35 protein-coding genes and 1 pseudogene (2 of these 36 only partly in view) are annotated in these 57671 nt (G+C 42.9%); 16 read left to right on the top strand and 20 right to left on the bottom strand.

Going from position 1 to position 57671, the window contains the following annotated elements:
- Positions 1-1210 carry the 3' end of an alpha-L-rhamnosidase gene (locus INE92_RS24900; protein WP_195436432.1) on the top strand. 1601 nt of this gene lie to the left of the window's left edge, so the window shows 1210 of its 2811 coding nt (coding positions 1602-2811); the start codon falls outside the window, past its left edge; its stop codon occupies positions 1208-1210.
- A gap of 254 nt (positions 1211-1464) precedes the next feature.
- On the opposite strand, the gene INE92_RS24895 is transcribed toward INE92_RS24900, so the two are convergent.
- Positions 1465-2637, bottom strand: coding sequence for a MalY/PatB family protein (locus tag INE92_RS24895; protein ID WP_055234877.1), 1173 nt, complete (start codon positions 2635-2637; stop codon positions 1465-1467).
- A gap of 68 nt (positions 2638-2705) precedes the next feature.
- Between INE92_RS24895 and INE92_RS24890 the strand changes: the two genes are divergently transcribed.
- From INE92_RS24890 to INE92_RS24875, 4 genes are all read left to right on the top strand, one after another.
- The gene (locus INE92_RS24890) at positions 2706-3491 is read left to right on the top strand and encodes a Cof-type HAD-IIB family hydrolase (protein ID WP_055234879.1); all 786 of its coding nucleotides are present in this window, start codon (positions 2706-2708) and stop codon (positions 3489-3491) included.
- Between the two features lie 105 nt (positions 3492-3596).
- A complete protein-coding gene (locus INE92_RS24885; protein ID WP_044134930.1) occupies positions 3597-5594 on the top strand; it encodes an AAA family ATPase in 1998 nt (665 codons plus the stop codon).
- 800 nt (positions 5595-6394) lie between these two features.
- Positions 6395-8920: an AsmA family protein gene (locus INE92_RS24880; RefSeq protein WP_074706744.1), complete on the top strand. Its 2526-nt coding sequence runs from the start codon at positions 6395-6397 to the stop codon at positions 8918-8920.
- An 80-nt stretch (positions 8921-9000) separates the two neighbouring features.
- The gene (locus INE92_RS24875) at positions 9001-9615 is read left to right on the top strand and encodes an L-threonylcarbamoyladenylate synthase (RefSeq protein ID WP_015532391.1); all 615 of its coding nucleotides are present in this window, start codon (positions 9001-9003) and stop codon (positions 9613-9615) included.
- Between the two features lie 93 nt (positions 9616-9708).
- Here the strand turns inward: INE92_RS24875 and nagB are convergent, their stop codons facing one another.
- From nagB to INE92_RS24840, 7 genes are all read right to left on the bottom strand, one after another.
- Positions 9709-10521, bottom strand: coding sequence for a glucosamine-6-phosphate deaminase (gene nagB, locus INE92_RS24870; protein ID WP_004301540.1), 813 nt, complete (start codon positions 10519-10521; stop codon positions 9709-9711).
- A 51-nt stretch (positions 10522-10572) separates the two neighbouring features.
- Complete coding sequence (locus tag INE92_RS24865) at positions 10573-11769, bottom strand: FprA family A-type flavoprotein (RefSeq protein WP_008020770.1); 1197 nt, start codon at positions 11767-11769, stop codon at positions 10573-10575.
- A gap of 54 nt (positions 11770-11823) precedes the next feature.
- The gene (locus INE92_RS24860) at positions 11824-12804 is read right to left on the bottom strand and encodes a TIGR01212 family radical SAM protein (RefSeq protein ID WP_009040076.1); all 981 of its coding nucleotides are present in this window, start codon (positions 12802-12804) and stop codon (positions 11824-11826) included.
- Positions 12805-13241: 437 nt separating this feature from the next.
- Positions 13242-14060 carry a LytTR family DNA-binding domain-containing protein gene (locus INE92_RS24855; RefSeq protein WP_004312817.1) on the bottom strand — a complete coding sequence of 273 codons (819 nt, stop codon included), beginning with the start codon at positions 14058-14060 and terminating at the stop codon, positions 13242-13244.
- 3 nt (positions 14061-14063) lie between these two features.
- On the bottom strand, positions 14064-14858 hold the full coding sequence (locus tag INE92_RS24850) for a LiaF transmembrane domain-containing protein (protein WP_195436433.1): 795 nt from the start codon (positions 14856-14858) through the stop codon (positions 14064-14066).
- A gap of 173 nt (positions 14859-15031) precedes the next feature.
- On the bottom strand, positions 15032-16609 hold the full coding sequence (locus tag INE92_RS24845; RefSeq protein WP_049702319.1) for a pectate lyase: 1578 nt from the start codon (positions 16607-16609) through the stop codon (positions 15032-15034).
- Between the two features lie 47 nt (positions 16610-16656).
- Positions 16657-18297, bottom strand: coding sequence for a hypothetical protein (locus INE92_RS24840; RefSeq protein ID WP_015532387.1), 1641 nt, complete (start codon positions 18295-18297; stop codon positions 16657-16659).
- 297 nt (positions 18298-18594) lie between these two features.
- On the opposite strand from INE92_RS24840, the gene INE92_RS24835 reads away from it, so the two are divergent.
- Genes INE92_RS24835 through INE92_RS24825 form a run of 3 tightly spaced genes read left to right on the top strand, consistent with a single transcriptional unit; the run spans position 18595 to position 25471 of the window.
- Positions 18595-21816 (top strand): SusC/RagA family TonB-linked outer membrane protein, encoded by a 3222-nt coding sequence (locus tag INE92_RS24835; protein ID WP_015532386.1) that lies wholly within the window; start codon positions 18595-18597, stop codon positions 21814-21816.
- A 13-nt stretch (positions 21817-21829) separates the two neighbouring features.
- Positions 21830-23857, top strand: coding sequence for a RagB/SusD family nutrient uptake outer membrane protein (locus INE92_RS24830; RefSeq protein ID WP_055234949.1), 2028 nt, complete (start codon positions 21830-21832; stop codon positions 23855-23857).
- Between the two features lie 18 nt (positions 23858-23875).
- A complete protein-coding gene (locus INE92_RS24825; protein ID WP_015532384.1) occupies positions 23876-25471 on the top strand; it encodes a fibronectin type III domain-containing protein in 1596 nt (531 codons plus the stop codon).
- Positions 25472-25698: 227 nt separating this feature from the next.
- Here INE92_RS24825 and INE92_RS24820 read toward each other — a convergent pair whose 3' ends face one another.
- From INE92_RS24820 to INE92_RS24810, 3 genes are all read right to left on the bottom strand, one after another.
- The gene (locus INE92_RS24820) at positions 25699-30273 is read right to left on the bottom strand and encodes a hybrid sensor histidine kinase/response regulator transcription factor (protein ID WP_211421269.1); all 4575 of its coding nucleotides are present in this window, start codon (positions 30271-30273) and stop codon (positions 25699-25701) included.
- Between the two features lie 90 nt (positions 30274-30363).
- Positions 30364-31704: an ATP-binding protein gene (locus INE92_RS24815; RefSeq protein WP_004315064.1), complete on the bottom strand. Its 1341-nt coding sequence runs from the start codon at positions 31702-31704 to the stop codon at positions 30364-30366.
- 332 nt (positions 31705-32036) lie between these two features.
- Positions 32037-33776, bottom strand: a complete 1740-nt coding sequence (locus INE92_RS24810) for a pectinesterase family protein (protein WP_055234903.1) — start codon at positions 33774-33776, stop codon at positions 32037-32039.
- A 166-nt stretch (positions 33777-33942) separates the two neighbouring features.
- On the opposite strand from INE92_RS24810, the gene INE92_RS24805 reads away from it, so the two are divergent.
- The 3 genes from INE92_RS24805 (at position 33943) to INE92_RS24795 (ending at position 37096) form a co-directional block, all read left to right on the top strand.
- On the top strand, positions 33943-35610 hold the full coding sequence (locus tag INE92_RS24805; RefSeq protein WP_203462761.1) for an ISL3 family transposase: 1668 nt from the start codon (positions 33943-33945) through the stop codon (positions 35608-35610).
- Positions 35611-35822: 212 nt separating this feature from the next.
- Complete coding sequence (locus INE92_RS24800) at positions 35823-36203, top strand: hypothetical protein (RefSeq protein WP_015532999.1); 381 nt, start codon at positions 35823-35825, stop codon at positions 36201-36203.
- Between the two features lie 35 nt (positions 36204-36238).
- Complete coding sequence (locus tag INE92_RS24795; RefSeq protein WP_015533000.1) at positions 36239-37096, top strand: IS3 family transposase; 858 nt, start codon at positions 36239-36241, stop codon at positions 37094-37096.
- Between the two features lie 472 nt (positions 37097-37568).
- Here INE92_RS24795 and INE92_RS24790 read toward each other — a convergent pair whose 3' ends face one another.
- Positions 37569-38540 (bottom strand): pectinesterase family protein, encoded by a 972-nt coding sequence (locus INE92_RS24790; protein ID WP_055234905.1) that lies wholly within the window; start codon positions 38538-38540, stop codon positions 37569-37571.
- A gap of 9 nt (positions 38541-38549) precedes the next feature.
- Positions 38550-39749: a glycoside hydrolase family 88/105 protein gene (locus tag INE92_RS24785; RefSeq protein WP_004320969.1), complete on the bottom strand. Its 1200-nt coding sequence runs from the start codon at positions 39747-39749 to the stop codon at positions 38550-38552.
- Positions 39750-40050: 301 nt separating this feature from the next.
- On the opposite strand from INE92_RS24785, the gene INE92_RS24780 reads away from it, so the two are divergent.
- From INE92_RS24780 to INE92_RS24770, 3 genes are all read left to right on the top strand, one after another.
- Positions 40051-41457 carry a PTS galactitol transporter subunit IIC gene (locus INE92_RS24780; RefSeq protein WP_004301502.1) on the top strand — a complete coding sequence of 469 codons (1407 nt, stop codon included), beginning with the start codon at positions 40051-40053 and terminating at the stop codon, positions 41455-41457.
- 67 nt (positions 41458-41524) lie between these two features.
- Entirely contained in the window at positions 41525-42445 is a 921-nt protein-coding gene (gene kduI, locus INE92_RS24775; RefSeq protein WP_004301501.1) for a 5-dehydro-4-deoxy-D-glucuronate isomerase, read from the top strand.
- 327 nt (positions 42446-42772) lie between these two features.
- Positions 42773-44290 carry an MFS transporter gene (locus INE92_RS24770; RefSeq protein WP_004301500.1) on the top strand — a complete coding sequence of 506 codons (1518 nt, stop codon included), beginning with the start codon at positions 42773-42775 and terminating at the stop codon, positions 44288-44290.
- Between the two features lie 399 nt (positions 44291-44689).
- Here INE92_RS24770 and INE92_RS24765 read toward each other — a convergent pair whose 3' ends face one another.
- The 7 genes and pseudogenes from INE92_RS24765 to INE92_RS24740 form a co-directional block, all read right to left on the bottom strand.
- Complete coding sequence (locus tag INE92_RS24765; protein WP_195436435.1) at positions 44690-48181, bottom strand: AAA domain-containing protein; 3492 nt, start codon at positions 48179-48181, stop codon at positions 44690-44692.
- The gene (tatC, locus tag INE92_RS24760) at positions 48144-48980 is read right to left on the bottom strand and encodes a twin-arginine translocase subunit TatC (protein ID WP_004324871.1); all 837 of its coding nucleotides are present in this window, start codon (positions 48978-48980) and stop codon (positions 48144-48146) included. Before tatC ends, INE92_RS24765 begins: the two co-directional genes overlap by 38 nt.
- A 17-nt stretch (positions 48981-48997) precedes the next feature.
- Positions 48998-49219 carry a twin-arginine translocase TatA/TatE family subunit gene (gene tatA / locus INE92_RS24755; protein WP_004301497.1) on the bottom strand — a complete coding sequence of 74 codons (222 nt, stop codon included), beginning with the start codon at positions 49217-49219 and terminating at the stop codon, positions 48998-49000.
- 157 nt (positions 49220-49376) lie between these two features.
- Positions 49377-51917: a bifunctional UDP-N-acetylmuramoyl-tripeptide:D-alanyl-D-alanine ligase/alanine racemase gene (locus INE92_RS24750; protein WP_008020734.1), complete on the bottom strand. Its 2541-nt coding sequence runs from the start codon at positions 51915-51917 to the stop codon at positions 49377-49379.
- The gene (locus INE92_RS24745; protein WP_004301494.1) at positions 51893-52912 is read right to left on the bottom strand and encodes a GSCFA domain-containing protein; all 1020 of its coding nucleotides are present in this window, start codon (positions 52910-52912) and stop codon (positions 51893-51895) included. The genes INE92_RS24750 and INE92_RS24745 overlap by 25 nt, the downstream gene beginning before the upstream one ends.
- Positions 52913-52997: 85 nt before the next feature.
- Positions 52998-53177, bottom strand: a pseudogene (locus INE92_RS27045) (hypothetical protein).
- Positions 53178-53189: 12 nt separating this feature from the next.
- On the bottom strand, positions 53190-54476 hold the full coding sequence (locus tag INE92_RS24740) for an IS1380-like element ISBf12 family transposase (protein WP_009040242.1): 1287 nt from the start codon (positions 54474-54476) through the stop codon (positions 53190-53192).
- Positions 54477-54676: 200 nt separating this feature from the next.
- Here INE92_RS24740 and dxs point away from each other — a divergent pair, with 200 nt between their 5' ends.
- Both dxs and trkA read left to right on the top strand, forming a co-directional pair.
- Positions 54677-56581: a 1-deoxy-D-xylulose-5-phosphate synthase gene (gene dxs / locus INE92_RS24735; protein ID WP_055234912.1), complete on the top strand. Its 1905-nt coding sequence runs from the start codon at positions 54677-54679 to the stop codon at positions 56579-56581.
- A gap of 1 nt (position 56582) precedes the next feature.
- Positions 56583-57671, top strand: the 5' portion of a protein-coding gene (gene trkA / locus INE92_RS24730; protein ID WP_015532376.1) for a Trk system potassium transporter TrkA. The gene runs 252 nt beyond the window's last position; the window shows 1089 of its 1341 coding nt (coding positions 1-1089); its start codon is at positions 56583-56585; its stop codon lies beyond the right edge, outside the window.

The raw sequence follows: 57671 nt of genomic DNA, 5'->3' as shown, positions 1-57671 counted from the left end.
TGACAACTTTATTCGCAGTACCCGTTTCAAGAACGGACAGTTAGTTACATCGGGCGGCACTGGTTATAAAGCTCTGGTAGTACCTGCCGCGCACTTGATGCCGAGTGATGTGCTGGCGCATCTTTATGAACTAGCCAAGCAAGGAGCTACCATTGTATTCCTCGAAAACTATCCGACAGATGTACCGGGATATGGTCAGCTGGAACAGAAACGAAAAAGTTATCAACAGACTTTGAAGAATCTGCCTGCCGTATCGTTTTCAGAAACAACCGTTACTCCGATTGGGAAAGGTAAGATTATCACCGGAACGGATTATGCACGTACATTGGCCTGTTGCAATATCCCTGCGGAAGAAATGAAAACAAAATTCGGGTTGCAGACCATTCGGAGAGTCAATGACACAGGACATCATTACTTCATCTCTTCATTGCAGAACAAAGGAGTAGATGGTTGGATTACTTTAGGTACAAATGCCGAAACAGCCGCTCTCTTTAACCCCATGACCGGAGAATGCGGAGAGGCGAAAGTGCGTCAGGTAGACGGAAAGACACAAGTCTATCTGCAATTAAAATCGGGCGAATCTATCATCCTGCAAACATACCGACAACCTTTACAGGCATCCAAGCCGTGGAAGTATGTAAAAGAACAACCCTTTAGTCTTCGCCTGGACCATGGCTGGAAATTGCACTTTGCTGAAAGTAAACCGGAGATTCAGGGTACATTTGATATAGACCGTCCATGTTCATGGACAAACATAGATCATCCGGCAGCCCAAACAAATATGGGAACTGGCGTTTATTCTTTGGATATTGAGTTGCCAGCTCTGAAAGCTGACAACTGGATTCTTGACTTGGGAGACGTACGCGAAAGTGCCCGTGTCCGAATCAACGGACAGGAAGCAGGCTGTGTATGGGCAGTACCTTATCAGCTTAAGGTAGGGCAATTCCTGAAACCTGGAAAAAACCACATCGAGATAGAAGTCACTAACCTCCCTGCGAATCGGATTGCAGAATTGGACAGACAGAGAGTGCAGTGGCGCAAATTCAAGGAAATCAATATTGTAGATTTAAGATATCGTCCGGCTAATTATGGGCATTGGGCTCCTATGCCTTCCGGTTTGAATAGTGAAGTACGATTGATTCCGGTAGATTTTATACAGGTCACCACAGAGGACACAAAGGACGCAGAGGTGAAAACGGTCCGGATATAAACTAACAGATGGATCTTCTACTTTATTAGTGAAAGATAATTTCTTTCACTAATAACTTTTATATCTTTCTTTCTAAAAAAAGTGATTGGACTTGCATTCCAGTTTTCGTTTGACTTAAGTTAAGCGATAGTTTGACTTAAGTTATTCTATCGTTTGACTTAAGTCAAACGAAAACTCATTAGGGAATGAAAAAGATATTGTCTTCAAAGAAAACAATTAAATATAGTATAGCGGCAGATTATTTCTTGCCAGTGCTACTTTAAATTTCTTACAGCCTGTTCAAGTTGTTTCAATGCCTGTTCCAGCACAGCACGCGGACAAGCGATATTCAGCCGCATAAATCCTTCGCCTTCTTTGCCAAACGTTGTTCCGTCATTCAATGCAAGATGTGCATCTTCTACGAAAAGGCGGTTCAGCTGGTCCTGATTGAGTCCCAACGCACGACAATCCAGGAAAATAAGATAAGAGGCTTGCGGACGAATCATTTTAATGGCGGGAATATACTCCTTCAAATAAGTTTCCGTGAAGTCTACATTTCTTTTAATATAGGCTACCACTTGTTCCAGCCATTCCGTTCCATGACTGTAAGCAGCCGCTACACTAAGGTAAGCAAACAGGTGCCCTTCACTGAATTCACTTGCTTCCATATAGGTTTGGAAACGATGGCGAAGTTCGTCATTTTCTATGATTGCATAAGAACTGGCCAGCCCCGGCATATTGAATGCTTTGCTCGGAGACATAAAGACAAGTGAATTCATCCGTGCTTTTTCCGAAATCAAAGCAAAAGTAGGATGTTTATAAGGTGGTAAGGTCAAGTCGGCATGAATCTCGTCCGAGATCACCAGAGTACCGCTTTCATAACAGATATCAGCTATTTGAGAAAGTTCCTCTTTTGTCCATACGCGTCCACCCGGGTTATGGGGATTACTTAAAATCAGTAATTTGCATCCTTGTACATCCCGGCGAAAACAATCAAAGTCGATATGATACTGTCCATCTTTCAGTACCAATGGGCTGTATACTACTTCACGCTCATTCTTCTGCGTTACCAAAAAGAAAGGATGATAAACAGGAGGCATGACCATTACTTTATCACCTTTTTGCGTAAAACATTGAATAACGAAAGCCAATCCGCGGACAATACCGGGAGTGAAAGTCAACATCTCTTCGCGGATCGTCCAGCCATGACGCTCTTTCACCCAGTTAACAATAGACTCCGACCATTCTTTGCAAGCAAAAGTATATCCGAGCACTTCATGTTCCAGCCGTTTTCTCAAAGCCTCTATTACAAAAGGAGCCGTACGGAAATCCATATCAGCCACCCACATTGGAATCAGGTCATTGCGTCCCCAACGACTTTCCACAGCATCCCATTTTACGGAATCTGTACCGTTACGGTTTATTATTTCATCAAAATTATAGTTCATACTGCATAATGTTTTTATGTTATGTGAGACAAAAGTAGTACATTTGTACTCAATTCAAAAAGGAATTTATGACGAAAGCTTTATTTTTTGATATAGACGGAACGCTGGTCAGTTTTGAAACTCACCGTATACCGTCTTCTACCATCGAGGCGTTGGAAGCTGCCCACGCAAAAGGGCTGAAGATATTTATCGCTACCGGACGCCCGAAAGCCATTATCAACAACCTTTCCGAATTGCAGGACCGGAACCTTATCGATGGATATATAACCATGAACGGAGCCTATTGTTTTGTCGGTGAACAGGTTATTTATAAAAGTGCCATACCACAGGGAGAAGTGAAAGCAATGGCAGCTTTTTGCGAGAAGAAAGGTGTTCCCTGCATTTTCGTAGAGGAACATCATATTTCTGTCTGCCAACCTGATGATATGGTGAAAAAGATATTCTACGATTTTCTGCATGTGAATGTCCTTCCTACTGTATCTTTTGAAGAAGCAATAAGCAAGGAAATTATACAGATGACTCCTTTTATCACAGAGGAAGAAGAAAAAGAAATCCGTCCGTCTATCCCCACCTGCGAAATCGGACGCTGGTATCCCTCATTCGCAGACATAACAGCCAAAGGAGACACCAAGCAGAAAGGTATTGATGAAATCATCCGTTACTTCGGCATAAAGCTGGAAGAAACAATGGCATTCGGAGATGGAGGAAATGATATCACTATGCTTCGCCACGCAGCTATCGGAGTTGCTATGGGACAGGCTAAGGAAAACGTGAAAGCCGCTGCCGATTACGTTACGGCTCCCATTGACGAGGACGGAATAAGTAAGGCTATGAAACATTTCGGAATTATTTAATAATGTGCCGATTTACCAATGCGCCCAAAAAACTATTATCCCGCGATTTCATGACACAACGTATTGGCAAATTAACACATCAACAAATTTGCATATTATTATATTATGAGCGTAGACACTAACAACGCCGAGTTTCAGGATGCACTGAATCTGATTCAATATACCCGTCAATCGGTCTTTCTGACAGGAAAAGCCGGTACGGGAAAATCTACATTCCTGCGTTATGTCTGCGAGCATACCAAGAAGAAGCATGTTGTACTTGCACCGACCGGAATTGCCGCAATCAATGCCGGTGGAAGTACGATGCATAGCTTCTTTAAATTACCTTTTTATCCGTTATTGCCGGATGATCCTAATTTAAGTCTCCAACGTGGCCGTATTCATGAGTTCTTCAAATACACCAAGCCACATCGTAAGTTGCTGGAACAAATAGAACTGGTCATTATCGACGAAATCTCTATGGTACGGGCAGACATCATCGATGCCATCGACCGTATCTTACGAGTTTATTCACATAATCTGCGCGAACCTTTCGGTGGAAAACAACTCTTATTGGTAGGAGACGTCTTCCAACTGGAACCCGTTGTAAAGAACGATGAGCGGGAAATTTTGAACCGCTTCTATCCCACTCCTTACTTTTTCTCTGCCAGAGTGTTCAGACAAATAGACCTGGTCTCTATCGAACTTCAAAAAGTATATCGACAGACAGACCCTGTATTCGTCAGTGTCCTCGACCATATCCGCACCAATACAGCCGGAGCTGCAGACCTGCAACTACTCAACACCCGCTACGGAAGCCAGATTGAAGAATCTGAAGCGGATATGTACATCACACTCGCCACCCGAAGAGATACGGTCGACTCCATTAATGAGAAGAAATTAGCAGAGCTCCCCGGAGAACCCATTACTTTTGAAGGAGTTATCGAAGGAGATTTTCCGGAAAGCAGTCTGCCTACTTCACAAGAGCTTGTACTCAAACCCGGTGCACAAATCATCTTCATCAAAAATGATTTCGATCGTAGGTGGGTAAACGGTACGATTGGTGTCATTGCCGGAATTGATGAGGAAGAAGAAACGATCTACGTCATCACCGACGATGGAAAAGAATGTGACGTAAAACTGGAATCATGGCGAAATATCCGCTACCACTACAACGAAAAAACAAAAGAAATAGAAGAAGAAGTATTAGGCAGCTTCACTCAATACCCTATCCGGTTAGCATGGGCCATCACTGTCCATAAAAGTCAGGGACTGACCTTCAGCCGTGTAGTCATCGACTTCACCGGCGGTGTATTTGCCGGAGGACAAGCATACGTAGCACTTAGCCGTTGTACCTCACTGGACGGCATCCAGCTCAAAAAGCCTGTTAACCGTGCCGATGTTTTCGTCCGCCCCGAAATCGTCAACTTTGCCGGACGCTTCAACAACCGCCAAGCCATCGACAAAGCCCTGAAACAAGCACAGGCCGATGTGCAATATGCCGCCGCTTCACGTGCCTTCGACAAAGGGGATATGGAAGAATGTCTGGAACAGTTTTTCCGTGCCATCCATTCCCGCTACGATATTGAGAAACCTGTTCCCCGTCGTTTGATCCGCCGTAAACTCGGCATTATCAATACACTGAAAGAGCAGAACAAGAAGCTCAAAGAACAGATGCGCGAACAACAGGAACGTATACGACAATACGCCCACGAGTACCTGTTAATGGGAAACGAATGTATCACCCAAGCCCACGACGTACGTGCCGCCCTTGCCAACTACGACAAAGCCCTTAGCCTCGACCCCAACTACATAGATGCCTGGATAAGAAAAGGAATCACACTCTTCAACAGCAAAGAGTACTTCGACGCTGAAAACTGTTTCAACACCGCAGTCAGCCTCCATCCTGCAAACTTTAAAGCAGTCTATAACCGTGGAAAGCTCCGACTAAAAACAGAAAACACAGAAGGCGCCATCGCCGACCTGGACAAAGCCACCAGCCTGAAACCCGAACACGCCGGCGCACACGAACTTTTCGGGGATGCCCTGTTAAAAGCCGGAAAAGAAGTGGAAGCTGCGTTACAATGGAGAATTGCAGAGGAACTGAAAAAAAAGAAGAAGTAATAAATCTACATAAAAGAAGAAGACGGAAACCGTCCGTTTTCTTCCTCACCGACCAACACCCCGTTCCTCACCGAGGAAAGACCTGTTCCTCACCGAGAAAGAGAGCATTGCTCACCGAGGAACGGATCCCCCACCTACAACCCCTTGTAGAACCATTGTCTCCTTTGGCGAATCATACACAAATATATTTACAGACTAGATTCGGATCAATCCAAAAAAAAGATTACTTTATAGGCAATTCTCAAATTCTGTATAACCTATAGATCTGTGGTAAATTCTTTTTCATCCATCACGGTACAGGTTATTAGTTAAATGAGAATTTAGCGGTTAAATGAGAATTTAGCGGTTAAATGGGAATTTTGCAGTTAAATGGGAATTTTGCAGTTAGGCTGAAAGCCTTACAATTATATATTTATTGGGGTGCCCTGAAAGGGCTTAATTATATAGCGTAGGGCAACGCCCTACGAAAAAAACACACCAGCCACAAGCCCTGAAAGGGCGGAACCGTATACAATTATGCCCTTTCAGGGCGCAAATTCAGATTGTCGTTTTTACGTAGGGCGTTGCCCTACGCTATATAATTAAGCCCTTTCAGGGCACTCCGCAAAATGATCATTTATCTCATTTCTGCACCGATTTGAACTAAAACCGGAAGTTCGGATTAAGCCAGAAGCCAGTCCTTTGGATTCCGCTTAATTTAAAAATAAGAATCCCTAAAAATTTCTCTTTTATCTCTTATTATCAAAAAGTTTTATTAGTTTTGCTCTTCATTATATCTCAAACTCTTAAAATAGAAGCAAATGAAAAAAGGTTTGAAAATCGCAGCTATCACCGTAGGAGTAATTATCATTCTGATGTTCCTTCTTCCTTTCGCCTTCCAAGGAAAGATAGCCGACATTGTAAAAACAGAAGGCAACAAGATGCTTAACGCACAATTTGACTTTAAGAACCTTAACATTAGTCTGTTCCGCAATTTTCCACAGGCTTCTGTCACTCTCGAAGATTTCTGGCTGAAGGGTACGGGTGAATTTGCCAATGACACCCTTGTACAAGCCGGAGAAGTTACCGCCGCAGTCAACTTATTCTCCCTTTTCGGAGATAGCGGTTACGATATTTCTAAAATATTTATTGAAGACACGAAGTTACATGCCATTGTCTTGCCGGACGGACGTGCCAACTGGGATATCATGAAACCGGATACAATAGCAACAGTCGAAACGCCTGCAGAAGAAGAAGCCTCTTCTCCTTTCAAAGTCAAGCTGCAACGCTTTGTTATCAAAAACATGAATCTGATTTATGACGATCAACAAGGAAAGATGTATGCTGATATCCGCGACTTCAACGCTATTTGTGCCGGAGACTTAGGAAGCGAACGTACCACTCTGAAACTGGAAGCGGAAACCAAATCACTCACCTACAAGATGAATGGAATCCCTTTCCTGGCAAATGCCAATATCTCCGCCAAGATGGACGTAGATGCTGACCTTGCCAATAACAAATACACATTAAAAGACAATACCATCCGCCTCAACGCCATTCAGGCAGGCATCGACGGCTGGGTAGCCTTGAAAGACCCGGCTATCGACATGGACTTGAAACTTAACACGAATGATATAGGCTTCAAGGAAATTTTGTCATTAATTCCCGCCATTTACGCCACAGAATTCTCCAGCCTGAAAACAGACGGAACTGCAACGCTTACCGCAACGGCCAAAGGTATCCTGCAAGGAGACACCGTTCCGGCATTCAATATTGACATGCAAGTCAAGGATGCTATGTTCCGCTATCCGGCTCTACCGGCAGGAGTAGATCAAATCAACATCAGTGCCAACGTTCAAAATCCCGGAGGAAATATAGACCTGACTACGGTCAACATCAATCCGTTCAGTTTCCGCCTTGCCGGAAATCCGTTTAGCCTGACTGCTACTGTGAAAACGCCGATCAGTGATCCGGATTTTAAAGCAGAAGCGAAAGGAGTACTCAACTTAGGTATGATCAAACAAGTCTACCCGCTTGGAGACATAGAGTTGAACGGTACCATCGACGCCGATATGCAAATGTCGGGACGCCTCTCATCCATCGAAAAAGAAGAATACGAACGTATACAAGCCTCGGGCACTATCGGACTGACGGGCATGAAACTCAAAATGAAAGATATGCCGGATGTAGAAATTAAAAAGTCTCTCTTCACCTTCACTCCGAAATACCTCCAGTTGAGTGAAACAACCGTCAACATCGGAAAGAACGATATCACCGCCGACAGCCGGTTTGAAAACTACATCGGTTATGTATTGAAAGGTAGCACATTGAAAGGAAACCTGAATATTCGTTCCAACTACTTCAATCTGAACGACTTCATCACCGCTTCTGCCGATGAAGCCTCCACATCAGAAGCTGCGTCCACCGACTCTGTAGCTACAGCCGCCACAGGTATTGTTGAAGTTCCCCGTAACATCGACTTCCAAATGGACGCTAACCTGAAACAGGTGTTATTCGACAAGATGTCTTTCAATAATATGAATGGCAAACTTGTTGTAAAAGATGGCAAAGTGGATATGAAAAACCTTTCCATGAACACCATGGGTGGTAATGTAGTGATGAACGGCTACTACTCCACCGCCAACATAAAGAAGCCGGAAATGAAAGCCGGATTCAAGCTCTCCAATATCGGTTTTGCACAAGCATACAAAGAACTGGATATGGTGCAGAAAATGGCTCCTATCTTCGAAAACCTGAAAGGTAATTTCTCCGGAAGCATCAATATCCTAACAGATTTGGATGCAGCCATGAGCCCCGTACTGAATACGATGCAGGGTGACGGTAGCCTTTCCACGCGCGACCTTAGTTTAAGCGGAGTAAAAGCAATCGACCAGATAGCCGATGCCGTGAAGCAACCCAGCCTGAAAGACATGAAAGTGAAAGACATGACATTGGATTTCACCATCAAAGACGGTCGCGTAGAAACCAAACCGTTTGATATCAAGATGGGAGACTACACACTGAATCTTTCCGGCAGCACAGGACTCGATCAAACCATCGACTATTCCGGTAAAGTAAAACTGCCCGCATCCGTAGGCAATATCTCTAAGTTAATGACTCTTGACTTGAAAATCGGAGGTTCGTTCACCTCTCCGAAAGTCAGCGTAGATACTAAAAGCATGGCCAACCAAGCTGTCGAAGCCGTAGCCGATGAAGCAATCAGCAAACTCGGACAGAAACTTGGCCTGGACTCTGCCGCTACCGCCAACAAAGACTCAATCAAACAAAAAGTCACAGAGAAAGCTGCGGAAAAGGCACTGGATTTCTTGAAAAAGAAACTCAAATAAAAAGAGAAGACAATAACCATTTAACCCCACTCGTCCCTCCTCCTTCTCCTTTGCGAGAGGGAAGGGATGAAGCTTTTAATATGCTACTGAAACTATATGATAAAAACAATAACCCGCAGGATTTACAACGAATCATCGATATCCTGAATGACGGCGGACTTATCATCTATCCTACCGATACGATGTACGCCATCGGCTGTCATGGTCTGAAGGAACGTGCCATAGAACGGATCTGCCGGATTAAAGAGATAGACCCTCGAAAAAACAATCTGTCTATCATCTGTTATGACTTAAGCAGTATCAGCGAATACGCAAAAGTAGACAATAACGTATTCAAACTGATGAAGCATAATCTTCCGGGACCATTTACCTTTATTTTGAACGGCACCAACCGGTTACCGAAAATCTTCCGCAACCGGAAAGAAGTAGGTATCCGTATGCCGGACAACAACATCATCCGTGAAATCGCACGCCTGCTGGACGCTCCCATTATGACCACCACACTGCCATACGAAGAGCACGAGGACTTGGAATATATGACTGATCCCGAACTTATAGATGAAAAGTTCGGCGACATCGTTGATCTGGTCATTGACGGCGGTATCGGAGGTATAGAACCTTCAACGGTAGTGAAATGTACGGACAACGAACTGGAAATCGTCCGGCAAGGAAAAGGCTGGCTGGAAGAGAATTAATTCCGCTGACAGCTATCTCTAACATACAAAATGGGCTGCAATCAATTCAACACTGATGCAGCCCATTCTCTTTTTATAGAATCAGTTTTATGCTTACTTAATCAAAGATTCCGGATCTAAATGAGCAGACTCGATATCTTTGAAGTAACGGTAAGTACCTACTTTCAATTCCGCCGTAGCAGCATCATCACAAACAATAATACCTTTTTCATGCATTTGCAATGCACTGATTGTCCACATCTGTGTGATAGCACCTTCTACTGCATGATACAAAGCACGAGCTTTGTTATGACCGTTTACAATAATCATCACTTCCTTTGCAGAAAGTACAGTACCTACTCCCACTGTCAAAGAGGTCTTAGGAACCTTATTGATGTCATTATCGAAGAAACGGGAATTAGCAATGATGGTATCCATTGTCAATGTTTTCTGACGAGTGCGTGAAGTCAATGAAGATCCCGGTTCGTTGAACGCAATATGTCCGTCAGGACCGATACCGCCCATGAACAGGTCGATACCACCGTATGACTTGATCTTTTCTTCATAACGTGCACACTCTGCATCCAAATCCGGAGCATTACCATTCAGAATATTCGTATTCTCCGGTTTGATGTCGATATGACCGAAAAAGTTATTCCACATGAAAGAATAATAGCTTTCCGGATGTTCTTTCGGCAATCCTACATATTCGTCCATGTTGAATGTTACCACATTCTGGAAGGAAACGATTCCTTTCTTATTCAGGTCGATCAAAGCTTTATACATACCCAGAGGAGAAGATCCGGTGGGACAGCCCAATACAAATGGTTTTTCGGGGGTTGGATTGGCAGCCTTTATTTTAGCAGCAACATAATGTGCAGCCCACAGAGATACGGACTGATAGTCCGGCTGAATAATAAGTCTCATAAGTCGATTGTTTTATAGGTTAGTTAATAAATTATTATCTCATTCACAGTTTTAACGATCTTTCTTCAAACGATCCGCCATGGCACGTGCCAGGTTTTCACATTGAGTATAAGTCAGGTCTTTCATTGCCTGTTTCATCTCCACCGGATCACCGACCAATTCGAATTTGCTCTTTTCCGCAAACTCTGCCAGACGTTTCACAGCAGCACCTGCCCATGTGAAAGAACCGAAGTAACCCAAATAGCGTCCCTTCACCTCACGCAACAGAATCTTTGAGAGCAGCGCTTCCACTTCCGGGAATATCTGATTACTATAAGTGGGAGAACCGATAATCAATCCCTTGTAACGGAAAATATCCGCTATAATATAAGAAGGATGGCTCTTTGTCACATTATGCATGACAATGTTCTTAACACCCTGTGCCGAAAGCTCTTCTGCAATAGCTTCCGCCATTTGCTCCGTATTTCCATACATGCTTCCATAAGCAATAACAACACCTTCGTCTGCATCATAACGACTCAAACGGTCATAGATACCAATTACCTTGGCAATATTCTCTGTCCATACCGGACCATGTGTAGAACAGATGGCAGAAATAGGTAGTCCTCCCAATTTTTGCAAAGCTTTTTGCACGGGGCTTCCGTATTTGCCTACGATGTTAGAGTAGTAACGAACCATTTCCCCCCAATACTTATCCACATTGATCCGCGTATCCAGGAATCCGCCATCTACAGTGCCAAAGCATCCGAATCCGTCGCCGGAGAAAAGAACGCCGTCCGTTTCATCAAAAGTCATCATCGTTTCCGGCCAATGCACCATCGGAGTCATATAAAAACGCAGTTTATGATGTCCCAAAGCTAAGAAATCACCTTCCTTTACCAGATACTGTTCGCCGGTTACACCGTAGAAACCTTCAATCATACCGAAGGTCTGCTTGTTACCCACGATAATAATTTCCGGATAATGTTGCTTAATCAGTCGGATAGATCCCGAATGATCCGGTTCCATGTGGTTTATAATCAAATAATTAATGGGACGTTCTCCAATCACTTGCTTGATCTTACGCAAGTAGACTTCAAAATAACAAATATCTACCGTATCCACCAATGCCACCATTTCATCATCAATCAGATAAGAGTTATATGAAACTCCATAGGGCAATGGCCACATCCCTTCAAATCTGTGCTTGTTACGGTCATTCACTCCCACATAGTGGACATTTCCTTTAATTCTTGTTTTATGTTCCATTCTTCAAATCCATTTATATTTCTTCCACCATCTATATTCCGCTCAAACAGCTATTTATTCAGTGGTAAGTTTATCGTCTGCAAAAATAATCCTTTTTTCCGAATCCCTATACTTCTTACCTTGATAAGCACCTCTTTCTTTCATTCTTTTTTGTAAACGCGCTACAAATTCATAATTTTTCAATCCCCAGTCCGGAGCTATTAATAAATCTTTAGGAGATTGGGAAACAAAACGCTCCACAACTATATCGGGACGAAGATGTTCTACATAATCAATCACCAGATCAATGTATTCCTCCACCTCGTTAAACAAATGAAAACCATCAGGAGCTTCATCATACTCATGCGCCATTCGTGTACCACGAATCAATTGTAACTGATGGATCTTGAGTGTAGCTAAAGGCAGATCGGAAAGTATTTCCGCTTGTGCCACCATCGTATCATGCGTTTCTCCCGGAAGTCCGAGGATGATATGTCCGCCTGTCAGGATACCACAGGCGGCTGTCCGCCGGACGGCTTCCACCGTATCGGCATAAGTATGCCCCCGGTTAATGCGTTTTAAGGTTTCGTCGCAAGTGCTCTCGATCCCATATTCAACCATAAGGAAAGTATGTTTGTTCAATTCTTCCAAGTAACGCAACAAACTCTCCGGCATACAATCGGGGCGTGTACCTATCACCAGTCCGACCACCCCGTCTACCGTCAACGCTTCTTCATATTTACGCTTCAAGCCTTCCAGTTCGGCATACGTATTGGTATAGGCCTGAAAGTAAGCCAAATATTTCATTTCCGGATATTTATGGGCAAAAAAGCATTTCCCTTCTTCCAATTGGGTAGTGATAGACTTCTCTGTCCGGCAGTAATCCGGATTAAAAGTCTGGTTATTGCAATATGTACATCCGCCCCATCCTTTTGTTCCGTCACGATTAGGACAAGTGAAACCTGCGTTCAATGAAATCTTTTGTACCTTGTAAGGAAAATATTTCCGCAAAAAAGTAGGAAAATCATTATATAATAGCTGCGTAGACATGTTCATTCACTTCTTTCTTTATTTTACCTACAAACATAAGCAAAATCAGCGAGTTATGGAAAGTTGACACAAAATATCTTCAATATATTAAAAATTTCATAAATTCCATAAGATAAATTAATAAACATTGCTATTCAAAAAACTATTTAATTAGCTTTGTCATGATTTTAGGCATTGGCAGGAGGATACTTGTGAAAGTCTTGTGCAATTATTCCCCAATTATGATTTCATCTCACCATACCCCATGCAACTCTTGTCAATAAAATTATCCTCTTTATATTCTGAATAAGATTATAAAGAGGATTTTTTTAACGAATATTATTCATTTCACTTTTCCAAAACAAAGAAGCGAGATCAATACTATTACCCAACCGATCTGCTAGATGAAACATTTATAACAGGGCTGTAGTGATAGTATATTACAAAATCAGAATAAACAGATTTTATATCCCCAACCGTTCTTTCAGCAACCGGTAGCCGGAAAGGCTAACCCGAAGTTTCACTCCATTCTTCAATAATAACTGATAGGTTTCTTTTCCAAAAAGCTCGACCCGGGAAATCTGCGTAACATTCACAATCGTAGAACGATGCACCCGAACAAATGTATCCGGAGAGAGATGAGTTTCAAAATACTTCATAGTCTGCTCTTTCAGGTATTCGCCTGTGGGGGTTATCAGCATCACATAATCTCCACATGCTTGTATGTAAATCAATTCGTCTGCCTTCACCAAATGAATCCGGGAGCCGTCTTTCACTGTAATACGATCTACCCATTCCATGGCTGACTCTTTCTGCTGTTCAGCCACATTCACCTGATGTACAGCCAGTTCTTTTTCCATTTCCTGATTTTGTACTTCTTCTTTTGTGACTATCAAGCGGTACCATAGAGTAATGGCAATTAAAACCGGTAGTCCGAACAATAACCGGAAAGGGATTGTCTGCGCAAAAGGAACATAGGACACTCCTACAATTCTCACCATTATGTCACAGACCATAAAACTTCCTGCCAGCCAAAGCAGACTTCCAACGATAATCATAATTACATCCGTCTGGAACAACGAGACAAGACCGACCACAAACCATGCCAGATAGGCGATAGCCGCCAACCAACCGATCGTTACTATTCCATCTACCAAAGCGGGAAGATAATCGTTTCCGGTGTATCCACAGACTAAAGCTACTTGGAATACAACCAGAATCAATGCCAGCACCAGCATCGGAATCCAACGAAAAGGAGATTCTATAATCGGATGTGCTTTCATACGCTAGCCTTTAACCTCCAAGCCTCCGAAAGAAAGTGTTCCCCGAATTACTAATACACTCTCCTTATTTATATTTCCATTCTGCCAACGTTTATCATCACATCCTCCAAAGAAAGCATTGCATTTAAACACGACTTTCCAGTCAGAAGGGACATATATCTCAACTCCTCCCCAACTGCAATCCAAATCGATGTATGTTTCTCCGGGTGCAATATGGGTATGGCGCAAATCAATCGTCGTTCCTCCAAAGGATGTGCGAATGACAGCTCCTTTAAACAATTCGTCAAGTACCACGTGACGGGCAGCTCCCCAAACATTCTCGGCACGTAGAAAACCATCTACTGACTCTGCCTGCTGTTGTTCACTTTCAAAGTTCATGCCGGGTTGTCCCTGATGCATCTTCATCCACTTCTGACGGTGCTGCATGGCATGATGGTGCGCCCAGTGCCCCCGCCTGTTCTTGCCGGTTTTAAAAAAGAATAAGACACCTGCTGTTATCAGAGCGATAGGCCATACCATTGCCTGCGAATTTTCAGGCAACCATGAAAGCCCTCCAATCAAAAAATACACACCTATCAACAAAAGGATGATTCCACCGATGAAATGGCGGCGAATCATAGAATATATACCTAATATAATAAGGAGTGAATGCCAGGATACGATCATATCGAAGACTTCAGATGTAATCCATCCCATATTACGGGCAAACAGCAGAATCCCAGAAAGGATAAAAAGCGAAGCTATCAGTGTTTTACCGGAAAAGCCTGTAGCAGTGGGAAATTTTTGTTTCTCTTCCATTGTCTCTATTATTAATTGATTAATGGTTCAAAGATACATCATTTCCCACTGCTTCTACAGCCTTTTCTGTTGATTTCCGGTATAAATTCCGATGAATGCCGGATAAAAACCGGTGAAACTGACTATAAAGTATCTTACCTGATAAAGATAATTCTTAATACGATGTTTGCAGATTACTTTTTTCCACCGCTATTTTGTTTTTCAATAATGTCATGCACCAAACTATTCATATACATTTCCAGATTTGTATACTGGCCATATTTATCTATCGTTTTTCCATTGCCATCAGAAGCATCATGAGGATCTAATCCGAATTTTCTCTCCCATGCATCAGGCATACCATCATTATCAGAATCAATCAAGGTACTTCTCTGTAAAAGAACTGGCCATGCGGAAACATTTTCCGAAGTATTTAACGAGAGCAAATCATCCTGACTATCTATCAATCCTGGTTTCGGATATCCTTCACTTTTCCAAATACCTCCTTCTCCATTATGAATATTCAAACCTTTATATCCAGCTGTTCTCGTACGTGTTTCCTTCACAATACGTGCATCCACATCATCTCGATGCAATGAACACCCCGCATAATCCAACACTTGTTTATAAGCATTGAAAGCAGAATGTGTCGTTACCGATGCAAATTCATGAGGTTTGTCCAATCGAATCGAGTCTTTAGTTTTTTGCGTAACTACTTTCTTATAATTATTCGAAAATTGATTGTAAACTCCATATTCCCAATTATTAGCTGTAGCCTTTTGGCTGTTTTTATCATCTGCCCCTCCATCTACAACGTTACCATCAATATAATACTTTCCCCACAGATACCCCCCATTCCTATTTTCTGTTGCATCTATAGCAAAAATCCGTCCACGTTTAGAGCCTGTCACCGTTGCAGGACCAGGTTTATAATAATTGTTCACTATATTAATATTCATCCTTTCACCACCATACGAACTGTTCATACCCCAATTATAGATCACATTATTGCGAAAATCTACATAATCACCATCACATTCTCCATTCTTACGTACCTTAGCTCCTAATCCGAAACGGGGATTCCGGCTATCATGATGGGCTAATAAATTATGGTGATAAGAAGAGTGTTCACCTCCCCAAATTCCTCCATATCCATGAGGACCTTTGGTATGTCCACCTAATCTAAGACTTTCAGAAATAATGCACCACTGCATAGTAAAATCATCATTTTCATAAAAAGAGGCACATTCATCTGTACACCAGCTGATAGAGCAATGGTCTATAATCACATTCCTTGCCCCTTTTCCTCCTAAAGCATCTGCACCGTCAGGATGCACACATTCTTTATTACCCATACGGAAACGTAAAAAACGGAGAATTACATTACTAGCATAATTTGTCACCGGATAACCCGCTATGCAAATACCGTTTCCCGGTGCAGTTTGTCCCGCAATAGTCAAATTCCCTTTCCGTATTTTTAGGTCTTTATGCAGAAATATTGTACCGGACACTTGAAAAATGATAGTACGAGGACCATCCAACTTTTCTATACCATAACGTAAAGTGCCAGGCATCCCATCATCTGCTAAAGAAGTAACAATATACACTTCACCTCCACGTCCGCCTGTAGTCATACGTCCATATCCTTCTGCTCCGGGAAAAGCAGCCAACTCTCCAAAATCAAGAGTGTTACCAATACCAGAAAAGGCAAAAACAGCCTCATTTCCGATCAGAGTTAATAAAACGGTTAAACAACGAAAGATCAAATTCATATTCATATTTTTATTTATGGAATAATACAAAAATACACCAAATTTATTTATTGTACTCCTCCTTTATTCTGTTCCTCAACAATCTTTTGTACCAAGCTATTCATATACATCTCCAGATTTGTATATGTTCCTTCCTCATCTACTGTTTTACCATTTCGGTCAGAAGCATCATTCGGATTCAAACCATACTTTTTTTCCCATTCATCAGGCATACCATCATTATCCGAATCCTTCAGAATAACACCTTGTACCAATTCAGGCCATGCTGAAGATTCTCCAACAGGAATCACATCATCCTGACTATCAATGATACCTTTCTTTGGATACCCCACGCTTTTCCAATCAATACCTTCAACAACTCCCTGACCATTGTGCTCGTTCATTCCCTGATAGTTCGCAGTCCCGGTACGAGTCTCCTGAACAATACGTTCATCCACTCTATCCCTGTGCAAAGAACAACCTGCATAATCCATAACACGCTCAAAAGCCATACGGGCATCATGAGTGGTAACAGTACCTGTTTCTACAGGAGTAGTACGTTTAAGAGCTTTTTTTGTACTTTCATCCAACGTTCCATACTTTTTATCAAACTGATTATAAACTCCGTACTCCCAGTTATCCTTTGTAGCCTTCATACAACGATCGTAATCAGCCGCACCATTAATTTGCCCATCATCCACCACATTTCCTTGGATAAAGAAATCTCCCCAAGTGTCAAAAATGGCCGGATATGATTTCTTATCCGAATCACTCACTTTTTTGTCAATGGCAATAATACGTCCACGTTTAGAAGTGCCAGTAGGAGTGGCAGGCCCCGGCTTATAAAAATTATTCACAATATTTACATGCATGGCTTCTCCACCATAACAAGAGTTTCCACACCAGTTATAAATGACATTATTACGCATATCAACAATTTCATTCTCTTTTGTCGAATTAACTCCAGGACCTAGACGAGGATTACGGCTATCATGATGTGCCAATAGATTATGGTGAAAAGAAGCTTTCATACCTCCCCATATACCACCATAACCATGAGGACCTTTCGTATGCCCACCTAAACGCAGACTTTCAGAAATAAGACACCATTGCAGTGTAAAATTCTCATTTTGATAGAAAGAAACACATTCGTCAGTACACCAACTCATAGAACAATGATCAATCATTATATTTTTATGATACCGACCGCCAAAGGCGTCGGCTCCGTCTGCACTGACATCTTCTTTATTTCCCATTCGAAAACGCATAAAACGGACAATAACATTGTCTGCTTCCAAGAAAACCGGATAACCAGCCAAACAAATACCATCCCCCGGAGCCGTCTGTCCTGCAATGGTCAAATCTCCATTCTTAATCTTTAAATCACCGTTTAAATGAATAGTTCCGGATACCTGGAAAATAATTGTACGTTTTCCGCTTAATTTCTCAATACCATAACGTAAAGTTCCGTTCTGCAACTTGTCCTCCAATGAAGTAACAATATATACATCGCCACCACGCCCACCGGTTGTGTAGCGTCCATGTCCTTCTGCCCCAGGAAAAGCTGGTATCTTTTCATCTTGAGTTTCTCCAGTCCCTTCAGGTTCTTTAGGCAATTCATTTGCGTCACCACCATCAGTACACGCCAGAATTCCAAAAGCAAACAAAATAGCCAAACACCATTTACTTAGAATTATATCCATTTTCATACATTATTAGATTAATGAGGACAAAAGTAGACAGGATAAAGAAAAGTCTTGTTCAAATTTTGTTTTTCCAAATCATTAAAATCGATAAAACAAGGCTTTTCAAGCTAGCATGTGTATTTTTTGTTTTAAAACTATTCTAAAAATGCCTGCCGGCTATTAAAAAACAAAAAATACTAGGTGAAAAACAAATATTGCACATATCTATATTCACATTCATATACTTTTGTACCGAGGAATTAACTCTAAATGTGAGTACAGAATCAAAACAATAACCATTAATTAATAAACATGCAAAGAATGTCTAACAAAGTGAAAAACATGCGTAGTTGGCTGCTAATGCTATTTGCAGCGATATCGCTTGGCGTATCAGCGCAAACAATTACCGTAAAAGGTAATGTGAAAGACACAACAGGAGAACCGATCATCGGAGCTTCTGTAGTAGAGAAAGGTAATACTACCAATGGTACAATTACTGATTTAGATGGTAACTATTCTATCAAGGTTCCTTCAAAAGCAACCCTTACAATTTCTTATATCGGAATGAAAACTCAGGATATTGCTGTAAAAGGACAAAGTCAAATTAATGTCACTCTTTCCGATGATACACAAGCATTGGACGAAGTTGTGGTAATTGGTTACGGAACCGTTGCAAAAAAGGATCTGACTGGTTCCGTATCTTCCGTTAGTGCCAAACAGATAGCTGCCATTCCGGTATCTTCTGCATCAGAAGCATTACAGGGAAAAATGGCTGGTGTATCTATCACAACGACTGAAGGTTCTCCTGATGCAGACGTAAAAATCCGCGTACGTGGTGGCGGTTCTCTATCTCAAGATAATTCACCGCTTTATATTGTAGACGGATTTCCCGTATCAAGTATCTCTGATATTGCTCCAACAGATATTCAATCGGTAGATGTATTGAAAGATGCTTCTTCTACTGCTATTTATGGTGCCCGTGGTGCAAACGGTGTTATCATCATTACTACTAAATCCGGTCAAGAAGGTAAGGTGCAGGTAAACTTCGGTGCATCTTACGGTTTGCGCAAAGTGACCAAGATGGTCGATGTACTCAATCCGTATGAGTTTGTGATGTGGCAACAAGAATTAGACCAAAAAAGTTTTAATTATGGCACCTTTGACGATCTGGAGATTTATAAATCATACACAGACACCGACTATCAAGGAGAAATATTTGGTCGCACCGGTAATCAACAACAATACAATATTAGTGTCAGTGGTGGAAACAAAGATACCAAATTCAATATCAGTTATTCACGTAACGACGAAAAAAGTATCATGTTGAACTCAGGTTTTGCCAAAGACAACATCAATGCTAAAATAAATACAAAAATCAACAAATGGCTAACATTTGACTTCAATGCCCGTTTATCCTATCAAAAAGTAAAAGGAACCGGAAGCGGTGCAGACGACAATCAATCAAGTGCAACCACTTCTGTAAATGCACGCTCTGTAGTATTTGCTCCTGTTGAAAAATTAATCAGTGGCGGCAGTGACGATGATGAAAACGTTAATAACGCACGTTACACGCCTATCGAAATATTGAACGCGACTTACAAACGTGTTAGCCGCTTCCAGCAAAACTACAATGCCGGAGTGAACTGGGAACCCGTAAAAGGACTTAAATTCAGAAGCGAATTCGGATATGGATGGAAATACAATAATACTGACCAAGTATGGGGGGTGGAAGCTACAAACAACAGTAAATATGGAAATCCGGGAATGCCCCAAGCGTTATTAACCAAACTTATCAACAAGAACTGGAGAAACGCCAATACTGTTACATATAATAACGATAAAATGTTCAATTTGAACCACAGAATGAATGTCATGTTAGGTCATGAAGTATCCAGCAGCTACGACCACAAAACAACAATGACATCTGTAGGTTTCCCTAAAAACATGTCAATAAAAGAAGTACTTGCTAATATGGGACAAGGTCAGGCACTTCCCACAGATACATACATTGGTATCAAAGACAACTTGCTCTCTTTTTTCGGACGTATCAACTACACCATTAACGATAAATACCTGATGACTTTCACCATGCGTGCAGACGGCTCCAGCAAATTTGCCTCCGGCAATCAATGGGGATACTTCCCTTCACTGGCTTTAGCATGGCGTATATCCGACGAAGCTTTCATGAGAAACTCCCAAGAATGGCTTTCCAACTTAAAACTTCGTTTAAGCATCGGTACGGCAGGAAACAATCGGATTCCCTCCGGGTCGCTAGAAACAACTTACTCACTGGCAGGTTCGGGAGACAAACATATCTATTTCAACAATACAAGCAGCGTGGTTCTGCAAAGAGGTAAAAACTTGTCCAACCCGAACTTGAAATGGGAAACAACGCTCACTCGTAATATAGGTTTGGATTTCGGCTTCTGGAACGGACGCCTTTCCGGTAGCTTAGATGCATACTGGAACACGACCAAAGATTTGTTGATGCAAACTACCCTCCCCAAAGGAGCTGGTTATGAGTTCCAATATCAGAATTTCGGTCAAACCTCTAACAAAGGTATTGAGCTTGCTTTAGACGCTATCCTTGTCGACCAAAAAGATTTCGGTCTGAATTTCAACTTCAACATTTCTTATAATCAAGCTAAAATTGACAAACTGCCTACAAATAAAATCTGGCAAAGCAGTGGCTGGGGCGGCAGTCTAATCGCTGGTATCGATGATTTCCTAATTGAAGAAGGTGGAAGACTGGGTGAAGTATACGGTTATAAACTAGATGGTTTCTATACCACAGAAGACTTTACTTGGGATAATGGATGGAAACTTAAGGAAGGACGTGTCAATCCGACGGAATCGGGCATGAAAGTCAATAATTTCGGTCCTGGATCCCCCAAACTGAAAGCAAATGCAGATGGTAAAATCGAGAAAGAACGCCTTGGAAATACAATCCCGAAAATAACTGGCGGTTTCGGTATCAATGCACGATATAAGAGCTTTGATTTAAGTGCATTCTTTAACTATTCATTGGGAAACAAAATTATCAACGCTACCAAACTTGCTTCCGGATTCTATAGTGACACAAAAAAAGATTGGAATCTGAACAATGAATTCAACCTTAGCAAACGTTACACTTGGATTGACCCTGCCAACGGAATGGACATGACTTCCAAAAGCTATATCAACGAATTTGGAAGCGACTATGCCATCAACCGTCTAAATGAAATAAATGCCGGTGCCAGCATATTCAACCCAGCTTCCATCACACAGATTCCACTTTTGGACTGGGCTGTAGAAGACGGTGCCTTCCTGCGTGTCAACAACATTTCCATCGGTTACACATTGCCGAAAGTTTTCGTACAAAAACTACAAATGCAGAATGTGCGTATCTACTTTACAGGATACAACCTCTACTGCTTCACTAAATATTCCGGTGCCGATCCGGAAGTAGACACTTGTCGCAAAACACCTATGACTCCGGGCATAGACTATTCGGCCTATCCTAAAAGCCGTTCATTTGTAGGTGGTATAAATGTTACATTCTAAAACAGATACATATATGAAATCAATTATAAAATACATCATTGGAGGAATGGGGTTACTGAGCATCACCTCTTGCAGCGATTTCTTAGATCAAAGCTCTCCTTCCGAAATCAAAGGCGACATGGTTTTCAACTCGCTTACTTTTACAGAACAAAGTTTGAACAAAGTATATGCAGGGCTTACCCTCGACCATACTTATGGTGCCCGCATCCCTCTGAATTTCGGATTCAATACAGATATTGAACTAGTAGATGCCGACGTTAACAAACCGGCTTCTTTCACCGAATCCAGTGAGCGCGCTTTAGGTAATTACAATGGAGAAAGCATCAGCGGTTCCTGGTCAAAACTGGATGACAACTGGAAAAACTGTTTCGCCATTATTGAAGACGCCAATCTTGTCGTAGAAGGAATCCGTTCTAGCGAGTTGTTCCAAGAAGGAAATCCGGCACGCAACAAGATGGCTAATTTCTTGGGTGAGGCACTCACCATCCGTGCTATGGTCTATTTCGACCTTGTAAAAAACTATGGAGACCTGCCAATGAAATTCGAAACGACCAAGGTAGACGGTTCCAATTTATATGTAACCAAAAGCGACCGAGACGACATCATGGAACAATTGCTGAGCGACTTGGAAGAAGCTGCAAACTATCTCCCTTGGGCAGGCGAATCCGGCTATACGACCGAACATGCCACTGCAGGTTTTGCTCACGGCTTGTTCGCCCGCATCGCCCTTGCCAAAGCCGGCTACAGTATCCGCGAATCCTCCAAACCCGGCTATGAGACACTTGCCGGCTCTGACGGTACATACCCTACCCAACGCCCAGGAGAAGCAGAAAGAAAACTGTTGTATGAACGTGCACTGAAACATCTGACAGCTGTTATTGGAAGCGGTGTACACAAGTTGAATCCTTCGTATGCAGACCAATGGTTCCAAGTAAACCAGCGGAAATTGGACAATACTTATAAAGAAAACCTATACGAAGTAGCACACGGTCTGAATAAATCCGGAGAAATGGGATATACCATTGGCGTGAGAATCAGCGGTGCAAGCAGCTACTACGGTGCTAAAGGAAACTCAAGCGGAAAAGTGAAATTAACCGCTCCGTTCTTCTGGTCATTCGACCACTCTGACCTGCGTCGTGACATCACATGTGCCACTTATGAACTCAAAGAAGAAAACGGGCACATCAAAGAAAATATGCAGAAAAACGCCCCATTCGGTATCTATGTAGCAAAATGGGACATCCGCAAAATGAACGACGAATGGCTGAATGCTGTCCGTGCGAGCGATGCAAAAATTGGATATGGCATCAACTGGATTGCAATGCGTTATTCCGACATACTATTAATGTATGCTGAAGTTATGAACGAACTGTATGGAGCTGATGCAGCCAATCCATTGGGTGGAACTGCCATGACAGCCCGTACCGCACTGACAGAAGTTCACAGCCGCGCGTTCGACAACAAAGCCAATGCACAAGCGTATGTAGCTGCTATCTCATCAGGTGACGATTTCTTCAACGCCATTGTGGATGAACGCGCATGGGAATTTGCCGGAGAATGTGTCCGCAAATATGACTTGATTCGTTGGGGATTACTCTCTAAGAAGATCGACCAATTCAAAGAAGACTACCGCCAACTCACTACCATAGCTCCCAAATACATATTCTATAAGATGAAAGCCGATGATGAATATTCCATCGACATGAGTAGTATTTGCTGGTATGAATATCCCTCCTTTGTCAGCGAAATCAATAACGAATTGGATGTCAAGAATGCCATAAAGAACGCCGCAGATCCCAACTGGAAATACGTTCCGGGCTGGGGAACTTTCCCAAATGGAAAGATAGAGAAAGACGCAACTACAAAGCAAGAAGTGTTCAAAGAGGACGGAAGCACCTCCAACGACTCCAACCTTTCGGGATTAACGGACTATGTTAGCACAGGTCTGAACAAGACCGTAAAAAACAGGCATTTGATTCCACTAGGTAGTAAAACGATTTCAGAATCAAACGGAACATTAGCCAATTCATACGGATTCTAATTGATAAAAACGATTATTATGAAAATTAGTACAAATATACACACGCTATTAAGCATCATTTGCTTAACAGTTATTTCATTTTCGTCTTGCGACAAAAGTAATGACTGGAGTTCGGACGAACGATACAACCGCTTATTCCGCAGCAACAATCTTGCGGTTACTCCCCAAACATTCGAAGCAGAGGTTATTTGGAACGCAACTCCCAACACCGACTACTATATCATAGAGGTAAATAAAAACGAATTTACAAATGACGAACTGCAAGAAGGCTCTATCATCTACGGAGAAGACAAAGGCATTACAAGCAGCCCTTACAGTATCACAGGACTAGAAGAGCAAACGACGTATTACTTGCGTCTGCGTTCCTGTTCCGAATCTGCCCAACCGTCTAAATGGTGCACTTTGGAGGATGGCACTTTCACCACGAAGAGCGAACAAATTATCGAAAGCAGCAGCAACGTGACCAGCAAGAACGCCACCATCCACTGGACTGCAGGAGTGGACGTTACCCACTTCCTCATCGAATCTACCGAAGAGGAGACACGCCGCGACATCACCGCCAACGAGAAGAATGCTGGTCAAGCTACGTTGACAGGACTCAAAGCTGCCACCACTTACAAAGTTTCTATCTATAACAATCAGAAGTTGAGAGGAAACTGTAAATTTGAAACAACAGAAGACTTTCCGGAAGGATACAACATAGCCAACCTGAAAGAGGGCGATGATATTGATGCGGTTCTTGCCGAACAACAAGGAGATGTAGTACTCGTCTTCCCTGCTGGAAGCACTTTCGAACGTACGGAAAAACTCAGCATTCCCGCATCGGTAAATGCAATTATCTTCTGGGGCGCCTCCGGTGGGACACAGCCTAACTTCAAGCCCAAAGAAGTGACAGCCACAGAAAATACGACTTCTATCAAGTTTTATAACATGAACCTCTACAACAACGGTAAGAGTGGCGACTATATGATTAATCAGGATGCCATGACAACGGATGTAAACATCTCTTTCGACAAATGCAACGTATCCAAAACTCGTGGTATATTGCGTGTGCAAGGCGGCGGTGTGGATTGCTCCATCAATAGTATAGAGTTTACTAATACCACCTTCAGTGAAATCGGTTCGTATGGTGTCATCAACACTAAAGACATGACGGGAAATCTGAATTCCATTCATATCAGTAAATGTACATTCAATAATGTAGCAGCTACCGACGGACCGACATTTACACTAACAGCAAAAAATACAATGCATCCTATCACATTCAATATCGATCAATGTACATTCTATGCTTGCGATCAAAAAAGTGGAAAACACTTCATTGATGCAAACAAAGTGGAACTACATGATATCAGAATCACAAATTGCTTATTCGCCAACTGTGGTAGCAGCGATGCCAAAAACAAACTATGTAGCATAAAGGGTATCGTTAAAGAGACCTCCGACAACTGGTATACCACCGATTGCGCATGGCACAGTGAGGCACAAGCGATGTGCACCGAATATAGCAAAACATCTGCCGAACTCTTTGAAGATCCTGAAAACGGTAATTTCAAAATTAAAGACGCTTTATTCAAGAACCGTGCAGGCGACCCTCAATGGTTCAGTGAATAATATAGTTTTTACCTAAAAAACATATAAAAAAGATAGGGCGAATGTATATTTGAATATATACACTCGCCCTACTTTTTTATATACATTCCCAAGCAAATGAACGTTTACAAACAAAGCATATAAAATACACTTTGAGTTTGGAATATATGAATTGAGAAGTTCATAGGAATAGTCTCTCAAATCATTTATATCCTAAAATAGAATAACAAAAAGATTATTATTACGTATTACCGGCCTATTTTTTCCTTATACTCAGTTGGTGTCATACCCACTTGTGCCTTAAAACATTTGCTAAAATAACGCGGGTCGTTGATTCCGACCATATATGAAATCTGCGTCATATTAAACTCTCCGGTTTCAATCAGTTGCGTAGCACGCTTGATGCGTATTTCTTTGATAAACTCAATAGGTGCCAGTCCTGTCAATGTCTTCAGCTTCTTGAAGAACACGGAACGACTGACAGCCAGTTCACGTACCAAATCATCCACTACGAGGTCTCCATTATCCATGTTCTGCTCCATCAATTCCACCAGTTTATCCATAAACTTACGGTCATTTGGAGACATATCAGGAATGGTCGGTTGCTGTTGTGACTGTAATTGCGTTTGCTCTTCTTCTCGCTCCGACACTATCTTTTTTTCCTCTTCAGCCATAGCCTTTGTCGACGCAGGCAACTCGCCGGAAGTAACGGACATATTGATATGCATCAGGCTATCCCGATAGAAACTTTGCAGTTTCTTACGCTGCATCAACAGATTTTCCACACGGGCTTGCAGATAGGTAGCACTGAAAGGTTTCGTGATATAATCATCCGCACCATATTCCAATCCTTCCAGTTTACTTTCAATCGTAGTCTTGGCAGTAAGCAGGATAATAGGTATATGGCTGGTTGTCATATCCGCACGCAGTTCACGCGTCATTTCAATACCGTCTTTCTCGGGCATCATCACGTCACTGATAATAATATCCGGAAGATACTTCAATGCTTTATTCGCTCCTTCCCTACCATCGGCAGCTTCCACTACCCTGTACATCGGAGAAAATATACTACGCAAGAATTCACGTAACTCCTGATTATCTTCGACTAATAACATCAGTTCTTTGGAGTTTTCTTCTTTCGCAGCATCTTCCTCATAAACAGCTTCAATTTTCTCCGATTCATCGGGTATCAGCGTTTCAGACTGAATGGAAGAGTTGGCTATATCCACCACTTGCCCCATCCTTACCGGAGCTTCCGCATCTTCCAGGATAAACTCGGTTTCCTTATCATAATGTTCTTTCCCTTTCAGGAAATCGATTTTGAAACAACTTCCCTCTCCCAAACGACTATCCACGGAAATTGTAGCCTTGTGCATCTCCACAAGCTCTTTCACCAATGAAAGTCCGATACCCGTACTAGCCTGATTGAACAGATTCTTGTCCACCAGATTCTCAAAACGGACAAACAAGGACTTCTTTTTATTTTCCGCGATACCAATTCCCTGGTCTTGTACACCGATAGAAACTGTATTCTCATCTTCACGAATAAACATCGTTATCATCTTGCCATTCGGCGTATACTTAAATGCATTGGAAAGCAGGTTGAATACAATCTTTTCCAGCTTATCGGCGTCCACCCAAAGATAAAGATGCTCCTTTTCCGTCTGAAACAGGAAATCAATCCGATGCTCTTCGGCCACAGCTTCAAAATTATCCATCACCTTGCGCACGAAAGGAACGATGTCTACACGCTGTACTTGCATCTTCATCTTCTTGTTCTGAATCTTACGGAAGTCCAATATCTGATTGACAAGACGAAGCATACGGCTGGTGTTCCGTTCCACCACCACCAACTGTTCACGGGCATCAGTCGGCAATTTATCATTCTTCAAGACCTGCTCTACCGGACCTGCTATCAACGTAAGCGGAGTACGCAACTCATGGGATATATTCGTAAAGAAGCGCAGTTTTATATCCGAAATCTGCTGTTCGACCGACACTTCATGCTTCAACCGGTAAATGGTGAACAAGATATAAACGGCCACAAGAATAATAATCAGAATGAAAAGTATATAAAGCACGTATGCTATCGGCGTTTCCCAGAAAGAAGGCAGAATGACAATATCCAAGATACGTTCGTTATCCACCCACACACCATCGCTATTAGTAGAACGGACGCGAAGCACATACTCTCCTTTCGGAAGATTTGTATAAGTCACGCTACGCTGTTTATCGGCAAAGGTCCACTGTTTTTCAAATCCGTCGAGAATATAAGCATACTGTATATTCTGCGGATTGGTATAATCGAGTGCCGCGAAATGAACGGAGAAAATATTCTCTTTATGCGAAAGAACCAATTTATCAGCGTCGTCAATATCCACTTTCAACAATGAGTTGCCGCCGGGGGTAATGTCCTCATTGGCCACTGTCAGTTTGGAGAATACGATAGGCGGGATATAGCTGCTCTTACGAATAGAGTCAGGATTAAATATAAAGACTCCGCCACTGGCACCGAAAAGCATGCTTCCTTTAGCAGTTAATGCCGAAGCGGCTTCACTAAAACGTACGGGGAAAGTGATACTACGTTCGTCATAACTTTCAAAACGTTCTTCAGAGGGGATGAACTTACAAATTCCATTCTCCGTACTAATCCATAAATTCTGCTTACTATCTTCGCGGATGGAAAGCAAAACATCAGAAGGAAGACCATCCAATACGGAATATGATTTGAATTCTCCGTGACCGTCCTTACTGATAGATACCAGTTTGTTGAGTCCGCCGCCGAAAGTAGCCAGGTAAAGTTCCTTTTTCTTGGTGGAGATAATCCAATGGACATCATTATTACTCAAACTTTGCGTATCATTCGGCATACGGGAGAAATGATAGAACTTCACATCCTCCGGTTTCTTAAAGTTCTCATCAAAAGCAACGGCACCCGTAGTTGTTCCTACCCACAAGCGTCCGTTGTTATCGGAAGTGATGAAACGAGCTTTGTAACAAGGATCAATGGGATAACCTTTCAGGTTGTTCCGGTGATTGATAAACAATGTCTTTCCAGCTTCATTCTCCGTGATATAATTGATACCTCCGGCAAAAGTTGCCAGCCAGATACGACCATAATGATCTTCATAGACGCAATATACATTATTATCGCTCAAACTGTACATATCATCTTCACGATGAAGATAACGGGTCAGTTTATAAGACATTCCGTTGGAAGAAATCGGCTCGGCACGAACAAGGCCGTCTCCTTTTGTCGCAATCCAGATGATTCCTTTTGAATCCTGAATAACAAAATAAACGGTTCCCAGCATGGGAGTACCGGTGGTAGAGATCGTGCCGCTTTCGGTGAGGTATCCTTTATAAGTTTTGCCGGCATCATATATACGAAGTATACCGTCTTTCAAGCCAACCCACAAATTACCCAGTTTGTCTTCACACAGGGCACGCACCTCATTATGCAACGATTCGTGTTCATGAGGCATAGGGGTCATCATCGCAAAGGGTACATTTCGATAAGTCACTTTCTCCAATCCTTTAGAGTGGGTACAAAGCCACAGATTACCTTGTTTGTCGGAAAAGGCCGAGTGAATCTTATTGGAAAAACGCCAGTCACGGCTGCCCAGTCCGTTATAGAAAGGAACCAAGCATTTTTTTTGAGGATCGAAGTAAGAGAAACCTCCTCCGTAAGGATGTACCCAAAGATAACCGTTTACGTCTTCATGGATATGAAAAGCCGGACGGGAACGTTCGGGATTGCTGTATTCTATAGGAATTTGCTCACGGGTCACCACTCCGGTCGAGGGATTAAAATGAGCTACAACACCCGGTTCTTCCTGTTCGAACCACACTTCCGAAGAACGATCTACATAAGCAGAAAGGATCGGCTTTGCGGGTAACACCTTACAAGTCAGGAACGAGTAATGTACGTTTGTTTTTGTTCGCAGGTTGTAGGTAAAAAAGCCATCCGAATCGGTAGTAATAACGGATACGTCCGGTGCAATGGGATGAATGGAGGTGATCTGTCCTTTTGTGGGAAGCTCGATCAACGTAAACTCTCCGCTTTCTTTCTGATAAGACCAGATGCGTCCATGATCCGAGGCGAAGCAAATATCTTTATCACGTTCCTGCACAGCATAGAAAGCCTGATTCATTCCGCCAAACTTTCCTTTTGTCTCCGTAAAATAAGAATCCGGCTCTTTCTTTCCGGGATGGATCATACCGAGGCCATTATCCGTCAACAACCAGTCATTGCCGGCTTTATCCTGATGAACTTTGAATACATGTAAAGAAGGAAACAGTTCTGTTTTGCTGGAATAAATATCCCATGTCAAGCGATTATTCTCATCCGGATGCGTCAGGATGCGGATGGCTCCGTCGTTTTCTGTCAGCAGCCAGACGGTTCCGTTGGGCATCACTTCAATGGTATGCACATTGAAAGCACTCCCCTCTTCTCCGGCAGCAGGCACTTGCTCGAATGTCTCTGTCTTCGGGTCGAAACGATGGACACGGTTGTCATAAGTCAGCAACCACAGAAAGCCGTAACGATCTTCATACATACGGTCTACGCGGTTATTGGTCAGACTGATGTAGTTTCCCTGACGGGCCTTGTATGTTTTGAAGGTATAACCGTTGAAACGGTTGATACCATCCCAGGTGGCAAACCAAAGGTTGTCTTTGTGATCCTGCAAGATGTTCATCACCGTATTTTGGGATAATCCATCTTCAGTAGAATAGTGGGTGAAAAAACAGTGCTGTTGCGCGTATGTTGAGAACGCAACAGCTAACAAAAGAATTACTGAAATTAAGGTTTTCTTCATCATATCACTCGGTTCTGTGGCGTAAAGATAGAAAAATACTTGTAGTATCATGCAATCTTTAGTGGCTATTTAACAGAATCGGGCCAACATGACTTATGTCTCTATTTTTTTTAAAATATTAGGCAATGCGGCTATCATGTAAAAAGGAAGGTTGATAAGTTTGAAATGTTTTCCTTCATTAGTAGTAACTTCGTCTATAGCATAATTCCCCGACCAGATTCGAACTGCCAAATCATGCTCCGTTTCATTCATAAACTGATGAATGGATTTTAAGTGGGCGTTGTGTCCGTTTTTCACTTCAATTGGAATGATTTTCCCGCCATATATGTATACAAAGTCCACTTCTGCAGAACTCCCCCTTTTAGCCCGTACCCAAAACTTTTGCTTCTTACCTACTTCGTTGGAAAGAGCTTTTAATTCCTGCGCAACGATTTGTTCGGCAGCCATACCTCTCCATGTATCCGTCAAATCTTTACTAAGAAGATATTCTTTTTGTATTTCAGCCGCATAATTTACTAGTCCTGTATCCAGCCAGATCAATTTAGGAGCGCGTTTCAAATCTGTGGTAGCTGGCATTATCGTATGAGTGGTAGGATATACCAACTCCAGCAACAATGCTTTTTCCAGAGTACGGAAAGCCTCGCCCGTTTCACGGGCTTTGTAAGCGGACTGTGCAAATCCTCCTAAAGTGACAGCTTGCCCTGCATATCCCCAACCTTCTTCCAGTATGTAACGAATCACCGCAGCTTGCGTGTTTGTCTCCGCATACTTTTCCACATCATTCTTGTAGGCATTTAGCAGTTGATTGTAAGTATCGGACAAGGATACAACATCTCGGTTGGCAGCATACCTCGCTACAATTTCGGGCATCCCGCCTATCAGTGCATAACTATTAAAAAGTAGCATTAATTGTTGATGGAAAGCCTCCGGCAAACGTGCTTCCAAAATCCAATCTACAAACCGTCCCTCTCCTATTGCCTGAAGAAACTCAATAAAGGAACACGGATGCAAAGCCATATACTCCACCCGTCCTACAGGCAACGAGATGTGTTTGTCCAACATATTTTCCAGAAGAGAACCTGCTGCAATAACATACAACTCCGGCAATTCCTCGTAAAAGTACCGCAACAATGCAACAGCTTGTGGCGACGACTGTATCTCGTCGATAAAAAGCAGGGTTCGTCCCGGCCTCTGCGGCTTATTATCATACAAAAACAATAAAGGCAGCAGCATCTTTACATCATCAGTAGACTCAAACAAATCCTTTGCCTCTTTCTTTTCAAGGTTTAAAGACAGGAAATTATCAAACTCTTTGCCGAACTGCTCAACAATAGTGGTCTTCCCTACTTGGCGGGCTCCTCTCAATATCAGAGGCTTTCTATTATTTTTCTCTGCCCACTCATGCAACTGATTCTGTATCCTTCGTTCAAACATATCGTAATTTGTTTATTTACAGTTACAAATATACAAATTTGTTTCATTGCATAGGTAAATTTACCTATTTTTTGTTTCATTGCAGGGGTAAATTCACTTGATTTTTGTTTCATTGCAGAGGCATATTGACTATCAGTTGTACCAGATCGATAAAGTTGTACCAGATCAATAAAGTAGTGTACCAGTTGAGCATATGCAGTTCCGCCCTTTCAGGGCTTATGTTTGGCGTATACCTATCACGTAGGGCAATGCCCTACGCTATATAATAGAAGGCTTTCAGCCTATTAAACTACTTCCGAAACTTGAGTAAACAATCATATCTGTTCGTCAGATCAACGCTTTACCGTTATCAGCTTGTTTCCGTTCTCTATCGGATTCCATCCGTCTTCTCCTGCCAAAACTGCATTTATCTCATATCCTTTCAGATTCTTCAATTGTTGGGAGAAAGCAGCGCGCGCTTTCGGATGGGCTCCTTCGCCCCGACTTTCATATTCGGCATAAAAGACAGTTTTCTCGTTTTCCTTCTTGCCCCAGTTGTTCCAGCCAACGGGAAGAATGTGTTTCCCCAGTTCGCAACGGATAAATACAGCTTGCGCATACGGACGCCAGGGACGGGACAAATACACTTTTGTGGCTTCCGGTTCCGCAGTCAGTTTACAATCATAGAATACATAGCCATATTTTTTTCCTTTATCAGTAGAGGGAGCGGTGACATAACCATCCCGTTTGCTATGAATGTGGCAACGGTTGAAAACAGCCGTAGACCAACCGAAGATAAAATCAACCGTTCCTTCGATGTAACAATCTTCATAATATTGGCGGCTTTGCTTGCTGTATGTATAGAGGGTATCCTGGAAACCTAGAAAACGACAGTTCTTAAAATAGACACGATCGGCAGACACAAAGCAGGCAACTGCCTGTCCTACGGGACCTGATGAGTTCTCGAATGTGATATTCTCCGCATAAAAATCGGGGGCATAGATGTAACAGCTGGACGAACCGGAAGTTCCCATGTTCTCGCCGAATACATTTTTTTTGTTTGCAAAACCGTCATAAGTCAGTATCGCACCGTCTTCTCCAATCAAAGAGATATTAATCTTGGATTCGGGGATGATGAGCTTCTCTTTATAAGTTCCTTTACGAATCAGGATAGTGGTACGGACGTCTTTGCGAAAATCGGGAACAGCATTGATAGCTTCCTGCACGGTAAAGAAATCACCGCTACCGTCTTGGGCCACTACATAATCGAATTGACGGAGATATTTCGCCAGTTCCGGAATTTCCTTGCCGATGGCATCTACTGCCAGTCCGGCAATTGTTCGTGCTCCGTATACGTTTAAGTGAGTATTGTCTTCACGACCTTTCGGGAAAGCGGGCACCTGATTGGGTTCGACAAACATGAATAGTTTCTTTGATTCTACAGGTCCAAGTCCCTGCACCAGGTCATGAGTAATCTTGTTCATGTCTATAAAAGTCACTCCCAGTTCTTTTGCTACATTGCGGGGAGCATCCAGATAGGCGCCATGTGTATCGAATAAAACAGTTCCTTCTTTCGGTTGTTCCTTTTCCCCCGGTGTGCGGCGGACATCTTTTGCGATGGCATCATCCTTCGGCTGCACGAAGTTTCGACGGACGATAGAGTTGAACAACACCGGTATTCCACCTTTGGCGCGGGTTTCATTCACATACCGACGAAGATTTTCATCAAAAGTACTACCTGGATCGGTGTGACGAGTAGAGTCTGCTTTCTCATCATTATGGCCGAACTGGATAAAGACATAATCTCCTTTCTTCACCTTAGAAATTACTTTTTCCCAGCGTCCTTCGCTGATAAAACTCTTGGAACTTCGACCGTTGGCGGCATGATTGTCTATCCGTATGTCTTCGGAGAAGAATCCGGGAAGTACCATTCCCCAACCACGTTCGGGATTTCCTCCGTCTATTTTCTTGTTAGCCATTGTCGAATCACCTATCATAAAGATAGTGATGACCGGTTTGTCTGCACGAAATGCAGAAAAAAGAATAAGAGCCGTTGCAAGTAGCCCTACCATTTTAACCCTAAGTGTTTTCATATTCTTTATCCCCTCCTACGAGTTTTATTTGGTTCTTCGTCAAATTTGGTGGTAATCTCTTTTTTATTTCGATGGTTTTCCTCTTCTTCTTTCTTAATCCTATAAAAAGTTGTAGATATGTTTGCTTTTTAGTAACTTTAAAGACACCACATCATTAAGAGTTACAATGCAACAAGCCATATCTACAACGTACAAATATACATCAAAAAAAGAAAATCCTCCTACAAATAGGGGATTATTCCATGATTTCAGATTCAGTCCTGGCTACGATAATCTGCAACAAGATGGTATCTCTGAAGCTGTTGGTTCATTGACGGTCTTTTTACATACGGCTGGCAAGGGGGCTTCCTGTCCTTATTGCGGACATTTCAGTCACCGATTACACAGTTATTACTCCCGTCATATTCAGGATCTTGAAGTTTACGGTCATACTTTGGAGTTAGTCATAAAGGTTGGCAAATATTATTGCGAAAATGTTTCTTGTCCGCGAAAAATATTCTGCGAACCGTTGTCTTTTCTGGCTCGTCGGTATGGTAGACGGAGCTATCTTGTTGAGGAACGCATCAGATCGATAAGCTTGGAACTTACTTCCCGAAAGGCCTCTTCTCTTTTGCAGCTGTTCCATATAACGGCCAGTAGCTCTTCCTGCTTACGCATCCTACAACAGTGCGGGCAACATAATCCTATGCATAATAAAAGTATTTATGTAGGTATTGATGATTTTGCCTATAAAAAAGGTAAGGATTATATGAGTGTGGTCGTAGACCAGATGACACACATGCCTATTGCTTTGTTAGAGGATAGAAACGGAGAAGCGCTTGATAACTGGCTCACCCGGAATCCTCAAATACAATATATAACGAGAGACCGTGGAAGATGTTTCACAGAGGCTATAAACAGAATAACCCCTGGTGTTACACAAATCTGCGACCGGTTCCATCTAACCAAGAATATGACGGACACGATGATACCGGAAATAGAGAAAATGATTCGTCAGACCAAGCAAAAGCTCAAATACGAATATCCTGACAGAGACACGGCTTCTTCGTTAATTCTTCAGGACATATTTAACATGGGAGATGTCCGACACAGAGAAAAATTGAAGATATACAGGGAAAGCCTGAACTTAAAAATGCAGGGGATGACCATTGAGCAGACAGCCGCGCATTTGGGCAAGAAAAGTCGCTACATTTATAAGCTCATTCACAACAGGAGAATAGGGGCATACTTGAATGAGCAACAGAAGACAGCTCTTAAATATGTATCCGAACTGGCTACAATCATTAGTGCGGGCTGTATTACCCGAAAAATATTGGCACAAAAAATGGGGAGTAAAATCAGTGGCGCACTTATTGGAAGGATAACATCCAGCTTGCGAAAAATGTATCAACAAAAGAGGAAGGAAGTCAAGGAGCATAATGAGAGCATTGAAAACGGAAGTAAAACACAGAGAGTTTCACAGAATCAGATACGCAAATACATTCTAAAGGGAGAATCGGATAATCCTAAACTAGCGGAACTATATAAGTCCTCACCACAGATTAAAGAACTCTTAAGCGTGTGTCAGAATTTCAGAGATATGATTAATGGGAACACTTATGATAAGGATATTAGAAAGTGGATTGAAAAAGCGAAGGCAACACGGAATATGGCACTGACGAACTTTGCATATGGTATTGAAAAAGACTGGGAGGCAGTACAGGCAGCTATTGATATCCCCTTCAGTAACGGATTACTGGAGGGGACAGTGAATAAAATTAAAGCGGTAAAAAGGCAGATGTACAATAGGGCAGGAAGCAAACTACTGAGAGCCAAGATTCTTTATTCACAATAGAAGAAGTACCACCAAATTTGACGAAGAACCTTTTATTTTTTGTTTTTATCTGCCACCTGCAACGTTTTGCTTGTATCTTACTTGCAATCAACCGATTGCAGCGTTGCAGATACTGTTGCAGATACCGTTGCAGATGTTTATCTGCAACACCTTATATGATCCTGTTTTGTAGTGTACTAAATAAGTTGACACTTCTTAAATGCGAAATTCCCATGAAAGAATTAAAAAAGAAGTACACTCCTTACACAGAATCCGAACGAATGTCTTATATTCGTGAGTATTTATCTACTTCGGAAACGAAGTATCAGTTTGCCAAACGTACCGGTATTTGCCGTCGTCTGCTGATTCTTTGGCTTGATAAGTATCATATAAATGATAAAGTTATGAGTACAGACCACCCCTCTTTCAACAAATACTCTGCTGAGTCTCTCAATGAACTGGAGAAAGAACTCGCTGCATTGCGTGCCGAAAATCGCAAACTTCAGCGTGCTCTTCAGGAGGAAAGTCTTCGTCATGAAGCTTGTGAGGAATTAATAAATCTTGCTGAGTCAACCTATCACATCAAGGTTCGAAAAAACTCCGATGCCAAGTAATCGATACCTTGTCACAGGGGAACTCTGCCCGTCATATGCGCGGTAGGCTACAGTTCCTCTGTGATTACTTCGGCATAACCAGACAAGGTTATTATAAGCATGTCAACAGAAAAAAGGAAATAGACATCCTCACATCAAGCATTGTGTTGTATTGTAATGAGTTACGTAAACTTATGCCTAAGGCTGGTATACGTGAACTCTATGCATGCTGTCTCCGCAAGTTTGGTGTCAGGATGGTCATTGGGCGTGATCAATGCTATAATATTTTTCGTGCTAATGGCCTGTGTCAACGTGTCAGACATGTGAGACCAAAGACAACAAATTCTAATCATAATTATTACATTTATCCGGACTTGCTAAATGTTACTCCTAAATTTGTAGCTGACACATTCGGTTCAATGGTTGTAGCGGACATAACCTATGTTGCCACGTACCAGGGATGGGCTTACCTGTCTCTTCTTACCGATGCGGGCAGTCGGGCGATAGTTGGATATGCCCTGTGCAAAACACTTGAAGCGGAAGGTCCCTTAAAGGCACTGAGGATGGCTATAGACTTTTACAACAGATACAATGTTGATTTGAGTAGTCTCATACACCATTCTGACCGGGGAGTGCAATACTGCTCAAACCTGTATGTGGATATGCTCAAGAAACATCATATCAATATTAGTATGACGCAGTGTGGAGATCCGCTACATAATGCCCTGGCTGAACGGATGAATAACACGATCAAGAATGGGTGGTTGTTTGACTGCGAAGATGACAGCTTTGAACAGTTGGATAAACGTATAAGCGACGCCATATATGCATACAATTATGTTCGACCCCATCAAGGTATACAAATGAAAACACCGATGGAACATATTCGTAAGTACGCGGAAAAAGGTAGTTGAAGTCCCGCTCGTCGGGACGGGTGCTCCCGCCCCTTGCCGCGAGGGCGATCCCCGAGCGAAGAGTTTTTGTTGTTTAATGAAGTTTACAGCCCGAAGTCTTGCATTTATAAGAAAAGATACATATGTTTGCAACATCTTTAATATGACAACTTATTAAGGAATTACAAAGGGACAAGTAAACTTATTTAGGTTTTAAAATATATTGAGTTAACTAACTTAGGTATAACAAACGAAGTTGTCAACTAAATCCAGTACAGTACATTTTGCACGCAGACAAATTCAGTTTCCACGCATAGGAACTACAGTTTCCCCGGGAAGAAACGCTAGTTTCCACGTAGAGAAACGACAGTTCCCACATAGGGAAACTGCAGTTTCCTGCCTTGGAACGGGAGTTTCAAGCCAGGAAAGCAAATGCCCAAGCCCGGAAACAAAAATTTCAAGCTGCATAAACAGTCGGAAACCCTACGTATTTTTATTTATAGGGATACCAATTACTGCTTTCCTTAAAGATATTTTGCGGAGTATACTTCATTGCCTCCTTATTTGTCAACTGTTTAGCCCATGCCACACGCCCAGAAGCATCTGCGCCCGCACCCGTATTTCCGAATTCGGCATAACGGGCTGTCTTTTCGTTCTCCGGATTCTTCCAATTGTGCCATCCTTCGGGACGGATATGATTGCCAAACTCACAATTGATAAAGACCGTTGCCGCATAAGGACGCCACGGACGACCCAAATATACTTTTTTCACTCCCGGAGCGGCTGTCAACTTACAGTTTTTGAAAACATAACCGAATTCTTCACTTTGAGGAGTGGAAGCGGCAGTGATATACGAATCACGTTTACTATGCAGTTCGCAATATTCGAATAGAGCGGTGGAAGGACCAAAAATAAAATCGGTAGTTCCCTCGATATAGCAATTTGTGAATAAGAGACGCGCTCCTTCGGTTCCTGTATAAATAGTATCCTGATTTCCCAGGAAACGACAGTTGACAAACATCAGTCTGTCACCTTCGGTGTGAAGAGCTACCGCTTGCCCCAGTGGAGCCGCATTATTTTCAATCGTCAGGTCTTTGAAAGTAATGTCATTCCCTTCCACTTTGACCGTATAGGTGCGGAAAGTACCTATCTTATTGATATTGGCATGGTCATCATAAGTGATAATCGTTTTTTCTGCACTTTCGCCCACTAATTGCACATTCTTTACCCAGGAAGGAATGACCAGCTTTTCTTTGTATATACCGTTCTTGATATAGATCGTCACCGTATAATCCATAAAAGCGCGGACAGCTTCCACGGCTTCCTGAATGTTACGATACTCCCCTGTCCCGTCGCGTGCCACGACTAATGTGTCTTTGCGTTGCTGTTGTTGTGCATAAACAGATGTTGCTCCCACAGCCAGTAGAAGCAAACACATCATTCCTTTAAAAATAGTCCTTTTCATTGTCGGAAATTACTTTTGTAAACGTTCGTATTCCAAGCTAGCCATAATAAAAGGTCCTACGGCTTTAGGATCGTTATTGCGGATAGTTTCATTAATATAATAGTCATAATCGCCGGAACGATAGACCTTTCCTCCCAATCCTGCCACTGCACAAGCCTTGGTGATGGTTACCAATCCGTTCTTGTCCACTTCGATAAAATTATCCAGGAATCCTTTGTAGCCTTTCAATGCCACATCCAGATAAGACTTATCAATATATCCCAAACGAACCGCCTTAAAGAGTGAATAAATGAACATAGCGGAACAGGAAGATTCTACGTAATTACCCTTATCACCACTCCGGTCCATCACCTGATACCATCCTCCGGTCTTCGGATCCTGAAGTTTCTTCACCTGCACAGCTACATTATTCAATATATCAAGCAGGGAATCTCTTCCGGCTTCATGCTGCGGAATAAATTCGAGCACATCCACCAATGCCATCGCATACCATCCCATCGCACGTCCCCACGTATGTTTCGACTGTCCGGTCACCGGGTCCGCCCAACGTTGAGTGCGGCTTACATCGCACGCATGACGATAAAGACCATTTTTAGGATCGTACGTATGACGGGCACAAGTGACAAACTGGTTGATTACATCTGCATAGTCTTGCGGAAGATTATTACGGAATGCATACTCTGCGTAGAAAGGAGCTCCCATGTAAATTCCGTCCAGCCACATCTGGTGGGGATAAATCTTTTTATGCCAAAAACCACCGTCCTCATTACGCGGTTGTCCTTCAAACTGGCTATAAAGCAGGTCGAGCGCTTTCTTATATTTAGGATTCTTGGTCTGCTCATAGATACGGAAAAGGATTTTTCCGGAGTTGATACGGTCGAGGCTATAATCGGTTAATTTATAAGCGGTAATGCTTCCGTCCTCGTGCACCATTGTATCCGCATACGCGATGGCGTAATCACGAATTTTCTTGTCGCCATAAGCGTCGTACACATCGAGCATGGCTCCCAGTTCAAGTCCGTGGCAATAATCCCATTTCAGTTTCGGCTGAAAGTCGAGCTGCCAGGATTCGGGGTAACGGATCATTTCCGATTCAGTCAGTCGCACAGACCAGGGAAGTTTGCTGTCTACCTGTTGTGCCGATACAGAAGCGGTCATTGTAACCAATAAAGCCACTATAAAAAAATTATAAAAAGGAGTTCGTCTCATGGTTTGTTATTTTAAGGATTCAACATAGTCTTTTTTCACGGTACGAAAGTAGTGTTTTTCCTCCAAACCCAGTGGGATTTTTTAGTCAAGTAGGTGCATTTTTTGTTTTTCGTGCACGGAAACGACTAATTTTGTGCACGCAAACGTCAAAAATGTCCATTTTTGATGCAATATCTCATAAATTAAGAGTTTCGTTTTGGAAGAAAGCAAAAAAGGTCTTACTTTTGGCACGGTTTACAACTAATACCCTCTGGGGAAACACAGGTAATTTATCATTAAAACAGAGAAAAAATAGAACAGAATGGAAGAAGTATTTAAGTACATTATCGGTCTTGGAGCGGCAGTAATGATGCCAATCATTTTCACGATTTTAGGAGTATGTATCGGTATTAAACTTCCCAAAGCGCTGAAGAGCGGTTTGTTGGTTGGTGTCGGTTTCGTTGGTTTATCAGTAGTGACGGCATTGCTCACCAGCAGTCTGGGTCCGGCATTAAGTAAAATGGTTGAAATCTACGGATTGGAATTGGGAATTTTCGACATGGGTTGGCCTTCTGCTGCGGCGGTAGCTTACAACACTTCAGTCGGTGCTTTCATTATCCCTGTTTGCTTGGGAGTTAACTTATTAATGTTGCTTACCAAAACAACCCGTACCGTTAATATCGACCTTTGGAACTATTGGCACTTCGCATTTATCGGTGCTATCGTCTACTTCGCTTCCGACAATATCTATTGGGGATTCTTCGCTGCCATCATCTGTTACATCATTACACTGGTAATGGCTGATATGACTGCTCCTGCTTTCCAGAAGTTCTATGATAAAATGGACGGTATCTCTATTCCTCAACCGTTCTGCCAAAGTTTCGTTCCGTTTGCTATTGTAATCAATAAACTATTGGATAAAATTCCGGGATTCGACAAGCTGAATATCGATTCTGAAGGTATGAAAAAGAAATTCGGATTGATGGGTGAACCGCTGTTCTTGGGTATCGTAATCGGTTGCGGTATAGGCGCATTGGGTTGTGCCAGCTGGAAAGAAGTATTGGATAATATTCCGGGCATTTTAGGACTGGGTATCAAGATGGGTGCGGTGATGGAATTGATTCCACGTATCACCAGCCTCTTTATCGAAGGTTTGAAACCGATCTCTGACGCTACCCGCGAACTGATCGCTAAGAAATATAAGAATAACACCGGTTTGAGCATCGGTATGAGCCCTGCACTGGTTATCGGTCACCCGACTACCCTGGTGGTATCTCTGCTGTTGATCCCTGTCACTATTTTCCTGGCTGTTATCCTTCCGGGCAACCGTTTCTTACCGCTGGCTTCTCTGGCAGGTATGTTCTACCTGTTCCCGATGATTCTGCCTATTACAAAAGGTAACGTAGTGAAATCATTTATTATCGGCCTGGTAGCATTGATTGTAGGTCTGTATTTCGTAACAGGACTGGCAGGCTTCTTCACACTGGCTGCTAAAGATGTATACGAAGCAACAGGTGACCCGACAGTAAACATCCCCGCCGGTTTTGAAGGCGGCGCACTTGACTTTGCTTCCAGTCTCTTCTGCTGGGGTATCTTCCACCTTACTTACAGTCTGAAGATTATCGGCCCTGCCATCCTCGTGGCACTGGCACTCGGAATGGCTATCTACAACCGTATCCGCATGACTAGAAACGACGCAAAGAACGCATTGAACAGTAATAAGGAATAAGTAGAAAAGCCTTTAACTGATTATAATAAGTGGTATATAATATATAACTCAATAAAAAACTCGAAAGATGAAAAAATTAGCAATTGCAATGATGTTGGGTATCGCAGCAATGTCTGCCTCCGCCCAGGTGAATTACAAGATGCAAGTGGCTTGCAGTCCGCAAGACGTGAAAACGTATGATACTAACCGCTTGCGCAGTAGCTTCCTGATGGAAAAAGTAATGGTTCCAAACGAAATCAACGTTACTTATTCTATGTACGACCGTCTGATCTTCGGTGGCGCAGTGCCTGCAACAAAAGAATTGGTACTTGAAACAATCGACCCGTTGAAATCTAAATTCTTCCTCGAACGCCGCGAACTGGGTGTCATCAACATTGGTGGCGAAGGTATCGTAACCGTAGACGGTAAAGAATATACGCTGAAATTCAAAGATGCCCTGTACGTAGGTAGAGGCAAGCAGAAAGTGACTTTCAAGAGCAAAGATTCCAGCAATCCTGCCAAATTCTACATCAACTCGGCTACTGCCCACAAAGAATACAAGACTCAATTGATTACTATCGACGGACGTAAAGGTTCTCTGAAAGCAAACTCATTTGCTGCCGGAAAGCTGGAAGAAAGCAACGACCGCGTTATCAACCAGTTGATTGTTAACAACGTACTTGAAGAAGGCCCCTGCCAACTGCAAATGGGATTGACTGAACTGAAACCGGGTAGCGTATGGAACACCATGCCGGCACACACTCACTCTCGTCGTGTAGAAGCATACTTCTACTTCAATGTACCGGCAGGAAATGCTATTTGCCACTTCATGGGCGAACCTCAAGAAGAACGCGTCGTATGGATGCAGAACGAGCAGGCTATCATGTCACCGGAATGGTCTATCCACGCTGCTGCCGGAACAAGCAACTACATGTTTATCTGGGGTATGGCAGGTGAAAACCTCGATTACGGAGACATGGACAAGATCAAATATACAGAAATGCGCTAACCGTTGCGTATTCCTGTATGACATATAATTTTTCAGACGCAGATAACGCGGATAGCACGGATCAAAAATAAGAATCCGCATTATCCGCGTCATCTGCGTCTAAAAGATAAGACTCATTTGCTCTTGATTCACAAACTCGTTTATCTTCTTTCTGTATTACCCCCAACGTTGCAAATGATAATGCTATGAGACATTTTTATATCCTTTGAAACAAATAGCATATATAATGCAACGAATAATACATGATTTTGACCAATTTTTACAAATAAAATTCAGTCGAAATACCGACCTTTGTCAACGAAACAAAATCTATTTAAATCCATTATCATGAATGCATTTCAAAAAACAGGCGAAAAGATGACAAACTACAGATGGACCATCTGTGCTATGCTATTTTTTGCTACTACAGTTAACTATCTCGACCGTCAGGTTCTCTCATTGACGTGGGATGAATTTATCAAACCGGAATTCCACTGGGACGAATCTCACTACGGTACTATTACTTCTGTTTTCTCCATTGTATACGCTATATGTATGCTGTTTGCCGGTCGTTTTGTCGACTGGATGGGAACTAAAAAAGGATTTTTATGGGCTATCGGTGTCTGGTCGGCAGGTGCTTGTCTTCATGCCGTTTGTGGTATTGTCACAGAAGCACAAGTTGGACTTCATAGTGCAGCAGAACTGGCAGGTGCCACAGGAGATGTGGTAGTGACTATTGCTACGGTCAGTATGTACTGCTTCCTCGCCGCCCGCTGTATCCTCGCTTTAGGAGAAGCCGGTAACTTCCCTGCCGCTATTAAAGTAACCGCAGAGTACTTCCCTAAAAAAGACCGTGCTTATGCTACTTCTATCTTTAATGCCGGTGCATCTATCGGAGCATTGATCGCTCCTCTTACCATTCCTATTCTGGCAAAAATGTTCGGTTGGGAAATGGCATTTATCGTAATTGGTGGACTTGGCTTTATCTGGATGGGATTCTGGGTGTTTATGTATGATGCCCCGTCGAAAAGCAAACATGTCAATCAGGCAGAGCTTGATTACATCGAGCAAGATAATCGCGAAGCAGGCAGTGCTCCAATGACAGATGAAAAAGATGAAAAGAGAATGAAGTTCTGGCAATGTTTCAGCTACAAACAAACATGGGCCTTTGTCTTCGGTAAGTTCATGACTGACGGCGTATGGTGGTTCTTCCTTTTCTGGACTCCGTCTTATCTGAATACACAATTCGGTATCAAAACCTCCGACCCGCTGGGTATGGCGTTGATCTTTACGCTTTATGCAGTGACAATGTTATCTATCTATGGTGGTAAATTACCTACTATCTTCATCAACAGAACAGGTATGAATCCGTATGCAGCCCGTATGAAAGCGATGCTAATCTTCGCCTTCTTCCCGCTGGTTGTACTGTTAGCACAACCGTTAGGTACTGTTTCTCCATGGTTCCCGGTTATCTTAATCGGTATTGGTGGAGCTGCTCATCAATCCTGGTCGGCCAATATATTCTCTACCGTAGGCGATATGTTCCCAAGAACAGCTATTGCAAGTATCACCGGTATAGGTGGTATGGCAGGAGGCGTAGGCTCTATGATTCTTCAGAAAGTGGCAGGTAACTTGTTCGTATATGCTTCCGGAACAACGATGATCGACGGCAAAGAGGTGGAAATGACAAAAGAATTACTCGAACAAGGAGCACAATTCGTACACCCAGCCATGACATTCATGGGATTCGAAGGCAAACCAGCCGGATATTTCGTTATCTTCTGCGTATGTGCAGTAGCTTATCTGTTGGGTTGGGTTATCATGAAGGCATTAGTTCCGAAATACAAACCTATCGTATTAGAGTAAATCTATTCGAACAGATAGAATCGTTAAAAACAAAAGAGTAACTCGTCGCCGAGTTACTCTTTTGTTTTAACCAATTATTCAAAAAAATGAAAAATGAAAAAATAAAAAAGCCTCTTCTCACGAAGAAGGCTTTTTAGGTTTACTTATCCTGCATCATCCTCCTGCAAAATTTTTAACCGAAACACTAGAAACAGTGTTTTTGCATTCCTATAATGAAGTATAGTAAACGTTAAGATGAAAAAAAGGGAAGTCTCACGACTTCCACAATTCTTCTAACCTTAAATCTAAATCTCTATGAAAAAAACGTGTTGCAAATATAGGCGTTTGTTCAACATAGAGGTGTTAATGAATTGCATAAAGAGAGAATAAAAACTAACATCTGCAAAATGATGCAATTTTTCAGAAGCTTTCTATTAATTTTAATAAACTTTTATAGAGTGGATTGCGTTCGAGGAGCTCGGGAACTCCTGTAATGAACATCTGTTTTCTTGCACGGGTCAAGGCAACATTCAGTTTCCGGTCGATCAAAACACCCTCTTCTTCCGTCAGATTGGATAGAAATTTTAGTTGGTAAGGGTAGTTGACACAGAAGGAATAGATTATTACATCACGCTCGCTTCCCTGGAACCGTTCTACTGTGTCAACTAGAATTCGGTTCAGAGCTGGAATACCTAATGATTCTATTTCTTTTTTTATCAATGCTATCTGACTCCGGTAAGGGGTAATGATTCCTAAAGTACGGGATTCGTCAAAATCTGTCTGATGATCTTCATAAATGCGAGCAGCTAAGTCGGCAACAATACGTGCTTCCGAATAGTTGATCTTTGCAGATGCTCCGGCCTTCTCCGGCACAGAGGGATAAAAAGCCAAACGACAGATAGTATCGGATGATTCTATTTGGTGAGGCAAGCCGACAGGGATCAGACGCCCTCCATAAAAGGCACGATTAGCAAACAAAGCAACTTCCGGATGCATTCGCCCTTGACGGCATAGCATATCGTAGGAGCGATGAACTGTTGCAGTACAGTTCCGGTAGAGGCGTTCAAACAAGGAATCTTTCAGATTGGTCAACCCGATAGACAGTAAAGATTCATCATAAATGGCCGATTGCTCCGTATTTTGCTGTACCACAGCAGGCAGTTGTTTATGATCTCCGATCAACACAAACTTATCTATTGCATCTTTTCCGTCTTCTCCACGTGCACAGAGAATGCCTAACAACTGCGGTTCCAATATTTGGGTAGCTTCATCAATAATAGCTACATCAAAATGTTTCAGACAAAACAGTTCCGGTTTGCCGGAAATAGCCACTACCGTTCCCACAATAATCCGACAATTCCGGATGCGTTCGTACACTTCCGAACGACGGTTACAAGAGGATAATTCATTTTCAATCAGATGCCCGCGGTAGGCTTCATCACATGATAATTCACTTCCCACACGTATAAAATCAACAGCCGGAGCAATGGAAGCCAGCGACTTGCATATCTCATCGACAGCCCGGTTGGTGTATGAAAGCAAAAGAATCTGCGCATCTTTATCTGCATGAAAAGTCTCCACCATTTTCTTCAGGGCACATGAAGTTTTGCCTGTTCCCGGAGGTCCGATAAGAAGGAAATAATCCTGTGCGGCTTTTGCTTTCAGGGCGATTCGCGTAAAATCGTCTTCCGAACGGGAAATCATGGAATCCAATGATTCATCAAACCGAGGAGGACGCTGTGACAGCAACAAGTCACGACGTTCCTTCCTTGCAGAAAGATAAATATATAACCCCTGATACATCGAGCGGAATGTTGTATCCATTGTATCATGTTCTATCGCATAAAGGCTTTCGGCAGGAAGTACGGATGGGTTCTGCTGGGTAGCACGTAAGCGAATACTTATTTCGTTTTCTGTCAGGTACTCGATATTGCCCTTGAAAACCATTTTATTGGTAACGTTATCTGTATCGCGGTTACGTTCATAAAGGATAATGGCGTCGCCTTGACGGAAATTAGGAAGAGAAGTCTCTGTTTCAAGAGCTTCACTGCTGACAGTCTTACTTGCAGAGGCTTCATTTCCGGTAATATCATTTCCAATAGCTTTATCTCCGGTAATGTCATTTACGGCAGCTTCATTCAACAAAGTTTTCCCAGCCTTTTCCTTTTTAAAGAAAGAAAAAGTAAGTCCGGCTTTATGTTCATCGGCAGCATGATTCTCCTTTATTCTCAAATCATAAATGATTTCTCCGGCCTCGCATTTCTCCGCTAATGTAGAAAGCCATAAAGAAGCTGCCCCGGTACGTCCTTCATAATCCACATCACCGGATTTTGAAGTATAAAGTTCCTTTGTAATGAAGTTGTACACCGCATAGAAGTAATTCTTTTCCAGTGGAGAAAGAGCTTTCAGTTTCGATTGAAAGTTATCAATAGAAGGACGCAGATATGTTTCCCAAAAACGTCCTTTCAATCCTCTTTCATTCAAGGTGGAGGCATTGATTTCTTCCAGTTTTTGTGCCGTATATTCCAGACTGTTTCGCAATTGGACGCCATATTCATCGGCCACAATGCGGTTACGCAAGTCAATCACCCGACGTACCATCGCCCACGAAGGACGGGAGGGATAAAGGAGCGGATAACGGGTATAAAGCAAATAGGCTTTCACTTTCCGGTGATCCATTCCCATCGAATATTGCAGGACTGCTTGATAAAGTAACATCTGTACTTTATTATTCTCCTTCGGCTCTACCTTGCCCCGGATAGCGTATTCATCCGCCTTGCCGGATTTCATTTCTATGAAAGAAGACATATCCCGCTGCATATAGTCGAGACGTCCCTGAAGTCCGAGTGCTTCACAGATATAAGACGGTTCGAGCACGGCATCCGTCTTGTCCAGTTCATAACCGGCTGCATGAAAGGTATCATTGACCGTTTCACGAATATGATCGAAGTGCAGTTTGCAGTCCTCAAAGAATTGGCGTTCTTTCTCTTTGTCGCGCAAATCGGAACAGGCAGCCAGCTCAATAGGATAACGCCGGAAGGCTTTCTGCATACAGGTACGATAATCTATGTCTTCACTCTTCGCATGAATCCATTCGTCCAGAAAAAGATTGGCTATATTTCCCAGTAACAGAGGCCGGGCATTTTCGATCGGTTGAAGACGGGAAAGAAAATAATTGGCCGGATGATGCCCGTAATCACGGAAACACTCTGCCAAAGAACTGATGTCAAGTAAATAATCCGGTTCGAGTACAATGAAAGAAGGAGTCAGGATTCCCGCCTCATCCACTGCAACATCCAATAAATTGACCTGGGCATGACGCCAAAGCAGTTTGCACGTTTCTGCAAACTCTTCATTGATTTGAGGAATATTATAACGAACTAAATATGGTTTCTCCGAGACTTCGTCCAAGGGAGTCACATACAAATATTGCTCGTCGGCATACTGGAAGCAGACACGCATCCGCTGCACTCGTTCGCGGGCAGGAGGCGCAACCAGGTAGGTGGCATCCGCACGCGGAAGTAGGCGGTATAATTCCAAGGGAATATCCTCTTCCAGGAGTTTACGAATAAAGAAAGCTAATGTTTTCGCATCGCGCAAGAGTTGTTCCCGGTTGGGCTCCTGCTGGCGGTTCAAGATAGCATTCGAAGTGAGCCGGAAAGTATGCAGCCGGTTCTGCTCTGCAACAGAAAGACCGACCTTAGCCGCCACGAAACTGATTCGTGCGGAAAGGTCGGTCATCTGTAAGCTTTCGTTTTGCATTTGCGCGCGACAAATACGCTCCAGCAAGTCGCGCATTTGCTTATATCCTACGGCAAGATAAGCATCTTCCGTCCGGCAAACTGCTAAAAGGATTTCATAAGATTCTATCGCTTCACTCTTCGGACAGGGCAACTTCATCTCCAGCTTCATCTTCAACTTCCTCTTCTGTTTTCTTCTTGTCTTTTATCATCAAAATACTCATCTCGTACAACAGATAAAGCGGAATAGCAACAACACTCAAGGTGAACGGGTCTCCCGTCGGAGTAATAATAGCAGCAGCTATCACTATGATGACAACCGCATGACGGCGATATTTCCGCAGGAAGGACTTGTTGACCACTCCCATTAAAGAAAGCAACCATGTAACCAATGGAAGTTCAAAAGCCAATCCCATGCAGAGAATCAGCATCATAAAATTGTCGATATAAGAATTGAGCGACAGGATATTCTCCACTTCCGAACTCAACTGATAAGTAGAAAGGAAACGGAGAGTCAACGGATAAACCATAAAGTAGCCCAACAGTACACCGATGAAGAACATCAGTGTTCCGATAGTCAATGCTTTACGCACGCCCTTTCTCTCATTCGGATAAAGGGCGGGATTGATGAAACGCCATATTTCAAAAAAGATATAAGGCATAGCCGTCACCACCGACATCCAGAATGCTGTCGACATGTGAATAAAGAAAGGAGCAGCCAAGTTGATATTGACCAGCTTCACATAAAATTGTTGCGTGAAGAAGTCATCGGTCAAATCAAATGTTTTACCGATATGCCGTAATAAATCGTAGAATATGAAATCATTGTGGCAAGGCGCAAGTATTACATGGTCGAAGAGGTAGGGCATAGCAATAAAATAGCCTATTGCCAATACAAACCAAACTCCAACTACCCGAAAAAGTACCTTACGCAATTCGTCCAAATGATCCCAAAAGGTCATTTCTGCCATCCGTATGTTGTGCTCTTTTAGTTCTTAGAAGGATCTACAGGTTTGTCCAACTCGTCTTTAGCCTTGTTTATTTCATCTTTCGCTTCGTTTACACCGTCTTTGAAGCTCTTTACGCCTTTGCCTAATCCGCGCATCAGTTCAGGAATTTTCTTTCCACCAAAAAGAAGAAGGATAACCAAAGCGATAATAATCCATTCGGAACCACTGGGCAAAAAGCCTAACAATAATAAGTTTGTCATAAGTTTATTTGATATAAGAGGTTTTTAATAGTTGCTGCAAATATAATCATTTTCACCACAGATTACACGGATTCACACAGATTTATAGCTTATCTTTCGATTTATTGCTACTATATATTCTCTTCAATCTGTGTGAATCCGTGTAATCTGTGGTGAATTAATCCTGATAATATACCCGTTTCACCCGTGTCGATATACTTGTCAACACTTCATAAGGAATCGTTTCCAGCTTATCGGACAACACCGTAATCGGCAGATCATCACCGAAGATGATAGCCTGATCGCCTTCCCGACAATCAATATCCGTCACATCGATCATGCAGACGTCCATACAGATATTCCCCACATAAGGAGCTTTCTTTCCGTTCACCAGGCAATAGGCGTTGCCGCGTCCCAAGTGGCGGTTCAGTCCATCCGCATAACCGATAGGAATAGCTGCAATGCGTGAAGGGCGTACCAAATGCCCCATCCGGCTATATCCTACCGTATCTTCTTGAGGAACATCCCGGATCTGAAGGATGGTGGTCTTGAGCGTACTTACATTATGTATTATCGAATTGTCTATCGGGCTGACTCCATAAAGTCCGATTCCCAAGCGCACCATATCGTACTGTGCTTCGGGGAAACGCTCGATTCCTGCCGTATTACAGATATGACGGAGAATCTTATGAGAGAAGGCGGCCTGCAATTCTTGCGAACCTTTCTCGAACAATTCAATCTGTCCGCGGGTGAAAGCGTCGAACTGTGACGAATCACTTCCTACAAAATGAGAGAATACCGAACGGGGAATCACCGCGCTCTGATTCTTCAGACGACGGATAAGCAATGGAATATCCTCTACCGCAAAGCCCAAACGGTGCATACCTGTATCAAGTTTCACATGAATGGGGAAGTTGGTGATTCCTTCTTTCTCCGCAGCTTTGATGAGTGCGTCAAGCAGATGGAAATTATAGACTTCCGGTTCCAGTTTATAATCAAACATGGTTTTGAATGCAGTAAGTTCCGGGTCCATAATGATAATAGAGGCGGTAATGCCTGCCTTGCGGAGTTCGGAACCTTCGTCAGCAACGGCTACAGCCAGATAATCGACATGGTGTTCCTGTAAACTCTTGGCAATTTCATACGAACCGGCTCCGTAAGCTGATGCTTTCACCATACAGATCATCTTTGTTTCCGGATGGCGAAGCATAGAACGGTAATGGTTCAAGTTGGCTACCATCGCTCCGAGATTTACTTCAAGAATGGTTTCATGTACCTTCAATTCGAGGGCTTCGGATACCAAATCAAAGTTGAACACGCGGGAACCTTTCACCAGAATCACTTCCGAATGAAGCGATTTAAGTATATTGGATGCAAGGAGTGCTTCTGTATTAGGGAAGAAGTAGCGTTCGAGATCATCATCAAAACGAGCGGAACAAGAAGATATCTCCTGCCCTACACCAATCAGTTTATTAACGCCTTTGCTCTGTACCAATTGTGCCACACGCCGATAAAGCGTAGCGGTACTTTGTCCGGTTTCCAGTATATCCGACAGGATAAGCGTCCGCTTCAAGCCTTTCTTTTCCGAGCGGCGTACAAGGAAATCGAGAGCAATATCCAATGATGCCAGGTCTGAATTGTAGCTATCATTAATCAGTACACAGTTATTCTTTCCTTCTTTCACCTCCAGACGCATGGCAATCGGTTCGAGACGGGCCATCCGCTCGGTTATCTGGTCGGCAGGTGTCATCAGGTAAAGACAAGCTGCCAGACAATTCAGTGCATTTTCAATGGAAGCGTCATCGATGAAAGGGATACAGAAAGTATTATCCATCTCCAGATAACGATAGGATATAACGGTATGATCTTCTTTCTTGGTCACACGGCTGATATACAACGGGCGTTCAATGTCTGTACGGCTCCAGGCAATCTCACGTGCCGTCAGCATTGATTTTGCGACACAATTGCTGATTAACTCGTTATCACCGTTGTAAATCACGACATCACAGTCTTTGAAAAGCGTCAGCTTTTCCATGCATTTCTCCTGCAAGGAGAAGAAGTTTTCCTGATGGGCACCACCGATATTGGTCAGAATACCAATAGTAGGCTTAATCATTCGTTTCAAAGCTCCCATCTCCCCCATCTCGGAAATACCGGCTTCGAAAATACCCAGCTCGGCTTCTTCAGAAAGTTGCCACACAGAAAGTGGGACTCCGATCTGCGAATTATAACTGCGTGGAGAACGAACGATGCAACGATCCGGGCTAAGTAACTGATGCAACCACTCCTTCACAATGGTTTTTCCATTACTGCCGGTGATACCGATCACAGGGATCTTAAATTTATCACGATGTGTTTCGGCAAGCTTCTGCAAAGCTTTCAGAGGATTGGGAACGATGAGGAAGTTGAGAGTTGAGAGTTGAGAATTGAGAGTGGGCTGCGCACCATCATGCTGCATAGAACTCTCAACTCTCAACTCTCCATTCTCAACTTCTTTAAAGTCTTCTTCCGTAATTACAAAATTACGTACGCCCCGGTCATATAAATCGGGGATATAACGGGCTCCGCTATTTCGTTTGGTAGTTAAAGCAAAAAAAAGAGTTTCTTCCGGAAAACTCAAAGAGCGGCTGTCTGTTAGCAGCCAATCAATAGTCGCTTTATGTTTGCCCACACGGCGGGCACCGATACTTTTGGCTATGGATTCAATCGCATATGACATAGTTCTGTTTCTTTTTGAAAATCTAAGTACGGGTATTTTCCGATAAGTCGTTCTATTTTTAACACTATTTGTCCTAAAAAGCGTTGATACGCCTCTGATTCGGGATGAAAGGGTTTGTGCGCCAAGTCCCGGCGGATGTCTTGCACAGCTACGATAACCTGCTTTGTTTCAGGAGAAAAGAAGGTTTCGGAGAAGCGTTCCCACAGGTAACGAATCGCCAGAGGAGACGGATGCAACATGTCATCGGCATAGAAGCGATAATCACGTAATTCATCCAATATGATTTCATAAGAGGGGAAATAGAACACTCGTTCCGGAAACAGTTGTTGCAATCGGTCGATGGCGAGCAGCAGAGTCGATTTGCTTAACTGGTTGGCGTGCATCCCGTCGCGTATATGACGGATCGGGCTGACTGTAAACAACCATTTCAGATCCGGATTCCGGGCTGACATTTCGGTGATGAGTGCTGTATAATCTTCTACAATTTCTTCTACAGACAGCCGGTAACGCAAAAAGTGACTCTCCGGCAATTGATGGCAATTAGCTACCACTTGTCCACTCTCCTTTTGTTTATAAACGTAAGCAGTTCCCATTGTCACCATCAGCCAGTTCAATTCCGGCAGTTTTTTATAAGCGTGGTGAAGACGTGAATTTATGGCATGCAATGTCTCTTCGGGCGTAAAAGCAGAAAAAGAGCCATGATGCATCGGGCTATGCCATAAATCTTTGTAGGCAAACAGATCTTGTTTGTTGTATTCCTTATTTCTTATAATCTCCCTCAAAGCAGATGAGACGGACAAAGGATTATAAAGAATACCAAAAGGATTCAGGTCCAGTTGAAATCCGGCATCCATTAATTGTCGCCCGATATTTTCCGCAAAACAGGACCCCATCAGAAGAATATGATCTGCGTGACTGACCGACGGCATCCCGGCAGGTAGTTCTACAGATGTTTGAAAGTTCATACGATTTTCCATCATTTCATTACGTTTCATGTGCAAAAGTAATCAAAAAACTATTTCCACCCTCTTTTTCCTCACGATTCAATAATCTTAGGAAATAAGAAAAACAGATGCGTCTCTATGCCGAATAAGATTTTATCCTCAAATCCGCAACTAAGCCCTTGAACGTCCTTATTGCGTTTACACGTCCTCTCATTACTGAATTTGCAGATAATTTGAACTTGAAGCACCCACTTCTGCCTACAATATCCCCTTACCCCACAATGTGACTTGAGGCAATACACAATATCATTCCCATAAGTTGTAGGCATTATCCAAAATCAGTCTGGAAAACATCTGCGTAAGCATTATTACAGGTATAGATGTTCAGCACATACCGCCTTGATGTCCTGATCCACTTGGCTGGTACAGAGATAAACCTGAAGACAAACGCTTTTATGCGACTTGTTGCATTGAGCCCGAACTTCTTTACGTCAAGTCTTTGAATAATGGCCTTGTAAAAGTTACGGATAAGTGCTGTAAGAAGAAGGAACACTGTGTTCTCTGCCATGAAGGATTTGGGCAATCTGTCCCACCCGAAACCATTGTTCATATCATCGAAGATACGTTCCTTTCCTCCACGAAGGTTATAGAACTCGACAATTTCTCTTACGGAAGAATCATAGTCGTTAGTCAGGATACAACGGTATGTGTATTCTCCTTCCCAAAAATCCTGCACACCATCCATCCGTTTCTGTCTTTGAATCACAAGTCGATATGCCTTACCTTTCCACTTCTCAACAAGGATAGAGTTCAATTCAAACTCAATGCCATTGATTTCCTCAGTTTTCCAGCCTTTGAGAGCAAAGGTGTCATTGTAGATCGAACTGCAGCGGTTAGCACGGATATAGAAGGACTTGCAGTGTTTTTCTATTTCCTCCACGATTTCCTCGGAACATGATCCACAATCAGCTCTGAAGCGATTGATAGTGAGCCCATTCTGTTCAAATCTCGCAAAGAACCTCTTCAGCGTGTCCTTCTGATGGAAACGAACATTTGTGTTACCATCGCTATTCTCTATACCGACTATCAAATCGCCAATAACCGCCACGCCAGGGCGATAACCAAGGAACTTCTTGTATGTAGGCTTTGCATCATACTTCTCTGTCTCTATGAACTGATGGTCGAAATCAACATCATACATCTCACCCTCTTTCAGTTGGCCAGATGCAAATATACAATTGAGCAATAAAGTATTGAGAGTGTCAGCCGTATTGAAATCGTAGGTCTTGCCCATATCTGATGTGTATGAAATGTTTTCTTGCGTCAACTCCTTTATCGCCCTGAGGATAGTATCAGAGCTACAAGTGCGAAGTGTCGGATGAAGCGAGAGGTGGTTCATCAAATGAGTAGTGACATCCTCAATACATGAACCGCTACAGAAGTAGATACTCATGAGAGAACGGATGATTTCGCTGTACTGATAACCGAACGATCTACACCTTAGACCGAGGGTTGAGTCGATTACAGATGATAATGTGGAGTCAAATTGCTCCATGATTGAAAATAATCCCCCAAAAGGAGTGAGTCTCTCAGATTTAATTTGTATCTTCGCCATGTCTATCGTCGGATTCTCTTGTTTTTTTTGCAACACTAAGATAAGTGAAAATTCTGACATGGCAAAATCCTGAGCAACTTTTTGTTGCTCAGGTACTTAAAAAGTTTAATTTATAATAGTGTTGCGGAATTAAGGTTTATAAAGAAAAGGAGGCCGAATATACTTTCTTTTCGTATTTTTGCACTAAATTTCCTAGAATCATGAATAGTGAACCAACATATAACTTGTTAAACTCCATCAATTACCCCGAAGACCTACGTAAACTAACCGTAGAGCAACTGCCGGAAGTATGTGATGAACTAAGGCAAGACATTATTAAAGAACTCTGCTGTAACCCCGGACACTTCGCCGCCAGCCTGGGGACCGTGGAACTGACCGTAGCTCTGCACTACGTCTACAATACACCATATGACCGTATTGTATGGGACGTGGGACATCAGGCATACGGCCACAAGATTCTTACAGGACGCCGTGAAGCATTTTCTACGAACAGAAAACTCGGTGGAATCCGCCCTTTCCCGTCTCCGGAAGAAAGCGAATATGATACTTTCACGTGCGGACACGCTTCCAATTCTATTTCTGCCGCTCTCGGTATGGCCGTCGCAGCCACCCGGAAAGGAGACGCCAAACGCCATGTAGTAGCCATTATCGGCGACGGATCAATGAGTGGCGGACTGGCTTTTGAAGGACTGAACAACGCATCTACCACGTCGAACAACCTGCTCATTATCCTGAATGACAATGATATGGCAATCGACCGCAGCGTAGGAGGCATGAAGCAGTATCTTTTCAACCTGACAACTTCTAACCGCTATAATCAGCTACGTTTCAAGCTCTCGCGTATGTTGTTCAAGCTTGGCATTTTAAACGAAGAACGCCGCAAAGCGCTCATCCGTTTCGGAAATAGCCTGAAATCAATGGCGGCCCAGCAACAAAATATTTTTGAAGGGATGAATATCCGTTACTTCGGTCCGATAGACGGACACGACGTAAAGAACCTGGCAAGAGTATTACGTGACATCAAAGATATGCAAGGACCTAAAATCCTGCATCTGCATACTATCAAAGGAAAAGGATTCGGACCGGCAGAGAAGCACGCCACCGAATGGCATGCTCCCGGCAAATTCGATCCCGTCACCGGCGAACGTTTCATTGCCAACACCGAAGGAATGCCCCCGCTTTTCCAGGACGTATTCGGAAATACACTGGTGGAACTTGCCGAAGCCAACCCGAAGATTGTCGGTGTCACTCCCGCCATGCCCAGCGGCTGTTCGATGAATATATTGATGGAAAAAATGCCGAAACGTGCTTTCGATGTCGGTATTGCCGAAGGACATGCAGTTACCTTCTCCGGAGGAATGGCAAAAGACGGGCTGCAACCGTTCTGCAATATCTATTCTTCTTTTATGCAACGGGCACATGACAATATCATCCACGACGTAGCGATTCAGAATCTTCCTGTTGTTTTGTGTCTCGACCGCGCCGGACTGGTTGGCGAAGACGGTCCCACTCATCACGGAGCTTTTGACATGGCATGTTTACGTCCGATCCCTAATCTGACTATCAGCTCCCCCATGGACGAACAGGAATTACGTCGCCTGATGTATACGGCACAATTGCCGGACAAGGGACCGTTCGTGATCCGTTACCCCCGTGGACGCGGTGTATTGGTGAACTGGAAATGTCCGTTGGAAGAAATTCCGGTAGGAAAAGGACGGAAACTGAAAGAAGGTAATGACCTTGCAGTGATTACTATCGGACCGATAGGAAACATAGCTGCCCGCGCCATCACCCGGGCAGAAGCTGATTTAAATCTGTCTATCGCCCATTACGACCTACGATTCCTGAAACCGCTGGATGAAGAACTGCTACATGAAATAGGACAGAAATTCCAACATGTCCTGACTATTGAAGACGGGATTATCAAAGGCGGGATGGGTAGTGCTATCCTTGAATTTATGGCAGACAACGAATACAAACCGACCGTGAAGCGTATCGGTATCCCTAACCTATTTGTAGAGCATGGATCAGTTGCCGAACTGTATCAACTGTGCGGCATGGATGAAGAAGGGATTCTGACTAAAATAAAAGAATTTATCAATTGACATGAAGATTATTATTGCCGGTGCCGGCAACGTGGGCACCCATTTGGCCAAGCTGTTATCGCGCGAGAAGCAAGACATTATCTTGATGGATGATAACGAAGAGAAACTAAGTGCTCTTAGCGCCAATTTTGACTTGCTGACTGTTGCCGCTTCTCCTTCTTCCATCTCCGGATTGAAAGAAGTAGGCGTCAAAGAAGCCGACCTTTTTATCGCAGTCACACCGGACGAAAGTCGCAACATGACTGCCTGTATGCTGGCCACCAACCTGGGAGCTAAAAAAACAGTGGCGCGTATCGACAACTATGAATATCTTCTGCCTAAAAATAAAGAGTTTTTCCAGAAACTGGGAGTAGATTCTCTGATTTACCCGGAAATGCTGGCTGCTAAAGAAATCGTATCCTCCATGCGTATGAGCTGGGTACGCCAATGGTGGGAGTTCTGTGGAGGTTCTCTGGTTCTGATTGGTACGAAGATGCGCGAAAAGGCTGAAATCCTGAATATACCGCTGCATCAGCTAGGCGGTCCCAACATTCCTTATCACGTAGTAGCCATCAAACGCGGAACGGAAACGATTATCCCTCGTGGAGACGATGTTATTAAATTGCATGACATTGTTTATTTCACCACTACCCGCAAATACATTCCTTACATACGTAAGATAGCCGGCAAAGAAGACTATGCCGACGTACGCAATGTAATGATTATGGGAGGTAGCCGTATCGCAGTCCGTACCGCACAATATGTGCCGGACTATATGCAGGTGAAAATAGTGGATAATGACCTGAACCGTTGCAACCGTCTGACAGAACTACTGGATGATAAGACAATGATTATCAACGGAGACGGTCGTGACATGGATCTGCTTATCGAAGAAGGGCTAAAAAATACCGAAGCATTTGTAGCCTTGACCGGCAACTCGGAAACGAATATCCTGGCCTGTCTCGCCGCCAAACGTATGGGAGTGGAAAAAACGGTAGCAGAAGTGGAGAACATCGACTATATCGGTATGGCAGAGAGTCTCGACATCGGCACGGTTATCAATAAAAAAATGATTGCTGCCAGCCACATCTACCAAATGATGCTGGATGCC

This window comes from Bacteroides xylanisolvens, assembly GCF_018289135.1.
GTDB classification, from domain to species: Bacteria; Bacteroidota; Bacteroidia; order Bacteroidales; family Bacteroidaceae; genus Bacteroides; species Bacteroides xylanisolvens.
The sequence above is the reverse complement of the archived record's forward strand: the minus strand, read 5'-3'. Positions and strand labels throughout refer to the sequence as shown.

Bases quoted from the DNA above. Each gene is read 5' to 3' on its own strand.
- INE92_RS24895 (WP_055234877.1), bottom strand. From the start codon at position 2,637: ATGAACTATAATTTTGATGAAATAATAAACCGTAACGGTACAGATTCC.
- INE92_RS24890 (WP_055234879.1), top strand. From the start codon at position 2,706: ATGACGAAAGCTTTATTTTTTGATATAGACGGAACGCTGGTCAGTTTT.
- INE92_RS24885 (WP_044134930.1), top strand. From the start codon at position 3,597: ATGAGCGTAGACACTAACAACGCCGAGTTTCAGGATGCACTGAATCTG.
- INE92_RS24880 (WP_074706744.1), top strand. From the start codon at position 6,395: ATGAAAAAAGGTTTGAAAATCGCAGCTATCACCGTAGGAGTAATTATC.
- INE92_RS24875 (WP_015532391.1), top strand. From the start codon at position 9,001: ATGCTACTGAAACTATATGATAAAAACAATAACCCGCAGGATTTACAA.
- nagB (WP_004301540.1), bottom strand. From the start codon at position 10,521: ATGAGACTTATTATTCAGCCGGACTATCAGTCCGTATCTCTGTGGGCT.
- INE92_RS24865 (WP_008020770.1), bottom strand. From the start codon at position 11,769: ATGGAACATAAAACAAGAATTAAAGGAAATGTCCACTATGTGGGAGTG.
- INE92_RS24860 (WP_009040076.1), bottom strand. From the start codon at position 12,804: ATGAACATGTCTACGCAGCTATTATATAATGATTTTCCTACTTTTTTG.
- INE92_RS24855 (WP_004312817.1), bottom strand. From the start codon at position 14,060: ATGAAAGCACATCCGATTATAGAATCTCCTTTTCGTTGGATTCCGATG.
- INE92_RS24850 (WP_195436433.1), bottom strand. From the start codon at position 14,858: ATGGAAGAGAAACAAAAATTTCCCACTGCTACAGGCTTTTCCGGTAAA.
- INE92_RS24845 (WP_049702319.1), bottom strand. From the start codon at position 16,609: ATGAATTTGATCTTTCGTTGTTTAACCGTTTTATTAACTCTGATCGGA.
- INE92_RS24840 (WP_015532387.1), bottom strand. From the start codon at position 18,297: ATGAAAATGGATATAATTCTAAGTAAATGGTGTTTGGCTATTTTGTTT.
- INE92_RS24835 (WP_015532386.1), top strand. From the start codon at position 18,595: ATGTCTAACAAAGTGAAAAACATGCGTAGTTGGCTGCTAATGCTATTT.
- INE92_RS24830 (WP_055234949.1), top strand. From the start codon at position 21,830: ATGAAATCAATTATAAAATACATCATTGGAGGAATGGGGTTACTGAGC.
- INE92_RS24825 (WP_015532384.1), top strand. From the start codon at position 23,876: ATGAAAATTAGTACAAATATACACACGCTATTAAGCATCATTTGCTTA.
- INE92_RS24820 (WP_211421269.1), bottom strand. From the start codon at position 30,273: ATGATGAAGAAAACCTTAATTTCAGTAATTCTTTTGTTAGCTGTTGCG.
- INE92_RS24815 (WP_004315064.1), bottom strand. From the start codon at position 31,704: ATGTTTGAACGAAGGATACAGAATCAGTTGCATGAGTGGGCAGAGAAA.
- INE92_RS24810 (WP_055234903.1), bottom strand. From the start codon at position 33,776: ATGAAAACACTTAGGGTTAAAATGGTAGGGCTACTTGCAACGGCTCTT.
- INE92_RS24805 (WP_203462761.1), top strand. From the start codon at position 33,943: ATGCAACAAGCCATATCTACAACGTACAAATATACATCAAAAAAAGAA.
- INE92_RS24800 (WP_015532999.1), top strand. From the start codon at position 35,823: ATGAAAGAATTAAAAAAGAAGTACACTCCTTACACAGAATCCGAACGA.
- INE92_RS24795 (WP_015533000.1), top strand. From the start codon at position 36,239: ATGCGCGGTAGGCTACAGTTCCTCTGTGATTACTTCGGCATAACCAGA.
- INE92_RS24790 (WP_055234905.1), bottom strand. From the start codon at position 38,540: ATGAAAAGGACTATTTTTAAAGGAATGATGTGTTTGCTTCTACTGGCT.
- INE92_RS24785 (WP_004320969.1), bottom strand. From the start codon at position 39,749: ATGAGACGAACTCCTTTTTATAATTTTTTTATAGTGGCTTTATTGGTT.
- INE92_RS24780 (WP_004301502.1), top strand. From the start codon at position 40,051: ATGGAAGAAGTATTTAAGTACATTATCGGTCTTGGAGCGGCAGTAATG.
- kduI (WP_004301501.1), top strand. From the start codon at position 41,525: ATGAAAAAATTAGCAATTGCAATGATGTTGGGTATCGCAGCAATGTCT.
- INE92_RS24770 (WP_004301500.1), top strand. From the start codon at position 42,773: ATGAATGCATTTCAAAAAACAGGCGAAAAGATGACAAACTACAGATGG.
- INE92_RS24765 (WP_195436435.1), bottom strand. From the start codon at position 48,181: ATGAAGCTGGAGATGAAGTTGCCCTGTCCGAAGAGTGAAGCGATAGAA.
- tatC (WP_004324871.1), bottom strand. From the start codon at position 48,980: ATGGCAGAAATGACCTTTTGGGATCATTTGGACGAATTGCGTAAGGTA.
- tatA (WP_004301497.1), bottom strand. From the start codon at position 49,219: ATGACAAACTTATTATTGTTAGGCTTTTTGCCCAGTGGTTCCGAATGG.
- INE92_RS24750 (WP_008020734.1), bottom strand. From the start codon at position 51,917: ATGTCATATGCGATTGAATCCATAGCCAAAAGTATCGGTGCCCGCCGT.
- INE92_RS24745 (WP_004301494.1), bottom strand. From the start codon at position 52,912: ATGAAACGTAATGAAATGATGGAAAATCGTATGAACTTTCAAACATCT.
- INE92_RS24740 (WP_009040242.1), bottom strand. From the start codon at position 54,476: ATGGCGAAGATACAAATTAAATCTGAGAGACTCACTCCTTTTGGGGGA.
- dxs (WP_055234912.1), top strand. From the start codon at position 54,677: ATGAATAGTGAACCAACATATAACTTGTTAAACTCCATCAATTACCCC.